Origin of the sequence: Micromonospora peucetia (assembly GCF_900091625.1) — a bacterium.
GTDB classification, from domain to species: Bacteria; Actinomycetota; Actinomycetes; order Mycobacteriales; family Micromonosporaceae; genus Micromonospora; species Micromonospora peucetia.
In genome coordinates, this window is record NZ_FMIC01000002.1 from 457,080 (window position 1) to 514,316 (window position 57,237).

54 protein-coding genes and 2 pseudogenes (2 of these 56 running past the window's edge) are annotated in these 57,237 nt (G+C 73.2%); 18 read left to right on the forward strand and 38 right to left on the reverse strand.

The features are described 5' to 3' along the window. The 3 genes from GA0070608_RS02530 to GA0070608_RS02540 form a co-directional block, all read left to right on the forward strand. Positions 1-4 carry the 3' end of a DNA-processing protein DprA gene (locus GA0070608_RS02530; RefSeq protein ID WP_411970805.1) on the forward strand. 1,292 nt of this gene lie to the left of the window's left edge, so 4 of the gene's 1,296 nt are visible here — the last part of the coding sequence; its start codon lies beyond the left edge, outside the window; its stop codon occupies positions 2-4. 477 nt (positions 5-481) lie between these two features. Beyond that, entirely contained in the window at positions 482-1,531 is a 1,050-nt protein-coding gene (locus tag GA0070608_RS02535; protein ID WP_091634154.1) for a tyrosine recombinase XerC, read from the forward strand. A gap of 123 nt (positions 1,532-1,654) precedes the next feature. Further along, positions 1,655-2,836, forward strand: coding sequence for an aminotransferase class V-fold PLP-dependent enzyme (locus GA0070608_RS02540; protein WP_091620939.1), 1,182 nt, complete (start codon positions 1,655-1,657; stop codon positions 2,834-2,836). On the opposite strand, the gene GA0070608_RS02545 is transcribed toward GA0070608_RS02540, so the two are convergent. Then, positions 2,724-3,401 (reverse strand): murein hydrolase activator EnvC family protein, encoded by a 678-nt coding sequence (locus GA0070608_RS02545; RefSeq protein ID WP_091620942.1) that lies wholly within the window; start codon positions 3,399-3,401, stop codon positions 2,724-2,726. The genes GA0070608_RS02540 and GA0070608_RS02545 overlap by 113 nt on opposite strands. A gap of 159 nt (positions 3,402-3,560) precedes the next feature. Between GA0070608_RS02545 and GA0070608_RS02550 the strand changes: the two genes are divergently transcribed. Further along, on the forward strand, positions 3,561-4,190 hold the full coding sequence (locus GA0070608_RS02550; protein WP_091620945.1) for an SAM-dependent methyltransferase: 630 nt from the start codon (positions 3,561-3,563) through the stop codon (positions 4,188-4,190). Positions 4,191-4,331: 141 nt separating this feature from the next. Here GA0070608_RS02550 and GA0070608_RS02555 read toward each other — a convergent pair whose 3' ends face one another. The 12 genes and pseudogenes from GA0070608_RS02555 to proS form a co-directional block, all read right to left on the reverse strand. Then, the gene (locus tag GA0070608_RS02555) at positions 4,332-4,655 is read right to left on the reverse strand and encodes a DUF2469 domain-containing protein (RefSeq protein ID WP_091620948.1); all 324 of its coding nucleotides are present in this window, start codon (positions 4,653-4,655) and stop codon (positions 4,332-4,334) included. Continuing rightward, positions 4,652-5,464: a ribonuclease HII gene (locus GA0070608_RS02560; RefSeq protein WP_091620951.1), complete on the reverse strand. Its 813-nt coding sequence runs from the start codon at positions 5,462-5,464 to the stop codon at positions 4,652-4,654. Before GA0070608_RS02560 ends, GA0070608_RS02555 begins: the two co-directional genes overlap by 4 nt. Further along, complete coding sequence (locus GA0070608_RS02565; RefSeq protein ID WP_091634159.1) at positions 5,458-5,952, reverse strand: NUDIX hydrolase; 495 nt, start codon at positions 5,950-5,952, stop codon at positions 5,458-5,460. Before GA0070608_RS02565 ends, GA0070608_RS02560 begins: the two co-directional genes overlap by 7 nt. A 48-nt stretch (positions 5,953-6,000) precedes the next feature. Then, a complete protein-coding gene (gene lepB, locus GA0070608_RS02570; RefSeq protein ID WP_091620954.1) occupies positions 6,001-6,621 on the reverse strand; it encodes a signal peptidase I in 621 nt (206 codons plus the stop codon). Positions 6,622-6,630: 9 nt separating this feature from the next. Beyond that, positions 6,631-7,505, reverse strand: a pseudogene (gene lepB, locus GA0070608_RS02575) (signal peptidase I). 184 nt (positions 7,506-7,689) lie between these two features. After that, entirely contained in the window at positions 7,690-8,046 is a 357-nt protein-coding gene (rplS, locus tag GA0070608_RS02580) for a 50S ribosomal protein L19 (protein WP_091458359.1), read from the reverse strand. Positions 8,047-8,188: 142 nt separating this feature from the next. Further along, positions 8,189-8,962 (reverse strand): tRNA (guanosine(37)-N1)-methyltransferase TrmD, encoded by a 774-nt coding sequence (gene trmD, locus GA0070608_RS02585; protein ID WP_091620959.1) that lies wholly within the window; start codon positions 8,960-8,962, stop codon positions 8,189-8,191. Between the two features lie 20 nt (positions 8,963-8,982). Beyond that, on the reverse strand, positions 8,983-9,537 hold the full coding sequence (gene rimM / locus GA0070608_RS02590) for a ribosome maturation factor RimM (RefSeq protein ID WP_176733924.1): 555 nt from the start codon (positions 9,535-9,537) through the stop codon (positions 8,983-8,985). Positions 9,538-9,539: 2 nt separating this feature from the next. Beyond that, positions 9,540-9,800, reverse strand: a complete 261-nt coding sequence (locus GA0070608_RS02595) for an RNA-binding protein (protein WP_176733925.1) — start codon at positions 9,798-9,800, stop codon at positions 9,540-9,542. Then, entirely contained in the window at positions 9,775-10,239 is a 465-nt protein-coding gene (rpsP, locus tag GA0070608_RS02600; protein WP_091620967.1) for a 30S ribosomal protein S16, read from the reverse strand. Before rpsP ends, GA0070608_RS02595 begins: the two co-directional genes overlap by 26 nt. A 278-nt stretch (positions 10,240-10,517) precedes the next feature. Continuing rightward, positions 10,518-11,165 carry a ribonuclease FAU-1 family protein gene (locus GA0070608_RS02605; protein ID WP_091620970.1) on the reverse strand — a complete coding sequence of 216 codons (648 nt, stop codon included), beginning with the start codon at positions 11,163-11,165 and terminating at the stop codon, positions 10,518-10,520. 99 nt (positions 11,166-11,264) lie between these two features. Beyond that, entirely contained in the window at positions 11,265-12,671 is a 1,407-nt protein-coding gene (gene proS / locus GA0070608_RS02610) for a proline--tRNA ligase (protein WP_091620973.1), read from the reverse strand. A 104-nt stretch (positions 12,672-12,775) separates the two neighbouring features. On the opposite strand from proS, the gene GA0070608_RS02615 reads away from it, so the two are divergent. Continuing rightward, entirely contained in the window at positions 12,776-13,381 is a 606-nt protein-coding gene (locus tag GA0070608_RS02615) for a TetR/AcrR family transcriptional regulator (protein ID WP_091620976.1), read from the forward strand. Between the two features lie 53 nt (positions 13,382-13,434). On the opposite strand, the gene GA0070608_RS02620 is transcribed toward GA0070608_RS02615, so the two are convergent. The 7 genes and pseudogenes from GA0070608_RS02620 to ftsY form a co-directional block, all read right to left on the reverse strand. Continuing rightward, positions 13,435-14,514 carry an amidohydrolase family protein gene (locus GA0070608_RS02620; protein WP_091620980.1) on the reverse strand — a complete coding sequence of 360 codons (1,080 nt, stop codon included), beginning with the start codon at positions 14,512-14,514 and terminating at the stop codon, positions 13,435-13,437. A 191-nt stretch (positions 14,515-14,705) separates the two neighbouring features. Further along, entirely contained in the window at positions 14,706-16,265 is a 1,560-nt protein-coding gene (gene ffh, locus GA0070608_RS02625; protein ID WP_091620984.1) for a signal recognition particle protein, read from the reverse strand. A gap of 521 nt (positions 16,266-16,786) precedes the next feature. Continuing rightward, positions 16,787-19,240 (reverse strand): annotated as a pseudogene (locus GA0070608_RS02630) (HD domain-containing protein); the annotation flags it as partial. A 107-nt stretch (positions 19,241-19,347) separates the two neighbouring features. Further along, a complete protein-coding gene (locus GA0070608_RS02635; protein ID WP_176733926.1) occupies positions 19,348-19,686 on the reverse strand; it encodes a P-II family nitrogen regulator in 339 nt (112 codons plus the stop codon). A 25-nt stretch (positions 19,687-19,711) separates the two neighbouring features. After that, entirely contained in the window at positions 19,712-21,223 is a 1,512-nt protein-coding gene (locus GA0070608_RS02640; protein WP_091620992.1) for an ammonium transporter, read from the reverse strand. 197 nt (positions 21,224-21,420) lie between these two features. Beyond that, positions 21,421-22,284 carry an aminoglycoside phosphotransferase family protein gene (locus tag GA0070608_RS02645; RefSeq protein ID WP_176733619.1) on the reverse strand — a complete coding sequence of 288 codons (864 nt, stop codon included), beginning with the start codon at positions 22,282-22,284 and terminating at the stop codon, positions 21,421-21,423. A 7-nt stretch (positions 22,285-22,291) separates the two neighbouring features. Continuing rightward, positions 22,292-23,479 (reverse strand): signal recognition particle-docking protein FtsY, encoded by a 1,188-nt coding sequence (gene ftsY, locus GA0070608_RS02650; RefSeq protein WP_091621000.1) that lies wholly within the window; start codon positions 23,477-23,479, stop codon positions 22,292-22,294. 150 nt (positions 23,480-23,629) lie between these two features. On the opposite strand from ftsY, the gene GA0070608_RS02655 reads away from it, so the two are divergent. From GA0070608_RS02655 to GA0070608_RS02675, 5 genes are all read left to right on the forward strand, one after another. After that, the gene (locus GA0070608_RS02655; RefSeq protein WP_091621005.1) at positions 23,630-25,342 is read left to right on the forward strand and encodes an alkaline phosphatase D family protein; all 1,713 of its coding nucleotides are present in this window, start codon (positions 23,630-23,632) and stop codon (positions 25,340-25,342) included. A gap of 451 nt (positions 25,343-25,793) precedes the next feature. After that, the gene (locus tag GA0070608_RS02660; RefSeq protein WP_091621008.1) at positions 25,794-25,976 is read left to right on the forward strand and encodes a hypothetical protein; all 183 of its coding nucleotides are present in this window, start codon (positions 25,794-25,796) and stop codon (positions 25,974-25,976) included. Further along, complete coding sequence (locus tag GA0070608_RS33900) at positions 25,976-27,472, forward strand: DUF8189 domain-containing protein (RefSeq protein ID WP_266316413.1); 1,497 nt, start codon at positions 25,976-25,978, stop codon at positions 27,470-27,472. Before GA0070608_RS02660 ends, GA0070608_RS33900 begins: the two co-directional genes overlap by 1 nt. Positions 27,473-27,649: 177 nt before the next feature. Continuing rightward, positions 27,650-28,171, forward strand: a complete 522-nt coding sequence (locus tag GA0070608_RS02670) for a DinB family protein (protein WP_091621014.1) — start codon at positions 27,650-27,652, stop codon at positions 28,169-28,171. A gap of 259 nt (positions 28,172-28,430) precedes the next feature. Further along, on the forward strand, positions 28,431-29,978 hold the full coding sequence (locus tag GA0070608_RS02675) for a N,N-dimethylformamidase beta subunit family domain-containing protein (protein ID WP_091621017.1): 1,548 nt from the start codon (positions 28,431-28,433) through the stop codon (positions 29,976-29,978). On the opposite strand, the gene GA0070608_RS02680 is transcribed toward GA0070608_RS02675, so the two are convergent. The 3 genes from GA0070608_RS02680 to GA0070608_RS02690 all read right to left on the reverse strand — a co-directional run bounded on the left by GA0070608_RS02680 (position 29,945) and on the right by GA0070608_RS02690 (position 34,711). Beyond that, a complete protein-coding gene (locus GA0070608_RS02680; protein WP_091621021.1) occupies positions 29,945-30,571 on the reverse strand; it encodes an HAD family hydrolase in 627 nt (208 codons plus the stop codon). The two genes, GA0070608_RS02675 and GA0070608_RS02680, sit on opposite strands and share 34 nt — an antisense overlap. Further along, positions 30,571-34,185, reverse strand: a complete 3,615-nt coding sequence (gene smc / locus GA0070608_RS02685; protein WP_091621025.1) for a chromosome segregation protein SMC — start codon at positions 34,183-34,185, stop codon at positions 30,571-30,573. The genes GA0070608_RS02680 and smc overlap by 1 nt, the downstream gene beginning before the upstream one ends. Positions 34,186-34,516: 331 nt before the next feature. Continuing rightward, on the reverse strand, positions 34,517-34,711 hold the full coding sequence (locus tag GA0070608_RS02690; RefSeq protein WP_091621030.1) for a hypothetical protein: 195 nt from the start codon (positions 34,709-34,711) through the stop codon (positions 34,517-34,519). 373 nt (positions 34,712-35,084) lie between these two features. On the opposite strand from GA0070608_RS02690, the gene GA0070608_RS02695 reads away from it, so the two are divergent. After that, on the forward strand, positions 35,085-36,176 hold the full coding sequence (locus tag GA0070608_RS02695) for a CAP domain-containing protein (protein ID WP_091621033.1): 1,092 nt from the start codon (positions 35,085-35,087) through the stop codon (positions 36,174-36,176). Between the two features lie 107 nt (positions 36,177-36,283). Then, positions 36,284-37,126 carry an endo alpha-1,4 polygalactosaminidase gene (locus GA0070608_RS02700; protein ID WP_091621036.1) on the forward strand — a complete coding sequence of 281 codons (843 nt, stop codon included), beginning with the start codon at positions 36,284-36,286 and terminating at the stop codon, positions 37,124-37,126. 35 nt (positions 37,127-37,161) lie between these two features. On the opposite strand, the gene GA0070608_RS02705 is transcribed toward GA0070608_RS02700, so the two are convergent. The 7 genes from GA0070608_RS02705 to GA0070608_RS02735 form a co-directional block, all read right to left on the reverse strand. Beyond that, positions 37,162-39,366 (reverse strand): MMPL family transporter, encoded by a 2,205-nt coding sequence (locus GA0070608_RS02705; protein ID WP_091621040.1) that lies wholly within the window; start codon positions 39,364-39,366, stop codon positions 37,162-37,164. Between the two features lie 220 nt (positions 39,367-39,586). Continuing rightward, positions 39,587-40,444, reverse strand: coding sequence for a bifunctional DNA-formamidopyrimidine glycosylase/DNA-(apurinic or apyrimidinic site) lyase (gene mutM, locus GA0070608_RS02710; RefSeq protein ID WP_091621044.1), 858 nt, complete (start codon positions 40,442-40,444; stop codon positions 39,587-39,589). Beyond that, the gene (gene rnc, locus GA0070608_RS02715) at positions 40,437-41,246 is read right to left on the reverse strand and encodes a ribonuclease III (protein ID WP_091621048.1); all 810 of its coding nucleotides are present in this window, start codon (positions 41,244-41,246) and stop codon (positions 40,437-40,439) included. The genes mutM and rnc overlap by 8 nt, the downstream gene beginning before the upstream one ends. Further along, the gene (locus GA0070608_RS02720) at positions 41,243-42,238 is read right to left on the reverse strand and encodes a phosphate acyltransferase PlsX (protein WP_091621053.1); all 996 of its coding nucleotides are present in this window, start codon (positions 42,236-42,238) and stop codon (positions 41,243-41,245) included. The genes rnc and GA0070608_RS02720 overlap by 4 nt, the downstream gene beginning before the upstream one ends. 114 nt (positions 42,239-42,352) lie before the next feature. Further along, positions 42,353-42,526, reverse strand: coding sequence for a 50S ribosomal protein L32 (rpmF, locus tag GA0070608_RS02725; RefSeq protein WP_091621057.1), 174 nt, complete (start codon positions 42,524-42,526; stop codon positions 42,353-42,355). A gap of 5 nt (positions 42,527-42,531) precedes the next feature. Then, positions 42,532-43,095: a YceD family protein gene (locus tag GA0070608_RS02730; RefSeq protein ID WP_091621061.1), complete on the reverse strand. Its 564-nt coding sequence runs from the start codon at positions 43,093-43,095 to the stop codon at positions 42,532-42,534. Between the two features lie 109 nt (positions 43,096-43,204). Beyond that, complete coding sequence (locus GA0070608_RS02735) at positions 43,205-43,702, reverse strand: hypothetical protein (protein WP_091621064.1); 498 nt, start codon at positions 43,700-43,702, stop codon at positions 43,205-43,207. 473 nt (positions 43,703-44,175) lie between these two features. Here GA0070608_RS02735 and GA0070608_RS02740 point away from each other — a divergent pair, with 473 nt between their 5' ends. Beyond that, positions 44,176-45,375: an IS110 family RNA-guided transposase gene (locus GA0070608_RS02740; protein WP_141719611.1), complete on the forward strand. Its 1,200-nt coding sequence runs from the start codon at positions 44,176-44,178 to the stop codon at positions 45,373-45,375. Positions 45,376-45,638: 263 nt separating this feature from the next. Here the strand turns inward: GA0070608_RS02740 and coaD are convergent, their stop codons facing one another. The 4 genes from coaD to GA0070608_RS02760 all read right to left on the reverse strand — a co-directional run bounded on the left by coaD (position 45,639) and on the right by GA0070608_RS02760 (position 50,674). Beyond that, complete coding sequence (gene coaD / locus GA0070608_RS02745) at positions 45,639-46,121, reverse strand: pantetheine-phosphate adenylyltransferase (RefSeq protein WP_091621067.1); 483 nt, start codon at positions 46,119-46,121, stop codon at positions 45,639-45,641. Continuing rightward, complete coding sequence (gene rsmD, locus GA0070608_RS02750) at positions 46,118-46,681, reverse strand: 16S rRNA (guanine(966)-N(2))-methyltransferase RsmD (protein ID WP_091621070.1); 564 nt, start codon at positions 46,679-46,681, stop codon at positions 46,118-46,120. Before rsmD ends, coaD begins: the two co-directional genes overlap by 4 nt. 178 nt (positions 46,682-46,859) lie before the next feature. Then, positions 46,860-49,061 carry an ATP-dependent DNA helicase RecG gene (gene recG / locus GA0070608_RS02755; protein ID WP_091621073.1) on the reverse strand — a complete coding sequence of 734 codons (2,202 nt, stop codon included), beginning with the start codon at positions 49,059-49,061 and terminating at the stop codon, positions 46,860-46,862. Then, the gene (locus tag GA0070608_RS02760; RefSeq protein ID WP_091621077.1) at positions 49,058-50,674 is read right to left on the reverse strand and encodes a DAK2 domain-containing protein; all 1,617 of its coding nucleotides are present in this window, start codon (positions 50,672-50,674) and stop codon (positions 49,058-49,060) included. Before GA0070608_RS02760 ends, recG begins: the two co-directional genes overlap by 4 nt. A gap of 241 nt (positions 50,675-50,915) precedes the next feature. Between GA0070608_RS02760 and rpmB the strand changes: the two genes are divergently transcribed. Beyond that, positions 50,916-51,107: a 50S ribosomal protein L28 gene (rpmB, locus tag GA0070608_RS02765; RefSeq protein ID WP_007456456.1), complete on the forward strand. Its 192-nt coding sequence runs from the start codon at positions 50,916-50,918 to the stop codon at positions 51,105-51,107. A 129-nt stretch (positions 51,108-51,236) separates the two neighbouring features. On the opposite strand, the gene GA0070608_RS02770 is transcribed toward rpmB, so the two are convergent. Both GA0070608_RS02770 and GA0070608_RS02775 read right to left on the reverse strand, forming a co-directional pair. Then, positions 51,237-51,704, reverse strand: a complete 468-nt coding sequence (locus GA0070608_RS02770) for a GNAT family N-acetyltransferase (RefSeq protein ID WP_091621080.1) — start codon at positions 51,702-51,704, stop codon at positions 51,237-51,239. Positions 51,705-51,733: 29 nt separating this feature from the next. Then, positions 51,734-52,672, reverse strand: a complete 939-nt coding sequence (locus tag GA0070608_RS02775) for a thiamine-phosphate kinase (protein WP_091621083.1) — start codon at positions 52,670-52,672, stop codon at positions 51,734-51,736. A gap of 123 nt (positions 52,673-52,795) precedes the next feature. On the opposite strand from GA0070608_RS02775, the gene GA0070608_RS02780 reads away from it, so the two are divergent. Together GA0070608_RS02780 and GA0070608_RS02785 are read left to right on the forward strand one after the other, a co-directional pair. Then, the gene (locus GA0070608_RS02780; RefSeq protein WP_091621086.1) at positions 52,796-53,029 is read left to right on the forward strand and encodes an Lrp/AsnC ligand binding domain-containing protein; all 234 of its coding nucleotides are present in this window, start codon (positions 52,796-52,798) and stop codon (positions 53,027-53,029) included. Further along, positions 53,030-53,671 (forward strand): DUF3515 family protein, encoded by a 642-nt coding sequence (locus tag GA0070608_RS02785; protein WP_091621090.1) that lies wholly within the window; start codon positions 53,030-53,032, stop codon positions 53,669-53,671. 108 nt (positions 53,672-53,779) lie between these two features. Here the strand turns inward: GA0070608_RS02785 and GA0070608_RS02790 are convergent, their stop codons facing one another. Then, the gene (locus GA0070608_RS02790; protein WP_091621093.1) at positions 53,780-54,886 is read right to left on the reverse strand and encodes a D-alanine--D-alanine ligase family protein; all 1,107 of its coding nucleotides are present in this window, start codon (positions 54,884-54,886) and stop codon (positions 53,780-53,782) included. 202 nt (positions 54,887-55,088) lie between these two features. Between GA0070608_RS02790 and GA0070608_RS02795 the strand changes: the two genes are divergently transcribed. Continuing rightward, positions 55,089-56,396 carry an ATP-binding protein gene (locus tag GA0070608_RS02795; RefSeq protein ID WP_091621096.1) on the forward strand — a complete coding sequence of 436 codons (1,308 nt, stop codon included), beginning with the start codon at positions 55,089-55,091 and terminating at the stop codon, positions 56,394-56,396. Positions 56,397-56,512: 116 nt separating this feature from the next. Here the strand turns inward: GA0070608_RS02795 and GA0070608_RS02800 are convergent, their stop codons facing one another. Continuing rightward, positions 56,513-56,731: a hypothetical protein gene (locus GA0070608_RS02800; RefSeq protein ID WP_091621099.1), complete on the reverse strand. Its 219-nt coding sequence runs from the start codon at positions 56,729-56,731 to the stop codon at positions 56,513-56,515. Between the two features lie 279 nt (positions 56,732-57,010). Here GA0070608_RS02800 and GA0070608_RS02805 point away from each other — a divergent pair, with 279 nt between their 5' ends. Further along, on the forward strand, positions 57,011-57,237 hold the start of the coding sequence (locus tag GA0070608_RS02805) for a helix-turn-helix domain-containing protein (RefSeq protein ID WP_091621102.1). The gene runs 619 nt beyond the window's last position; only the first 227 of its 846 coding nucleotides appear in the window; its start codon is at positions 57,011-57,013; its stop codon lies beyond the right edge, outside the window.

The window sequence follows — 57,237 nt, forward strand, 5'->3', positions numbered from 1 at the left end:
GTGAGCAGCGGTCAGTCACCCTCGAAACGAATCTCCATCGCGCGGTCCTCCCGGCGGGGACCACCAGCTCGCCGACCGGGTCCACCCGGTCGAGCAGCGGGGTACGCCCGGCCCCACGGGCCCACCTGACGAGGTTCAGCAGCACGTCGTCGGGATCGGGCAGCACCTCGGTCGGCACGGCCCGGCGTCCTGCCGGGGTCACCAGTCGACCGTAGGCTGGTCCCGTGCCGCCCGAGGATCCGCCGCCCACCGTCGCCACGACCTCGACCCGCACCGCCACGCCCGCAGGTCGACCGTCATCCACCGTCGCCACAGCCACAGCCACGGCCACGGCCCGCACCGCCGCCCCCGCAGGTCGGCCTGTTGGGGCGGCGGCACTCCCGCGAGGCGCACCGGTCGCCCGGCGGATGGCTGCGAGGGAGCCGCGGTGAGCCGGAAGACGAACGGCACCCGGGCGACCCACGAGGGTCTCCCACCGGCGATGCGCGAGGTGGTGGACGACTTCGCCGGGCACCTGGCCGGGGTGCGCAACCGGTCCGCCCACACCGTCCGCGCGTACGTCGGTGACGTGGTGTCGCTGCTGGAACACGCCCGCCGGATGGGCTGCGCCGAACTGCCGGAGCTGGACCTCGCCGTGCTGCGCAGTTGGCTGGCGAAGCAGCGGACGACGGGGGCGGCGCGGACGACGCTCGCCCGCCGGGCGGCCTCGGCGCGGACGTTCAGCGCGTGGGCGCACCGCTGCGGGCTGCTCCCCGCCGACGTGGCCGGCACCCTGTCCAGCCCGCGCGCCCACCGGGACCTGCCGACCGTGCTGCGCGCCGACCAGGCCGCCGCCCTGGTCGAGGCGCCGGGCCGGTTCGCCCCGTTCACCCCGCGCGTGCCGCCGTCGCCACCCATCGGGAGCGACTCCCGGGCGGCACCACCCGGCGAGCACGGCTCCCGTCCGACGGCACCCATCGGGAACGACTCCCGGGCGACGCCGCCAGGGTCGTCGGGCTTCCCCGGTGCGGCTGACGGGGTCGCCGAGGCGGTGCCGCTGCGGGACCGGGCGCTGCTGGAGCTGCTCTACGGCACGGGGGTGCGGATCAGCGAGGCGTGCGGTCTCGACGTCGCCGACGTCGACCACGGGCGACGGGTCGTGCGGGTGTTCGGCAAGGGCAGCCGGGAACGCGCCGTCCCGTACGGGGTGCCGGCGCAGCGGGCGCTCGACGAGTGGCTCCGCCACGGCCGGCCGGCACTGGCCGCACCGCACTCCCGCGACGCGCTGCTGCTCGGCGCCCGCGGCGGACGGCTCAACCCGACGACGGCACGACGGATCGTCAGCGGGTATGCCGAAGCTGCCGGCCTGCCTCCGGTCAGCCCGCACGGGCTGCGGCACTCGGCGGCCACCCACCTGCTCGAGGGCGGCGCGGACCTGCGGGCGGTGCAGGAGCTGCTGGGGCACTCGTCCCTGGCGAGTACCCAGATCTACACCCACGTGTCGGTGGAGCGGCTCCGCGCCGCCTACCGTCAGGCCCACCCGCGCGCCTGAGACCAGCCGCCCCGGAGGACACCCCGACGGGGCGATGCCCCACGGACGGGCAGCCGCCGACAGCATCCGGGGATCGTCCGCGAGGAACGGCGGCGGAGATCGACCGGTCGCTACGATCACCGGGTGAGCCTCCCGCAGCCGCCCGAGCCGATCGCGGCAGCCCGCCTGCTCTTCTCGCTGGACCCGGCGGTCAGCCACCTTAACCACGGCTCGTTCGGTGCGGTGCCGATCGCCGTGCAGCGGGCCCAGCAGCGGCTGCGCGACGAGATGGAGGCCAACCCGCTGCGCTTCTTCACGCAGGGCCTGGTCGACCGGATCGCCCACACCCGCCGGCACCTGGCCGGTTTCCTGGGTGCCGACCCGGACGGCACCGCCCTGGTCCCGAACGCCACCACCGGCGTGGCGATGGTGCTCCAGTCGCTCGGCCTGCGCCCCGGCGACGAGGTGCTCACCACCGACCACGGTTACGGCGCGGTCGGCCTCTCCATCGCCCGGGAGTGCCGGCGTACGGGGGCGGTCACCCGCGCGTTGCCGGTCCCGTTGGCCGCCGCGGACGAGGAGATCGTCCAGATCGTCCGTGCCGGGCTGCGACCCGGCCGCACCAGGCTGCTCGTCGTGGACCAGCTCACCTCGGCCACCGCCCGCCTCTTCCCCGTTGCCGCGATCGTCGGCGTGGCCCGGGAACACGGGATACCGGTCCTCGTCGACGCCGCGCACGCCCCGGGCATGCTTCCGACACCGGTGGGCGACGTCGGCGCCGACTTCTGGGTGGGCAACCTGCACAAGTGGGCGTACGCGCCGCGCGGCACGGCCGTGCTGGCGGTCGCCCCGCCGTGGCGGGAGCGGATCGAGCCGCTGGTCGTCTCCTGGGAGCAGGAGTCGGGGTTCCCCGGCCGGGTCGAGTGGGCGGCGACGCAGGACTACACGGGCTGGCTGGCTGCGCCGGTGGGCCTGTTCACGCTGCGCAGCCTCGATATCGACCGGGTACGCGGGCACAACGCCGCGCTGGCGGCGTACGGCCAGCGGGTGCTGGGGGACGCGCTCGGGGTGGCCCCCGCCGACCTGCCGGACCCCGGCGGACCCGGGGTCGCCATGCGGATCGTCCCGTTGCCGCCGGGTCTGGGCACCACGCTCGACGCGGCGCGGGCGCTGCGGGAACGGATCGCCGGGCGGCTCGCCACCGAGGTCGCCGTCATGGCCTGGAACGGACGGGGCTGGCTGCGGCTCTGCGCCCAGGTCTACAACACCCCGGACGAGTACGAGCGGCTCTCGGTGCGGCTTCCCCCGCTGCTCGCCCAGCGTTGAGGGCGGGGTCGACGCCGTCGAGCGGCAGCAGTCGCACGGGGCCAAGGCCGAGCAGGGCCAGCGGATCCAGGTAGTCAGCGCCACGCCGCAGCCCCCAGTGCAGGCAGGCGGGAGCGGGGCAGCCCGGGTGACCCGTCAGCAGGGCGCCCAACGGCGCCCCGGCGGTCAGCCGGTCGCCGGGGCGGACCGCAGGCGTCACCGGCTCGTGGGTGGTCCGCAGACCGTCGGCGTGCCCGACCGTGACGACGGGGCGGCCGGCGACCATGCCGGCGAAGAGCACCGTGCCGGCACCGGCGGCCCGCACGGTCGCGCCCGGCGGGGCGGCCAGGTCGACGCCCCGGTGTCCGGGCAGCCACGGCCGTGGCGGTGGATCGAACCGGCGTACCGGCAGCGGAACGCCGTCGAGCGGCCACCGGAACCGCGCCACCCCGGGCGGCGCCGCCGAGACGAGCGGTGGCGCCGAGACGAGCGGTGGCGCCGAGACCGGCCGGGCGGCGGGCGCGGCGGGCCCGAGGGACAGCAGGGCGGCGCAGAGCACGACGGCGGTACGGGCGGCAGGTCGCATGGGCGCAGCCTGCTCGGCGCCCACCCGCCCCGCCACCCCCGGCACCCCTCGCCTGTGGACGACGGTCGTTCTGTGGACAGGCCCCGCAGAGCCGGACGATCTGCTAGGCGCGCCCACAGCGGATGACGCGTCGACGCGGTGGCGTCTACGCTGCCACAGGTGACGCGGGACTGGTACGCCTGGCACGGGGACTACGACGAGGCGGATTCGGCGCTGTCCCGCCGGCTCGCGGAGGTGCGGCTGCGGGTGCGGGAGGCACTTGATGCGGCCCCACCCGGTCCGTTGCGGGCGATCAGCCTCTGCGCCGGCCAGGGACGCGACCTGATTCCCGAACTGGCGGCGCACCCCCGCCGCGACGACGTGACGGCCCGGCTGGTGGAGCGGGATCCGCGCAACGCGGCGGTGGCCCGGTCGGCCGCCCGCGCGGCGGGCCTGTCCGCCGTGGAGGTGGTGACCGGCGACGCGGCGCGCACCGACGCGTACGCCGATCTGGTCCCGGCCGACCTGGTGCTGGTCTGTGGGGTGTTCGGCAACATCAGCGAGTCGGACGTACGCGCCACGGTGCGGCACTGCGCGGCGCTCTGCGCGACCGGGGGGACCGTGCTCTGGACCCGGCACCGGCGCGAACCCGACCTCGTGCCGGCCATCCGTGGCTGGTTCATGGAAGAGGGCTTCGCGTCGGGTACGGTCAGCAGCCCGGCGGACGGCGTGGGCGTGGGGGCACACCGCTTCCTGGGGGTGCCCCGCCCCCTGCCGTCCGGGGTGACGATGTTCGCGTTCGTCGACTGACGTCGGCGCGCGGCAGGTCGAGGTGCCGGGCGAGCTCCGTGCACGCTGGACGGTCGCACCTGGACGAGCCGGCCCTCGGTGGGGCGCCGACGGAGCAGTACGCCCGGCGACGACACCACCGGGCCGGAGACCAGCGGTGGATCAGCCGCCGAAGCCGGAGTCGGCGGGCAGCGAGATGTCGGGCTTTTCCAGCTCCTCGACGTTGACGTCCTTGAAGGTCATCACCCGGACGTTCTTCACGAACCGGGCCGGGCGGTACATGTCCCACACCCAGGCGTCGTGCATCTCGACCTCGAAGTAGACCTCACCGTCGGAGTTGCGCACGTGCATGTCGACCTGGTTGGCCAGGTAGAAGCGACGCTCCGTCTCCACCACGTAGGAGAACTGGCGGACAATGTCGCGGTACTCCCGGTAGAGCTGCAGCTCCATCTCGGTCTCGTACTTCTCGAGGTCTTCCGCGCTCATCGCACTCCGCCTTCCATGACCACATCTTCCCTCACCGACGCCGGAGGCTGAGGCTGCTCGCCCAACGCCACGCCGACGGTACCCCCTGGCGGACAGGAGCGCTCCATCGGCTCGTCCAGCCTCGCCATCGCCGGCCGACGGGCCCGGGGCGGGGCGCCGTCGCGACCGGACACCGTCGCCACGTTGACGTACGAGAACCGGTGCTCCCGGCACGGCCCCCGCTCCCGCAGCGCCGCGGTGTGTTCCGCCGTGATGTAACCCTTGTGCTCGGCGAACCCGTAGCCCGGGAACGCCCCGTCTAGCTCGACCATGATCCGGTCCCGGGTGACCTTGGCGAGCACACTCGCCGCCGCGACGCAGGCGGCCACCCGGTCGCCCTTCCACACCGCCAGCCCCGGCACGTCGAGGCCGTCCACCCCGAAGCCATCGGTCAGCACGTAGTCGGGGCGGGTCGTCAGCGACGCCAGCGCGCGGCGCATCGCGGCCAGGTTGGACACGTGCAGGCCCCGCTCGTCGACCTCCTCGGCTCCGATGACCACCACGGCGTACGCCAGCGCGCGGGCCACGACCTCGTCGTGGATCCGCTCCCGGCTGGCGGGGGTGAGCAGCTTGGAGTCGTTGAGCCCGTCGATCTCGCCCCGGCGCCCCTCGGGGAGGATCGCGGCGGCGGCGACCAGCGGCCCGGCGCAGGCGCCTCGACCCGCCTCGTCGGCCCCGGCGACGTGCCGGAAGCCGCGCCGCTGCAACGCGCGCTCCAGCGCGTAGAGCCCGCCCTCGCGGCGCACCACGGTGCGCGGTGGCGTCAGCACGGCGCGCCCTCCCCGGCCGTCGGGGCCACCGTGGTGGCCAGCGCCCGGGCCAGCACCGCCGGCAGGTCCGGCGGGTAGTAGCGTTCGCCGCTGGCGACCAGTTCGTCCGGCGGCCACCACCGGTGCCCGTCGACGCTGGACCGCTCGATCTCGCTGAAGCCGGCGGTGTCGACCTCGTGACCGGCCACCCGCACCAGGAAGAACTCCTGCTCCTGCCGGTACCACACGCCGTCGAAGGGGAACTCCGTCACGTCGCGGTGGACGGGCGCGCCGAACGCCGACATGGGCAGCCGCAGCCCGGTCTCCTCGGCCAGCTCCCGCGCGGCGCACTCGGGGTAGGTCTCCCCCGGGTCCAGGCCGCCACCGGGGGTGAACCACCACTGGCCGTGTTCGGGACGGGCCGGGTCGCAACCGTTGAAGAGCAGCACCCGACCCGTCGCGTCGACGAGCAGGACGCGCGCCGCACGCCGGGGGGTGTAGGTGGTCACCGCACCAGCCTGCCAGACGCCACCGACAACGCCCACGCCCGGCGACCCCTACGGTTCGGGGATGGCCTCGTACCCCTTCGGGACGCTCAGCCAGGTGGCCCGGCCGACGGGCCAGAAGACGGTGAAGGCCCGTCCGACGACGTCGCCCTCGGGGATGGTGGCGACGGTGATGTCCTGACCGGACTGCTGCCAGTGCTCCAGCGAGTCGCCCGACGCCTCGCGGTGGTCGCCCATCACCCAGAGCCGGCCCTTCGGGACGGTGATGTCGAACTCCTCGGCGGTCTTGTCCCCCGGGAAGATGTAGGGCTCGTCCAGCGACTTGCCGTTGATCACCAGCCGCTCCTGCGGGTCGCAGCAGACCACGTGGTCGCCGCCCACGGCGATGACGCGCTTGATGAAGTCCTCGCCCTCGGGGTTGGCGCTCCACTCGATGGGAGCCTTGAAGACGATCACCTCGCCCCGGTGCGGGGACCGGAAATCGTAGACCAGCTTGTTGACCAGCACCCGATCGTCGATCTGGAGGGTGTTCTCCATCGACGGGGAGGGGATGAAGAAGGTCTGCAGCACGAAGGCCCGCACCAGCACCGCGACCAGGATCGCCACACCCAGGAGGATGGGCAACTCCTTCCAGAAGGAGCTGCGCGGCTTGTCGGTCTGCTCGTCAATCACGGGGAGAGCCTACGTTGCCCGGCCGGACGCCACCGTCCGGAACGCGCGAGAACGGCGAGCGCGGCAGCGATCGGGACGAACAGCACCACCCCGCCCGTCGGCGTGGAGCGGACCGGGGGTGGAGCACCGGTGGAGGCGGCCGGCGGATCGGCGACGTCGTCGAAGGTCGCGGGCACCGACAGGGCGCTCCAGCGCGACGACGGCCAGACCACCGTGAAGGCCCGGCCCACCACGTTCTCGATCGGCACCGGACCCTGACAGCGGGCGTCCTGGGAGACCATGCGGTGGTCGCCCATGACGAAGATCTGCCCGGGCGGGACCACGACCTCCTCGAAGCGCCGGGACCGGCACTCGCGGGGGTTGGGCGGGATGTCGAGCGGCGAGTCCCGCAGCACGTACGACGACTCGTCGAGCGGTGTTCCGTTGACCACCACCCGCCCCTCGGCGTCGCAGCATTTCACCCGGTCGCCGGGGAGGGCGACGACCCGCTTGATGAAGTCCTTCTCGCCGGGGCGGCTGACCCCGACCAGGTCGCCGACGGTCCGGCTGAGCCTGCCCGCGAACCCGGGCTCCGGCTCCTCGTCGACCTGCGGGGCCCACCGGTCGGTGCCCCGGAAGACGACCACCTCGCCCCGCACCGGGTCGCGCACGTCGTAGACGACCTTGTTGACCAGGACCCGGTCGCCGACGAGGAGGGTGTCCTCCATCGAGCCGGAGGGGATGAAGAAGGCCTGGAGCAGGAAGGTGCGGATCAGCACCGCGAGGCAGAACGCGACGACCAGCAGCAGCGGCAGCTCCTGCCAGAGCGGCATCTGACGGCGTGGCCGACGGGCCCGACGGCGCCACGGGTCGACGGCGCCGTCCTCGTCAAGCGTCTGCACCACGCCACTCTCCGGTCAGCAGAAATGACACTACCGCCCGGGAACCCTGACAGGGCTCCCCGGGCGGTAGTGGCCGTCGCTCCGCCGTCGTGGCGGGACGTCGCCCGGCTGCGCCCGTAGCGACCAGGGTAGTGCGGTCCGGTCGGTACGACATACGCGCAGCTCGGGCGGCGTGGCGAGCGTGAGGTCAGCTCGGCTGCTTCTCGCGCTTCTCCTTGATCTTGGCCTTCTTGCCCCGCAGCTCGCGCAGGTAGTAGAGCTTGGCGCGGCGGACGTCACCGCGGGTCACGATCTCGATCCGGTCGATCGCCGGGCTGTTGATCGGGTAGGTGCGCTCGACACCGACACCGAAGCTGATCTTGCGAACCGAGAAGGTCTCGCGCAGACCGTCACCCTGGCGGCGGATGACGACGCCCTGGAAGATCTGGACACGGGACCGGTTACCTTCGACGACCCGGGCGTGCACCTTGACGGTGTCACCGGCACGGAAGTCAGGAAGGTCGGTACGCTTCGACTGGGCGTCAAGGGCGTCCAGGATGTTCATCGCTGCGTCCTCGTGAGGCTCACGGCGCACCGTCAATCGGTGCGCGGGTGGGTGATTCTGATCCCCGGGTGGCGGTCGGTGACCCGACCCCGGTCAGGGACCCTCGCAGCCGACCGCGGCGCGGACGGTTGCGGCAACCTCCCTACTTTGCCACATCCCCCGGCGGCACCTGAAATCCGGCCCGGCCCAAGGCTGCGGCGTCCCGTTTGTCCAGGCGGTCCGGGTCCAGCGCGGCGAGCAGGTCGGGGCGGCGCGTCGCGGTACGGATCAGCGCCTCGTCCCGCCGCCAGCGGGCGATCCTGCCGTGGTCGCCGGAGCGGAGCACCTCCGGCACCTCCAGCCCGCGCCAGGTCGCCGGCTTCGTGTACATGGGAGCCTCCAGCAGCCCGTGGGCGTGCGACTCCTCGGCCAGCGAGCCCGCGTTGCCGAGCACCCCGGGCAGCAGCCGGGTGACCGCCTCCAGGATCACCAGCACGGCCACCTCCCCGCCGAAGAGGACGTAGTCGCCGAGGGAGACCTCGGTCACCGGCATCCGGGCGGCGGCGTGGTCGAGCACCCGCTGGTCGATGCCCTCGTACCGGCCGCAGGCGAAGAGCAGGTGCGGCTCGGCGGCCAGCTCGTGCGCCATCGCCTGGGTGAAGGGGGCACCGGTCGGGGCCGGCACCACCAGCCGGGGCGGGGCCACCTCCGCCGGGGCGAGGGCGTCGAGCGCCTCGCCCCACGGCTCCGGCCGCATCACCATGCCAGGCCCGCCGCCGTAGGGCGTGTCGTCGACCGTGCGGTGCACGTCGTGGGTCCAGAACCGCAGATCGTGTACGGCCAGCCGCAGCGTGCCGTTCGCCCGTGCCCTGCCGATCAGTGACAGGTCCAGCGGGGCGAGGTACTCCGGAAAGATCGACACGATGTCGACGCGCATGCGGGGCTGCTCCAGCGGTTCTACAGATCGAGCAGACCGGCCGGCGGGTCGACGACGACGCGACCGCCGGCGAGGTCTACCTCGGGGACGATCGCCCGGACGAACGGGATGTACGCGATGCGGCCCTCGGGACGGCGCAGCACCAGCAGGTCCGATGCGGGGGCGTGGTCGATCCGGGCCACCTCGCCCAGCCGGTCGCCGTCGGGGGTGACCACGGCCAGCCCGACGAGCTGGTGGTCGTGGAACTCCTCCGGATCCTCCGGCGGGGTGACGTCGGCGCTGTCGACCGCGACCAGCGTGCCGCGCAGCGCCTCGGCGACGTCCCGGTCCGGGATGCCCTCGAACACGACCAGCATCCGCCCCTGATGCCAGCGGGCGGACTCCACGGTCAGCTCGGCGGGCACCCGGAAGGGCTCGCCTGGCCCGGGCGCGGGCCGCGGCGACGGGGTCGCCCCGGGCTCGGTGCGCAGCACCGTACCCGGGGCGAACCGCGCTTCGGGTTCGTCGGTCCGCACCTCCACGGTGACCTCACCGCGGAGGCCGTGCGGCTTGCCGATCCTGCCGACGATGAGCAGCATCAGTACGAGTCGACGATGTCGACGCGTACGCCGCGCCCGCCGATGGAGCCGATCACCTGGCGCAGCGCCTTGGCGGTCCGGCCGGACCGCCCGATCACCGTGCCGAGGTCCTCCGGGTGCACGCGGACTTCCAGCCGCTTGCCCCGACGGGAGTCGACCAGCCGGACGCGTACGTCATCGGGGTTGTCGACGATGCCCTTGACCAGGTGCTCCAACGCCGGACGTAGTGCCATGTCAGGCCTGCTCACCGGCGTCGGCAGCGGCCGGGGCCTCGGCCGGAGCCTCGGTCTTCGGCGTTTCGGCCGGAGCCTCGGCCTTGGCGGCCTTCTTGGCCGGCTTGGCCGGCGCCTCGGCCAGCCCGGCGGCGGCCTTCGCCTCGGCCTCGTACGCCGCGGTGCGGCTGACCCGCTCCGGGGCGACCTTCAGCGGCGGCGGGGCCGGCAGGCCCTTGAACTTCTGCCAGTCACCGGTCAGCTCCAGCAGCCGCTGCACCGCCTCGCTCGGCTGGGCGCCGACGGACAGCCAGTACTGGACCCGCTCCGACTTGACCTCGATCACCGAAGGGTCTTCCTTCGGCTGGTAGACCCCGACGAACTCGATCGCCCGGCCGTCGCGCTTGGTGCGCGAGTCGGCGATGACGATGCGGTACTGCGGGTTGCGGATCTTGCCCATCCGCAGGAGCCGGATCTTTACGGCCACAGTTGTTTCGCTCCTGTTGCGATCTCACCTGCCCGGTACGGGCGGTGCACGGGTGAGAGCCGACCGGCACGTGGGGTTGGGCCGGAGACTGCTCGGTGGACTGGCGACGTGCCCGGGTTAGAGGGCGCCGAACACGTGCCGGATACCAGCCAGCCATTCTGCCAGATCAGGACCGGATCTCTCACACCGGACCGTCCCGGGCCACCTGCGAGGCGGCGGAAGTGACGGAAAGCACACGTCGGAGGCCGGGAACGACCGCCGGATCAGGCCTGCCGGGGTCAGCGCACCGGGGAGCGGTCCCAACCGGGCGGCAACTCGTCGGGGATGCCCCAGTCAGACGGCGGGGTGAAGTCGCACCAGGTGCCGTCGAACGGGAACTCCCCCGCCTCGGCCAGCGCGATCACCCGCTTCCCCTCGGCCCGCACCGCGTCCGGGTCGGCCACCCAGTAGTGGTCGGGGAAGGCCAGCCGCTCGGTGAACTCCTCCTCGTCCTTCCACTCCCAGCCGCGGTCCGGACGGACCACCACGTCGAGGTCCTGGTCCACCATGTCGACGCCGGCGAGGGTGCCGTCGTCCCAGCGCACGCCGGGCTCCTCCAGGTTGACGTACCAGGCGGTGAAGCGGTCGTACGCGTCGCGGAACCACCACACCGAGTGGGCCGCCCCGGTGGGCAGGAACGTCAGCAGCGGCGGGCCGTTCCACCGGCCCGGGGCCAGGCGGTACGACGAGGTGATCCACTCCGCGAACGGGACCGCGCGCATGCCCAGCCCGGCCTCGGTGACCTCGCCCGCCGTGGGGGCGTCGCGGGCCACCCAGAGCAGCAGGCCCCGATCGTCGTCGCTGACCACCCGCGCGGCACGTGCCCAGCCGATCCGGCCCCGCCGCACGTTGCGGTGCACGATCAACCGCCCCGGTTCGAATCTCACGCCCCGACCCTACCGGCGCCCCCGCCCGCGCCCGCCCGGGTGCGAGGAGGGGCCCCTTCCTACACCTCAGGTTTGAAGGTGCCCTTCCTTACGCCACGCTCAGTAGGCGCGGGCCAGGATGGCGACCAGGTCGGGCTCGTCCTCGGAGTCGGGCACCGAACCGTCGGCACGCAGCAGGCAGCGCACCGTGACGCTGTGTCCGTTCGCCTCCGCCTCGCCCTGGACGCCGACCGCCGACCACGGCACCATGGCCCAGCCGGTGGCCGCCGCCTCGATCGCCTCGGCCAGGGTCGACACCTCGACGGTGTGGGACTTGCGATGGGCCAGCGCCTGGTCGTGCAGGGCCCGCTGGTCGGCGTCGAGCGCGGCCAGCACCGCGCCGACCACGTCCGCCACCGGCGTCGGGGACTTCGAACCGTCCGTGCGCCGGACCACGACCGCGTTGCCGGTGGCCAGGTCACGGGGGCCGACCTCGACGCGTACCGGATAGCCACGCAGCTCGGCGTCGACGGCCCGGCGGCCGAACGGGGTGTCGGTGCGGTCGTCGAGCGCGACCCGGACGCCGGCGTCGTGCAGCGCGTCGCGCAGCTTGGCCGCCGCCTCACCCACGCCCTCGCCGTCCTTGACCACCATGACGTACGCCTGCACGGGCGCCAGGTTCGGCGGCACCCGCAGGCCGTTGTCGTCGCCGTGGCACATGATCAGGCCGCCGAGCATCCGGGTGGAGGTGCCCCAGGAGGTCGTCCACGCGTGCTCCCGGCCGCCTTCGGCCGAGGAGTAGCTGATGTCGAAGGCCTTGGCGAAGTTCTGCCCCAGCTCGTGGCTGGTGCCGAGCTGGAGCGCCTTGCCGTCACCCATCATGCCTTCACAGGTGTAGGTGGCGATCGCGCCGGCGAAGCGCTCACGGGCCGTCTTCAGGCCGACGACCACCGGGATGCCGAGCACGTTGACCATCAGGTCCTCGTACGCCTCGTGCACGATCCGCCGGGCGTACGCCCGCGCGTCGTCGCGGGTCGCGTGCGCGGTGTGCCCCTCCTGCCAGAGGAACTCGCTGGTGCGCAGGAAGATCCGGGGGCGCAGCTCCCAGCGGACCACGTTGGCCCACTGGTTGAGCAGCAGCGGGAGGTCGCGGTAGGAGTCGATCCACTTGGCCATGAACTCGCCGATGACGGTCTCGCTGGTGGGACGCACCACGACCGGCTCGGCGAGCTGCTTGCCGCCGCCGTGGGTGACGACCGCGAGCTCCGGCGAGAAGCCCTCGACGTGCTCGGCCTCGCGCTTGAGGTAGCTCTCCGGGATGAACAGCGGGAAGTACGCGTTCTCCGCGCCCGCCGCCTTGATCCGGGCGTCCATCTCGGCCTGCATCCGTTCCCAGATGGCGTAGCCGGCCGGGCGGATGACCATGGTCCCCCGGACCGGGCCGTTGTCGGCCAGCTTCGCCTTGGCGATCAGGTCCTGGTACCAGCGGGGAAAGTCCTCCGCACGGGGAGTGAGCACGCGTGCCATGACCGCAGATCCTATGCGTCGGCCGAAGGGGCGGCGCCATCGGGCGCGATGTCGCCGACGTCCGGCGAGACGGCCGGTGCGGCGGGTCGTAGGATTCGACCACCATGGGTGAGGTGAGAGACGGTACCCGTACGCGGGATTCGATCGTCGAGGCCGCCCGGACGCTGACCGTCGCGACCGGCTGGGACAGCGTCCGGATGGGCGCCGTCGCGTCTGCGGCGGGGGTCAGCCGGCAGACGGTCTACAACGAGTTCGGCAGCAAGGCCGGGCTGGCCGAGGCGCTCGCCCGGCGGGAGATCGACCGGTTCGTCGGCGACGTGCGCGCGCTGCTGCGCACACATGGCGACGACGTCCGGGCCGCCGCGCACGCGACCATCACGCACACCCTCACGGAGGCGGCCGACGATCCACTGATCAAGGCTGTCCTGACCAGCGACCAGGGCGGCTCGGACGAACTGCTGCCCTATCTCACCACCCGGCAGGAGTTGGTGCTCACCGAGGCCACCGAGGCGCTGCTGGAGTGGGCCGACACCGTGCTGCCGGGCGCCGACCGGGCCGCCGTCACCTTCGCCACGGACTCGGTGGTCCGGTTGGTGATCAGCCACATCATCCTGCCCAACGCCCCGGTCGAGCAGACCGCCGCCGCCCTCGCAGACCTGGCGGTGTACCTGCTCCTGCACGCGGTCACCCTGCGTTCCTACGCCGACTGACCGGGGTGCGGCGCCCGTCGAGGGCCCGCGCCGGAGGACCGGGCACGGCTGGGTCAGCGGACGACGCGACCGCGCAGCACGATGCGGGCGGGACTGCGTACGGCGCGCAGGTCGACGCGCGGGTCCTCGGGATAGACGACGAGGTCCGCCAGGCCGCCCTCGACCAGTCCGGGGAAGCCGAGCCACTCGCGGGCCTGCCAGGAGGCGGCGGCGAGCACGTCCGTGGTGGACATGCCGGCCCGCTCGTGCAGCAGCAGCATCTCCTCCGCCGCGAGGCCGTGGTCGATGCCGCCACCCGCGTCCGTGCCCACGTAGATCGGCACGCCGGCCTCGTACGCCGAACGCACCACCTCGGGGAAACGGTCGCGCAGGGCGAGCATGTGGTCGGCGTAGCCGGGGAACCTGGCCCGCGCCTGTTCGGCGATCCCGCCGAAGGTGCGAATGTTGATCATCGTGGGGATGAGGGCGGTGCCCCGTCGGGCCATCTCGTCGATCAGGTCCAGGCTGAGGCCGGTGCCGTGCTCCACCGAATCCACCCCGGCACGCACCATGATCTCGACGGCCGACTCGGAGAAGGTGTGCACGGCGGCGCGTACCCCGGCGGCGTGCGCGGCCGCGACGGCGGCGGTCATGGTGTCCGCGTCCCAGGCCGGGGCGAGGTCTCCGACGCCCCGGTCGATCCAGTCGCCGACCAGCTTCACCCAGCCGTTGCCGGCGCGCGCCTGCGCGGCCACGGTCGCGGCCACCTCCGCCGCGCCGACCTCGACGCCGATGTCGCGCAGGTAGCGCTTCGGCGGCGCGACGTGCCGGCCGGCGCGGGCCAGTCGCGGCAGGTCGGGCTCGTCGTCGAGCTCCGGATACGGGTACGGCGATCCGGCGTCCCGGATCGCGAGGACCCCGGCGTCCCGGTCGGTGCGGGCCAGCTCGCGGGCCTGGTCGAGCGAGGTGATCGGGGCGCCGCCCCGGGCGATGCCGATGTGGCAGTGCGCGTCGATCAGGCCGGGCAGCACGAAGCCACCGTCGGCGATGGTCTCCGCACCGGGGACCGGGGTGAAGGTCACCCGGTCGCCGACCAGCCAGAGGTCACGGACCTCGTCGTCGGGCAGCACCACACCGCGTACGTGCCAGGCCATGCGTCCTCCGTCTGCGCGCGAAAGGGGGCGGTCCGCCCGCCATTCTTCCCGCTCGACGCGGACCGGCGGCGGTCAGCCCTCGTCGCGCGCGAGCAGCCCGGCCCGCCGCGCGGTCAGCGCGGGCAGGTCGACGGAGACCTTCCACGGCCGCTCGGTGACGAAGAGATCCTCGGTGTGGGTCACGACACGCCTCAGCGGGGTCGGCCGTCGCCGCCCTTGCCGAGCTTGTTGAAGTCGATCTTCGGCAGCTTGAAGCCCGGGGGCAGGCCCTGACCGCCGGCCAGGTCGTTCGGGTCCATTCCCGGCGGGAGCTGCGGCATGCCGCCCGGGAAGCCGCCCGGCATCCCGGCGCCCGCCCCGGCGCGCGGCCGGTTGCCGCCCTTGGTGCCCTTGCGCTTGTTCTTCGGCGACTTGGTGGCCTTGCGCCGGCCGCCGCCGGGCAGGCCCATCATGCCGCCCATCTGCTTCATCATCTTCTGTGCCTCGACGAAGCGGTTGAGCAGCTGGTTGACGTCCATCACCGTGACGCCGGAACCGTTGGCGATGCGGGCCCGGCGGGAACCGTTGATGATCTTCGGGGTGGTGCGCTCGGCGGGGGTCATCGACCGGATGATCGCGGTGACCCGGTCGAAGTGCTTGTCGTCCAACTCGGAGAGCTGGTCCTTCATCTGCCCCATGCCGGGCATCATGGCCAGCACGTTGGCGATCGGGCCCATCCGCCGGACCGCGATGAGCTGGTCGAGGAAGTCCTCCAGGGTGAACTGCTCACCGCCCATCAGCTTGGCGGTCATCTTGTCCTTCTGATCGGTGTCGAAGGCCTGCTCGGCCTGCTCGATCAGAGTGAGGACGTCGCCCATGCCGAGGATCCGGCTGGCCATCCGGTCGGGGTGGAAGACGTCGAAGTCCTCCAGCTTCTCGCCGGTGGAGGCGAAGAGGATCGGCTGCCCGGTGACCTCCCGAACCGACAGCGCGGCGCCACCACGGGCGTCGCCGTCGAGCTTGGAGAGGACCACACCGGTGATGCCCACGCCGTCGCGGAACGCCTCGGCGGTGCGTACCGCGTCCTGCCCGACCATGGCGTCGATGACGAAGATGACCTCGTCCGGCTCGACCGCGTCGCGGATGTCGGCGGCCTGCCGCATCATCTCGGCGTCGATGCCGAGCCGGCCGGCGGTGTCGACGATGACGATGTCCCGGGCGGCCCGCTTCGCGTGCTCGATCGAGGCGCGCGCCACCTGCACCGGGTCACCGGTGCCGTTGCCGGGCTCCGGGGCGTACACCTCGACGCCGGCGCGGCCACCGAGCACCTGGAGCTGCCCGACGGCGTTGGGGCGCTGGAGGTCGGCGGCGACCAGCAGCGGCTGGTGGCCCTGGGCCTTGAGCCAGCGGGCCAGCTTGCCGGCGAGGGTGGTCTTACCGGAACCCTGGAGGCCGGCGAGCATGATCACCGTGGGTGGCTGCTTGGCGAACTGGAGCCGCCGCCCCTCGCCGCCGAGGACGTTGACCAGCTCCTCGTTGACGATCTTGATGATCTGCTGCGCCGGGTTGAGCGCCTGGGATACCTCGGCGCTGCGCGCCCGCTCCTTGACGTTGGCGATGAAACCCTTGACCACCGGCAGCGCGACGTCCGCCTCCAGCAGCGCGAGGCGGATCTCGCGCGCGGTGGCATCGATGTCGGCGTCGGTGAGCCGACCCTTGCCGCGGAGCTTGGTGAAGATCCCGGACAGGCGGTCACTCAAGGTGTCAAACACGCGAACATCCCGTTTGTCAGTGTTCCGGCGGGCACATCGGCGACCGGGCGAGGTGTCCGGCCACCGCTAGGGTAGCCGGCCCACCGCACGACCGCTCCGGGCCGGGCCGGGCCCAGCCAAGCCGCCCCGCACACCCGCACTCCCGCACTCCGCACACCCGCACGCACCCGCACCCCCGAAGCACCCGCGCACGCGAGCACCCGAGCACCCGAGCACCCGAGCGCCCGAGCGCCCGAGCGCCCGCGATCTTGCACTTATGGTCCACGAGATGCGAACTTTAGGAGTTTTGTCGGGGCACAAAGTGCAAGATCGCGGACGCGGAGGCAGGGGGCACGCACGGGGCAGGGGCAGGGGGCACGCGTGGGAGCAGGGGCAGGGGGCACGCGTGGGAGCAGGGGCACGCGGGGCAGGGGGGCACGCGCGGGAGCAGGGGGCACGCGCGGGCAGGGGCGGGTCGGGGCGCTCGGACGTTGGTGGGGGGAGCGGTCCTCCACCTCGGGCGTTGACCGGGTGCTGTTTCCTTACACGGCGGCCAGGACCGCGGACTCCAGGCGGGCCCGGGTGGCCTCGTCCGGCCAGCCGCCGACGAGGTAGAAGGCGTCCACCACGTCACCGCCGAGGGTGGAGATGCGGGCCGCGCGTACCTGGGCGCCGGCCTCGTCGAGGGCGCAGGTGACCCGGTAGAGCAGGCCTGCGGCGTCGGCGGCACGCAACTCCAGCAGCACGGCGTCGGTGGCCGCCTCGCGGTGCCAGACCACCCGGGGCGCAGCCCCGTCGGCCCGCGCTGCCAAGGCCCGGCCGCGCAGCCGTTGGGTGACCGAGACGTCGCCGTTCAGCGCACGGCGCAGGTCGGCGCCGAGCGCGACCGGGTCGGGCGCGAGCCCGTAGCGGGGCTGCACCCGGCACTCGACCAGGGCCCGGCCGTCGACGGTGGAGGCGTCGGCGGAGAGCACCTCCAGCCGGTGCAGCGCCAGGCAGCCGGCCACCGTCGCGAGCAGGCCGCGCCGGTCCGCCGCGGCCACCGCCACCCGGTCCCCTGTCAGGTGTACGACCGGCAGGGGCCCCGCCAACAGGGCCGGGTCCGGGGCGGGCGGGGCGGGCAGCACGCCCGTGTCGAGTGCGGTCCGCACCCGGGTGACCAGCTCGGCGATCAGCCGGCCCTTCCAGTCCGACCAGGCGGCCGGCCCGGTGGCGGCGGCGTCGGCGCGGACCAGGGCGTGCAGCAGGTCCAGCGTGGTCGGGTCGCCGACCCGCTCGGCCACCCCGGCGATGGTGACCGGGTCGGCGAGGTCCCGCCGGGTGGCCACGTCGGGCAGGAGCAGGTGCAGCCGGACCAGCGTGCCGATCAGCGCCACCTCCGGCCCGGGCAGGCCGATCCGGGCGGCCACCGCCTCGGCCAGCGGCGCCCCGACGATGCTGTGGTCCGCGAAGGTGCCACCGCGCTCGTGGGCCGGCCGCGTGTCCGACGGGCGGTCTCCGTCCGGTCGCCCGGTGTGTACGTCGGCCCGCGCCTCGGCAGCTTCGCCCCGGAGTCCCTTGCCGATGTCGTGCAGGAGGGCGCCGAGCAGCAGCAGGTCGGGGCGGTCCACCTCGCGGGTGTGCCGGCTGGCCTCGTACGCGGTCTGCACGAGGTGCCGGTCGAGGGTGAACCGGTGCACCGGGTTGTGCTGCGGGAGGCTGCGCAGCCGGGTCCACTCGGGCAGCCAGCCCTCGATCAGCCCGTACCGGTCACAGGTCTCCCAGGCTGGCACGAGGCCGGGCCCGGCGCCGAGCAGGGTGATCAGCGCGGCCCGGGCGTCGGCCGGCCACGGCGCCGGCAGCGGCGGGCAGTACGCGGCCAGCCACTCGCAGGTGGCCCGTGCGATCGGCAGCCGGGTGACGGCCGCGGCGGCGGCGACCCGCAGCGACAGGCTCGGGTCGGGTCGCGCCCCGATGGCGGTGCGGGCCAGCACCAGCTCGCCGTCGTGCTCGACGACGTCCCGGGCGACCGGTCGGCGCAGTGGACGCCCGTCGGCGCCCCGGCGGTGGCCCGAGCGGAGCCGGTCGGCGGCACGGAAGGCGTCGTCGAGGGCGTGGCTGACGGTCCGGGCGTCCCCGGCGATCCGGCGCAGCAGCGCGTCGCCGTCGCCGAGGGTTCCGCCGACGGCTCCCACCCGCTGCGCGACGTCGGACCCGCCAGGTGGAACCTGCCGGAGCGGGGTGGCGTCGGACCCGCCGGGTGGAAGCTGCCGGAGCGGGGTGGCGTCGGACCCGCCGGGTGGAAGCTGCCGGAGCGGGGCAGCGTCGGGTGGGAGTTGCCGCAGCCCGAGCAGCGCGGCGACGCCGTCGCGTTCCTGGGCGACCAGGCGGTCGACCCGGCGGCCGACCTGCCGGTGCAGCGCGTCCCGGGTGTCCAGCAGTCGCAGGTGGGCGGCGCGGACGGCGGGGCGCAGCGCGTCGGTGATCCCGGCGGTGGCGATCGCCCGCAGGATGCCCACGTCGCGCAGCCCGCCGGCGGCCTCCTTCAGGTCGCCCTCCAGCAGGAAAGCCAACTCACCGTGGGCCGCCCAGCGGGCGGTGGTGATCTCGCGCAGCGCGGGGAGGTGCCGCACGGCGGTACGCCGCCAGTGGTCGGCGGCGGTGCGGACGAGCGTCTCCGCGAGCGCGGCGTCCCCGGCGACCAGCCGCGCGTCGAGCAGCCCGAGGGCCACCTTCACGTCGTCCTGGGCGACGGACAGCGCCTCGGCGACGGTCCGCACGGAGTGGTCCAGCCGCAGCCCGGCGTCCCACACCGGATACCAGACGGAGGCGGCCAGCTCGTCCACGTCGGGCACCCCGGCATGCAGCAGGACGAGGTCGAGGTCGCCGTGCGGCGCGCACTGCCGGCGGCCCAGCCCGCCGACGGCGACCAGCGCCACCCCGGGCCGCTGCGGCAGCAGGTCGCGCAACCACCGGTCGTACGCGTCGGCCCGCGCCGTCCGCGCCGTCTCCCCGACGCCTGCGTTGACGCCGACGACCTCGTCGACCAGGAGCTTCGCGGCACCGTTGCCGGTGTGCCCCGACGGGTTCTTCCTGGTCGACGAGGTCATGTCGGTGCGGCCGGTCAGAGCGCGTCGAGGCCGCGCTCGCCGGTGCGGACCCGGACGACCTCCTCGACGGCGGTCACCCAGACCTTCCCGTCGCCGATCTTGCCGGTCCGGGCGGCGCCGACGACGGCGTCTACGATCTTGTCGACGTCGATCTCGTCGGTGAGCACCTCCACCCGGATCTTGGGCAGGAACTCGACCGTGTACTCGGCACCCCGGTAGACCTCGGTGTGCCCCTTCTGCCTTCCGTAGCCCTGGACCTCGCTGACGGTCAGGCCAGCCACGCCGAGGGCGTGCAGGGCCTCCTTCACCGCGTCCAGCTGGTACGGCTTGATGACCGCGGTCACCAGCTTCATGTCCAACCCCTCCATCCCTGGAACGTTAACCGGCGACCTTCTCGTCGACCGCCCCGGCGACCTTCTCGTCGACCGACGCGGCGGCCCTCTCATCAACCGGTGCGGCTGCCTCCTCCGCGACCGACGCGGCGGCCTTCTCCGCGACCGGCGCGACGGGAGCGGGTGCGGGCGCGGGCGCGGGCTCGGTCGCCGGCCTGGCGCCGGTCAGCCCGGCCATGGCGAACGCGCTGCCCCCGCCGCTGCCGGCGGTCGGCGACAGGTCGTAGCCGCTCTCGGCGTGCTCGGCGATGTCGATGCCGCCGACCTCGTCCTCGGCCCGCAGGCGGAAGCCGATCGTCTTCTCGATGCCGAAGGCGAGCACCCAGGCCACCGCGAAGGACCAGACGGTGACGATCAGGCCGGCCAGGGCCTGCCGGCCGAGCTGGGTCAGCCCGCCACCGTAGAAGAGCCCGTCGGAGGCGCCGATCACGTCGGTGATCGCGCCGTTGACCGAGTTCGTGGCGAAGAGACCGAGCCAGAGCGAGCCGATCCAGCCGCCGACGAAGTGCACGCCGACCACGTCGAGCGAGTCGTCGTAGCCGAGCTTGTACTTGAGGCTGATCGCCAGCGCGCAGACCGCCCCGGCCACGAGACCGAGCAGCACGGCCGCCCAGGGCGCGATGAAGCCGCAGGCCGGGGTGATGGCGACCAGGCCGGCGACGGCGCCGGACGAGGCGCCGACCAGCGTCGGCTTCTTGTCCTTGATCCACTCGACGACGATCCAGCCGAGCACCGCGGCGGCCGTGGCGAGTTGGGTGTTGATGAAGGCCAGGCCGGCGACCGAGTCGACGGTGAGCTCGGAACCGGCGTTGAAGCCGAACCAGCCGAACCAGAGCAGCCCGGCGCCGAGCGCGACGAGCGGGATGTTGTGCGGCTTCATGCCCTCCCGGGGCCAGCCGAGCCGCTTGCCCAGCACCAGGACCAGGGCCAGGGCTGCCGCACCGGCGTTGATGTGCACGGCGGTGCCGCCGGCGAAGTCGAGCGCGTGCAGGTCGCCGCCGATGATGCCGCCGCCCCACACCCAGTGCGCGACCGGGAAGTAGACCAGCGTCGCCCAGCCGAACGCGAACAGCAGCCAGCCGGCGAACTTCGCCCGGTCGGAGACCGCGCCGCTGATCAGCGCGACGGTGATCACGGCGAACATCATCTGGAAGGCCATGAAGACGTAGAGCGGGACGCCGATGCCGCTCGGGTTCTCCGCCGTGGCGCCCCAGAGATCGGTCTCGGCGAGGAAGGTCTTGGTGCCGAGATAGGCGCCCGGGTCGCCCCAGAGGCCGTTGACATCGCTGCCGAACGCGATGCTGAAACCGTAGAACCACCACAGGACAGAGATGAGCCCGATCGCGGAGAAGCTCATCATCATCATGTTCAATACGCCCTTGGCCCGGTTCAGGCCGCCATAGAACAGCGCCAGTCCGGGTGTCATGAGCAGCACGAGCGCCGTCGACACCAGCAACCAGACGGTGTTGCCGGAATCGATCGTGGGTGCCTCGGGCACGCTGGCCTCCTAAAAGGTGAAGTTCCCTCCTTCACGGCTTCCGGGGCAGCGTCGCCCGTACGCCGGATGCGCGGAAGCCTGCTCGCTCCCTGTTTCCCCCAGCGTCACTGGTCGATTTCCGGACGGTGACGGCTTGTTTCGGGCGTGTGAAGAGAACCGCACCGCCGCCCTGGGCGGCATCCGGTGGCACGAACCGCTCAGCGCAGCGCGTACTCCAGGGCGTTGCGCTCGTAGTCGAGCAGCCGCAGGTCCCGCATCGGCCGGCGCAGGTGGCCCTTGTGCACGATCCGGACGAAGGCCGGCTCGCCGGCGGCGGCCATCCGGCGGATGCCCTCCACGTGGTCCACGATCCGCTTGCGGATGGTCCGGATCAGCCGGTGCCGGTCCCGGGGGATCAGCCCGTACGCGTCGGCGAAGAGGCGCAGCCGGCGCGGCCGGTCGGGGTGCTTCCAGCCGAGCGTGATCGAGTCCCGGTCGGAGAAGATCGGCACCCAGGTCCAGGCCGCGTACGCCACGTCGTAGATCCGGGCGCCGGGCGAGGCGAGGTCGAAGTCGATCAGCCCGAGGGTGCCGTCTGGCCGCCAGATGACGTTGTGCGGGGCGGCGTCGTGGTGGCAGATCACCTCGGTGTCCGGCGGTGGGGGGCCGAACGAACGCCACACCGCCCCGGGCGGCGGGACGAAGCCGTACTGGGCGTCGTGGAACATCCGGAGCATGGTGGCGACGGTCACCAGCGCCTCGTCGGTGACCCAGTGCGGGGCCAGCGGGTATTCCCCGCACTCCCCCTCCAGGTATGACAAAACCTCCCGGTTGCGCTCGTCCATGCCGAGCGCCCGGGGAGCGCCGGTGAACCCGACGTACTCCAGGTGGCGCAGCAGGGCGTGCACGGCGGGCGTCCACGGTCCGACGTTGCGCCGGACCGTGTCGCCGACCCGGACCACGGTGCTGACGTTCCCGCCGTGCAGCGGGATCTCCTGCGAAGTCACGTACGGTCTCCCGAGGCGCTGCGACGAGTGGCTGGGGTCGCGCCATCCGGCGTAGGCGCGATCGTCGGTCGTCACTGCGAGGTTACGCGTCCCGGGCGAGCGGCTCGGTACCGAGCAGCGCGTCGACGAACTGTGCGGGGTCGAACGGGGCCAGGTCGTCCTTGCCCTCGCCGAGCCCGACCAGCTTGACCGGGATGCCCAGCTTGCGCTGTACGGCGATCACGATGCCGCCCTTGGCGGTGCCGTCGAGCTTGGAGAGGACGACGCCGGTGACGTTGACCGCCTCGGTGAAGACCCGGGCCTGCTCCAGTCCGTTCTGCCCGGTGGTGGCGTCGAGGATCAGCAGTGTCTCGTCGATCGGGCCGTGCTTCTCCACCACCCGCTTGACCTTGCCCAGCTCGTCCATCAGGCCGATCTTGTTCTGGAGCCGGCCGGCGGTGTCGATCAGGACGGTGTCGACGCCGGTGTCGATGCCCCGCTTGACGGCGTCGAAGGCCACGCTGGCCGGGTCGGCCGCCTCCGGCCCGCGCACGGTCTCCGCGCCGACCCGCCCGCCCCAGGTCTCCAGCTGGTCCGCGGCGGCGGCCCGGAACGTGTCGGCGGCGCCGAGCAGCACGGTGCGGCCGTCGGCGACCAGCACCCGGGCGATCTTGCCGCAGGTGGTGGTCTTGCCGGCGCCGTTGACGCCGACGACCAGCACCACCGCCGGCACACCCTCCTTGGGCGCGGTCCGCAGCGACCGGTCCAGGGTCGGGTCGAGTGCGTTGACGAGTTCGGCGGCCAGCAGGGCGCGCAGCTCGCCGGCGGAGCGGGTGCCGAGCACCCGGGTCTGCTCGCGCAGCCGGTCGACGATGTCCCGGGTGGCGTCGATGCCGACGTCGGCGGTGATCAGGCTGTCCTCGATCTCCTCCCAGGCGTCCTCGTCGAGGTGGTCGCGGCTCAGCAGGCCGAGCAGGCTCTTGCCGAAAGCGTTCTGCGAGCGGGACAGCCGTGAGCGCAGCCGGACCAGCCGCCCGGCGGTCGGCTCCGGAACCTCCAGCGCCGGGGCCGGGGCCTCCACGACCGGCGGTTCCACCAGGATCCCGGTGGACAGCTCGGCCTCCGGCGCCTCCACCGGCGGGCCGGCGAGGTCCTCCTCGGCCCGGGTCTCGACCTCCGTCTCGGGCAGCGGCGGCTCCGGCCGCCGACGCAGCCGCGGCACGACCAGCCCGATGCCGCCAAGGATCAGCACGCCGAGCAGGGCGAGTGCGATGAGGAGGTAATCCGTCATGCCGGAATCCTGTCAGATGCCCGTGAAGCTGTCCCAGCCACCGCTCCCGACCGCGTGCGCGTGAGCCGGCGGTAGGCTCGGTCACAGCCAGCAGTGGTGCGACCGCCGGCCGGGTAGTAAAGATGTAGTCCGCTTACCTGGAGGTCGACCATGCCCGCCGCAGACCTGCTCATCGGCCCGCTGTTGCGGCGGGTGGTCGGCACCCGGGCCACCGTCTGGGTCGAGACCAGTGCGCCCGCCGTGGTCACCGTCCGCACCGCCGACGGCGCCGGCGGCACGTCTCCCACCTTCTCGGCATACGACCACCACTACGCGCTCGTCGTGGTGGAGGGGCTCACCCCGGACAGCGCCACCAGCTATGAGGTGCTGGTCGACGACGAGGTCGCCTGGCCGGTGCCGAAGAGCGGGTTCCCGCCCAGCGTGATCCGCACCCGGGCAGCCGACGACCTCGACCAGCCCGTCCGGTTGGTCTTCGGCTCCTGCCGGGAGACCACCCAGCACGCCACCACCCGGCGGCTGCCCCCGGACGCGCTCGACGCGTACGCCCGACGGTTGATGGCCGACCCGGACCGGGCCGACCTGCCCGACCTGCTGGTGCTCCTCGGCGACCAGGTCTACGCCGACGTGACGTCCCCGACGGTCCGGCGGCTGCTGAAGCGGCGCCGGCGGCGGCCGAAGGGCGCGCCGGGCGACCAGGTGGTCAGCTTCGACGAGTACACGAAGCTCTACCTGGAGTCGTGGCGGGACCCGGAGATCCGCTGGCTGTTCTCCACCGTGCCGAGCGTGATGATCTTCGACGACCACGAGATCATCGACGACTGGAACACCTCGGCCGGCTGGCGGGCCGACATGCGCGACCAGCCCTGGTGGGCGGAGCGGATCACCAGCGGCCTCGCCTCGTACTGGGTCTACCAGCACCTCGGCAACCTCTCCCCCGACGAGATCGCCGCCGACCCGGTCTTCGCCAAGGTCAGCGCGGCGGAGGACGCCACCGGCGTGCTGCGCGAGTTCGGGCAGCGGGTCGACACCGAGGCCGACCTCGCCCACGACACCGAGCGGTGGCGGGCCGTGCAGTACCAGTGGAGTTACGCGCTGGACCTGGGCCGGACCCGGCTGGTCATGCTCGACAACCGGTGCAGCCGGGTGCTGGAGCCCGGCCAGCGGGCGATGCTGCCCCCGGGCGAGTGGTCGTGGTTCCTCGACCGGGCCCACGGCGTCTACGACCACCTCGTGGTCGGCGCGTCGCTGCCCTGGCTGCTGCCGCCGGGCATCCATCACGTGGAGGCGTGGAACGAGAAGCTCGCCGACTCCCGGAAGTCCTGGGTCGCCGGGCTGTCGGAGAAGCTGCGCCGGGCGCTGGACCTGGAGCACTGGGCCGCGTTCCGCCGCTCGTTCGACGCGCTCGGCGCGCTCTTCGCCCGCATCGGCAGCGGCACCCCCGGCGCGCCCGGCGAGCGGGTCGGGGCCGGCCCGGCGTACGCGCCACCGGCGTCGATCAGCGTGCTCTCCGGCGACGTGCACCACTCGTACGTGGCGCGGGCACGGTTCGACGACCCGGGCGTGGTAACCCCGGTGCACCAGCTCACCTGCTCGCCCATCCACAACCAGGTGCCCGCCGGGATGCGCCCGCTGATGAAGCTGGGCTGGGCGTCCGGGCCGGCCGGGGCCACCCGGGCCCTCGCCCGCACCGCCGGGGTGCGCCGCCCGCCGCTGCGGTGGAAGCGGCTGGCCGGGCCGTACTTCGGCAACGCGGTCGCCACGCTGGTGCACACCGGGCGGACGGCTGAGGTGACCGTCGAGGGCACCACCAGCGACGGCCATCTGCGTGAGGTTATGCGGCAACGCCTCACCCCCGGCGGCTGATCCCTCCGCCGAGGGCGGACGGCACCAGCACCGCCGCGCTGCCCGGCCTCGCGTCGTCGGGGTGCGGGCCGGACGCCTCGCGTCGTCGGGGTGCGGGCCGGACGCGCGGACGACCCGACACCATTGACGCACGACTTTCCGCACTTCCAATTTTGGGGTCCGGCGTGCGGAGATCCGCGATCGGGTACACCGGCGATGCCGAAACGAGACATTCGACCGCGATCATTCACCCCGTGTTTCGTCGGAACGGAACTCTCGCATCACCGGCTGCCCAGCGTCCGGGGACATTGTCGCTGCCTGCACGACGCGTTTTTCGTCGCGTACCACGACCGGTAGTGATCCCTACGCGCGTCGCCGCCGATGCGGCCGGTAACTGTTTCGGCGTACACATTTCATTGACCTCTGTCGTACGCGACGCGGTCACATTTGTGTTGAGAGGAAGGCTTGTATCGTGGCAATCACCAAATCCCACGAGACGGCGCGGGTATCGTCTCGCGGCCTGCTCCGGACCGTCAGTCGGCGCGGCCTGATCGCCTCCGTACCCGTCGTCGTGGTGGGGCAGGCGTTGGCTGCCGGGCCGGCGCTCGCGCAGCCCCGCGCCGTCGAGTGCCTCGCCGACCTCGGGGCCGTGTGATGGGGATCCCCTGGCTCGCCGACGTCCTGCGGGCCGCCGGCGTCGCGGTCGTCGAGGAGGGCAACTGGCGTGCCCGAGGTGTCAGCGGCGCGTTCGCCCCGATCGGGGTGCTGTGGCACCACACCGCCGCCACGTCCAGCCCGAGCCGGCCCGCACCGGCGCTGGGCGTCTGCATCAACGGCCGGTCCGACCTGCCCGGCCCCCTGTGCCACGCGCTGGTGGACTACAACGGCGTGTTCCACCTGATCTCCGCCAACCGCGCCAACCACGCCGGCAACAGCCGGGGCAGCGGACCCATCCCGGCGGGCAGCGGCAACACGATGCTGATCGGGTGGGAGATCGACTACAACGGTGTCAACCAATCGATGACCCAGGCCCAGTACAACGCGTCCGTCGCCGCCACCGCCGCGGTGCTCCGCACGCTGGGCCGCGACGCCAGTTACGCCCGGGGCCACCGCGAGACCAGCACCACCGGAAAGATCGACCCCAGCTTCATCGACCTCGACGCGATGCGCCGCGACGTCGCAGCCGCCATGGCGGGTGGCGGCTCGGGCGCCGGCATCATGTTCCACCAGGCGCGGTTCCCGAGCGGGTCGTGGAGCGGGTTCATGCCGCTGGCCGGCTACCGGACGACCGAACCCGGCCAGGCACGCGACATGGCGATCACCGGAATGCCGGACCGCTCCGCCCAGGTGCTCATCGTCGGGGCCGACAACACCATCTTCCACCAGATCCGTAACCCCAACGGCACCTGGACCGGATTCGCACCACTCGCCGGCGCGGGCACCCCCACCCCTGCCGCCGGCAGCCGCGTCAGCATCGCCGGCATGCCCGACGGCTCCGCCCAGGTCCTCATCGTCGGCGCGAACAACGGCATCTACCACCAGATCCGTAACCCCAACGGCACCTGGACCGGCTTCCAAGCCATCACCGGCTACAACACCACCGCCCCCGCCGCCGGCAAGGACGTCGCCATCACCGCCATGCCCGACGGCGCCGCCCACATACTCATGATCGGCGCCGACAACGGCGTCTACCACAAGATCCGCCACCCCAACGGCACCTGGGACCCGCTGCGGCCCCTCACCGGCGCGGGCACCCCCACCACGGCCGCCGGCAGCAACGTCAGCATCGCCGGCATGCCCGACGGCTCCGCCCAGGTCCTCATCGTCGGCGCGAACAACGGCATCTACCACCAGATCCGTAACCCCAACGGCACCTGGACCGGCTTCCAAGCCATCACCGGCTACAACACCACCGCCCCCGCCGCCGGCAAGGACGTCGCCATCACCGCCATGCCCGACGGCGCCGCCCACATACTCATGATCGGCGCCGACAACGGCGTCTACCACAAGATCCGCCACCCCAACGGCACCTGGGACCCGCTGCGGCCCCTGCCCGGCATGGGCACCCCCACCACGGCCGCCGGCAGCAACGTCAGCATCGCCGGCATGCCGGATGGTTCCGCCCAGGTGACCATCGTCGGCAGAAGTTGACGAAGCACCCGCGCTGACGTCAGCACCCGGACCTCCCCACGGGCAGCGGGGTCCGGCCCCGCCGGACCCCGCGCACCGTCAGCCGACCAGCCCGCCCACCCGGCGGGCTGGTCGGTCGTCGTGCCGCCCTGACAACACGGTCGCGAACCGTCGGGGTGCTCGGCGAGGATGGCCGGCATGACCTGGCGAGCACCGGAGATCACCCGGACCCCCGAGCCCTACGTCGGCGACGAACGCACCATGCTGGAGGGCTGGCTGGATTACCACCGGCAGACCCTGCTGCTCAAGTGCGCCGGGCTGACCGCCGAACAGTTGAGGACGCCGAGCGTCGAGCCCTCCGGGCTCACCCTGCTCGGCCTGGTCCGGCACCTGGCCGAGGTGGAGGCATGGTGGTTCCGGGAGAACTTCGCCGGTGAACGGGTCGACTACCCCTACTACACACCCGACGACCCGGACGCCGACCACGACGTCAGCGCCGCCGACGCCGAGGCCGACTTCGCCACCTACCACCGGGAGGTCGCGCTGGCCCGCGCCGCCACCGACGGCCGGTCACTCGACGAGACCTTCACCGAGATCGGTCCGAAGCGCCGGACGTTCAACCTGCGCTGGGTCTACGTGCACCTGATCGAGGAGTACGCCCGACACAACGGCCACGCCGACCTGATCCGCGAACGTATCGACGGCCGCACCGGCGAGTGACCTGCACCGATTCCCCCGATCGGTGATCCTCTCCGGCCGAACCGGGCCGCCGCCCCACACCGGGCGTCCATTTCCGGGGAACGACAGCAACCCATGACCCGTCCGTGACGTCTTCCGGTAGGACGGGGCGTGGCCGATCCCGTCCTACCGACCGGTACGCCTGCCTCGGCGCGGCGGTGGACAAGGTGGCCGCCACGGTCGGGAGCTGACGATGGTCGACGGGGAACACGCAAGGCCTTCCCGGAGAAGAACGCTGGGCATGATCGGCGCGGTCGGCGCGGCCGGTGCTGCCGCCCTGGTGGGGGTCGGCTGGCGGCTCGAGGGTCGCCCGGCGGCGCCCACCGACCCGCACTATCCCGGTGACCTGGTCGGGGCCGGCACGCCAGGCCCCGCCCAGCGGACACCCGGCCGGTTCCCGGTCGCCTTGGAGAACAGCCAGCCGGGCGCGGCCGGTTTCCGGCTCACCGGCCACCGGTTCGGCACCGACCGGTCCGGGGAGATCTCCGGGTACGCCTCGGCGACCAGCATCGCGCCCGGGGAGGAACTGGTCTTCCGGGTCTCGGTGGCACCCGCCCAGCAGTACCGCGGCACGGTCTTCCGGATCGGGCACTACGGTGGCGCGGGCGCCCGGATGATGACCCAGGGCCCCTGGCTGGACGGGACGACCCAGCCCGCTCCCACTGTCTCGGCGGAGACCGGCGCGGTGTCGTGCGCGTGGTCACCCGGATGGCGGCTGCGGATCGGCCCGGACTGGGTCAGCGGGCAGTACCTCGCCCTGCTGAGCACCGCGTCCGGTCACCACCACTGGGTTCCGTTCGTGGTTCGCGGTCCGGCCCGCACCGGCGGCGCGCTGGTGGTCATCCCGACGAGCACCTATCAGGCGTACAACCAGTGGCCGTTGGACGGCCGCACCGGCGCGAGCCTCTACTACGGCCACGCCGGCACGAGCCGGCGCTCGACGGCACACCGGTCCCGGGCGGTCAGCCACGACCGCCCGTACGCCGAGAGCGGCCTGCCCCACCTGGCCGCCGACGACATCGGCTTCGTGCAGTGGGCCGAGGCGCAGGGGCACGACCTCACCTACGCCACCAGCGAGGACCTGCACGCCGGTCGGATCGACCCGGGACGTCACCAGGCGGTGATCTTCCCCGGGCACGACGAGTACTGGTCGGCGCGGATGCGAACGGCAGTCGTCACCGCCCGCAACGGCGGCACCAGCCTGGTCTTCCTCGGTGCCAACAACTGCTACTGGCGGATCCGCTACGGGGTCGACGACCACGACGAGCGGCTGGTCCGATGCGACAAGGTCGACAAGCCGCACAACGGTGTCGTTCCGGCGACCCCGAAGTGGCGGAAGACCGGCAGTCCCGAGCAGCACCTGATCGGCAGCCAGTACGTCAGCGTCGTCGACGGCCGCGCGCCGCTGGTGGTACGTGCCAGCGGGCACTGGTTCTGGGCCGGGACCGGCGTACGCGACGGCGACTCCATCCCCGACGTGGTGTGGGGGGAGGCCGATCAGCGGATGCCCGGCGTGGGCGGTCCGCGAGCGGTCGAACAGGTCCAGCTGGCCGACTCGCCCTTTCACCGGAAGGGGACGGCCCAGCGGCAGCACACCCAGCTGTACCGGGCCCGCTCGGGCGCCTGGGTGTTCGCCGCCGGGTCCCTCGGGTGGACGCGGGCGCTGCACGACCCGGCCATCGCCGATCCGCGGGTGGACCGGGCCACCCGCAACCTGATCCACCGCGTGCTCGGCGAGGTCCCGGCCGAGACGGATCAGCCGGCGGTGGCCAGCGCCGCCCGCAGGTAGCGCAGGTCGCCCGGGCCGCTCCAGCGCAGCGCCGACAGTCCGGCGACGCGGGCCCCCCGGATCGCCCGGTCCTCGTCGTCGACGAAGAGCACCCGGGCCGGCGGGGTGTCCAGGGCCGCGCAGGCGGCCTGGAAGTATTCCTTCGCCGGCTTGTTCACCCCGATCTCGGACGAGTTGACCACCACGTCGAACTCGCCGGCCAGGCCGAGCGCCGCCAGGTCGGCGTCGAGCAGGTCGGTGGCGTTCGTGCCGAGCCCGACCCGGATGCCGCCGGCCCGCGCCTCCCGGACGAAGGCGAGTACCTCGGGGACCACCTCACCCCGGTAGCGCTGCCACTGCTCCACCGCGGCCCGGGCCCGCTCGGGGGTGCCCACCGATTCGGTCAGCGCGTCGGCGACGCTGGTCATCCAGTCGGCGTGGCTGACCTGACCGGTCAGCACCGGCTGGAGTCGGCCCCACTGCATGGCGATCTCGGTGAGCACGCCGCCGGCCAGGCCGTACTCCCGCTCCACCCCGACGGCCACCGCCGGGTCCCACCGGCGCAGCACGCCGTCGAAGTCCACCAGGAGCGCCGTCGCCCGTTCCCGACCCACTACTCGTTCTCCTCGCCGCGGCCACGCCGCTGGTCGTCTGTGTCGGCCCGGTTGAGCCGCTGGCTGATCACCTGGGTCACCCCGTTGCGCATGGTCACGCCGTACAGGGCGTCGGCGACCTCCATCGTCCGCTTCTGGTGCGTGATGACGATGAGCTGGCTCTTCTCCCGCAACTGGGCCAGCAGCATGATCAGCCGGCCCAGGTTGACGTCGTCGAGCGCCGCCTCCACCTCGTCCATGATGTAGAACGGGCTCGGCCGGGCCCGGAAGATGGCCACCAGCATCGCCACCGCGGTCAGCGAACGCTCGCCACCGGAGAGCAGCGACAGCCGCTTGATCCTCTTGCCCGGCGGCCGGGCCTCCACCTCGACGCCGGTGGTGAGCAGGTCGTCGGGGTCGGTGAGGATGAGCCTTCCCTCACCACCGGGGAAGAGCACGGTGAAGACCTGCTGGAACTCCCGGGCGGTGTCTTCGAACGCGGTGGCGAAGACCTCCAGGATCCGGTCGTCGACGTCCTTGACAACGGTCAGCAGGTCGCGGCGGGTGGCCTTGAGGTCCTCCAACTGCTCGGAGAGGAACTTGTAGCGCTCCTCCAGCGCGGCGAACTCCTCCAGGGCCAGGGGGTTGACCTTGCCGAGCAGGGTGAGTTCCCGTTCCGCCTTGGCGGCCCGCTTCTCCTGCACGGGCCGCTCGAAGCGGACGGGCTCGGGCACCGGCAGGCCGTCCCGTTCGGCCGCCGCCACGTCGGCCTGGGTGGGCGGAACGGGCTGGGCCGGGCCGTACTCGGCGACGAGGGTCTCCACGTCCAGCCCGAAGTCCTCGGCGGCCTTCGCCTCCAACTGTTCGATGCGCAGCCGCTGCTCGGCGCGCGCCACCTCGTCCCGGTGCACCTGACTGGTCAGCCGCTCCAGTTCCGCGGCGAGCCGCTTGGCCGCGCCGCGTACCTCCTGGAGTTCGGCCTCGCGGGCGGCCCGCTCGCGCGCCACGGCGTCGCGGTGTTCCTCGGCCGCCGCGATGGAGGTGGCCAGCCGGGTGAGGGCCTCCCGGGCGCCGCCCGCCACGGCCCGGGCGATCCCCGCGCCCCGGGTGCGCGCCGCCCGCCGCGCCGCCGCGCGTTCCCGCGCGGCCCGCTCGGCGGTGGCCTGCCGGCGCAGCGAGTCCGCGCGGCCGGCGATCGAGGAGACCCGCTCCTCGGCGGTACGCACCGCGAGCCGGACCTCCATCTCGTTCTGCCGGGCCTGCGGCACCATCGCGGCGAGCTGGTCGCGTTCCTCGGTGGAGGGTTCCGCGTCGACCGGGGTCTCCTCGGCCAGCCGCAGCCGCTCCGCCAGTTCCGTCAGTGCGAGCAGGTCCCGCTCCCGGGCCGCCTCCGCGCGGGCCCGGGACTCGCCGAGCCGGTCGGTCTCCGCCTTCGCCGACCGGGCCGCCGCGCCCAGCTCGGCCAGCCGGCGGGCGGCGGCGTTGCGGTGGCTCTCCGCCTCCCGTTTGGCGGCGGCGGCATGCTGCACCGTCTCCTTGACGGCGGCCACCTCGGCGCGGGCGTCGACGAGCTGTTCGCGCAGCTCCGCGCCGGTCTGCTCGGCGGCGAGCCGGTTCGACCGGGCCTCCTCGACGGCGGCCTGCACCTCGATGAAGCTGGGCGCCTTGGCCGACCCGCCGGCCGCCACGTACGCCCCGACCACGTCCCCGTCCGGGGTGACCGCGCGCAGCTCCGGGTTGCCGGCGACCAACTCGGCCGCCGCGGCGAGGTCGTCGACCAGCACCACGTCGCGCAGCGCACGGTGCACCGCCGGGCGGATCTGCGGGGAGCACTCCACCAGGTCGGGCGCCCAACGGGCGCCGTCGGGCAGCTTCGGCCGCAGCGCGTCGACCGGGGCGTCCATGCCTGGCCCCGCGGGGCTGCCCACCAGCAGGCCGGCGCGGCCGGCGTCGGAGATCTTCAGCAGCCGCATCGCCTCGACGGCCTCGTCGACGCCGCTGACGGCGACCGCGTCGGCGAGCCCGCCGAGCGCGGCGGCGAGCGCCGTCTCCTGCCCGGGGGCGACGGTGAGCAGCCCGGCCAGGCTGCCCAGCAGGCCCGGGACCTCGTCGGCGCGGGCCAGCAGCGCGCCCGCGCCGTCCTTGCGGCGCAGACCGAGGGCGAGCGCCTCCTCCCGGGCCTTCCAGGTGGCGGCGTCCTTCTCCGCCGCCCGCTCCGCGTCGGTCAGCGACCGCACGGTGGCCTGGGCCCGTTCCTGGGCGGCGACTGCCTCGGCGTGCCGGGCGTCGAGGTCGGCGTTGTCCCGGTCCGCCTCGGTGGACTGTTCGGCGACCGCGTCGAGCTCGGCCTGCGCCTGTTCGGCCCGGGCCAGCGCGTCGGCGTGCGCGGTGGCGAGCCGTTCGATCTCCTCGCCGGCGCTGGTGGTCCGGGCGCGGGCGGAGTTGACCTGGCCGGTCAGCCGGGCCAGCCCCTCCCGCCGGTCGGCGATCGCCTTGGCCGCGGCGACCAGCTCGCGTTCGGCGGCGGCGAGCTGCCGTTCCAGCTCCTGGCGGTGCTCGACGGCCTCGGCCAGCCGGATCTGGTCGTCGGTGAGCGCGGCGCGCAGCTCCTCCTCCTGCTCGCGGATCCGCTCGGCCTCGGCCTCCAACTGGTCGGGGTCGCGGCCGGGGCGCTCGTCGTCTCCGGCGGCGCTGAGGTGCCGCAGCCGTTCCCGGGCAAGCTGTTCGATGGAACGGAACCGCTCGGAGAGGGCGGAGAGCTTGTACCAGGTGTCCTGCGCGGCGGCCAGCAGCGGCGCGTCCTCGGCGAGCGCCGCCTCCAGCTCGCCCAGCCGCGCCTGCACCTCGGTGTGCTCGGCCTCGACCTGCTCGCGCCGTTCGCGCACCGCGGTCTCGTCGGCGATCTCCCGGTCCAGGGTGGCGCGCAGGGTGGCCAGGTCGTCGGCGAGCAGCCGCAGCCGGGCGTCGCGCAGGTTGGCCTGGATGGCGGCGGCCCGGCGGGCCACCTCCGCCTGTCGGCCCAGCGGCTTGAGCTGGCGGCGCAGCTCGGCCGTGAGGTCGGTGAGCCGGTTGAGGTTGACCTGCATCGCGTCGAGTTTCCGCAGCGCCTTCTCCTTGCGCTTGCGGTGCTTGAGGACGCCGGCCGCCTCCTCGATGAACGCCCGCCGGTCCTCCGGCTTGGCGTGCAGCATCCCGTCGAGCCGCCCCTGGCCGACGATGATGTGCATCTCCCGGCCGATGCCGGAATCGGACAGCAGTTCCTGGATGTCGAGCAGCCGGCAGGTGTCGCCGTTGATCTCGTACTCGCTCTCGCCGGAGCGAAACATCCGGCGGGTGATGGACACCTCGGTGTACTCGATCGGCAACGCGCCGTCGGTGTTGTCGATCGTGAGGGTCACCTCGGCCCGGCCCAGCGGGGCCCGGCCGGCGGTGCCGGCGAAGATGACGTCCTCCATCTTGCCGCCCCGCAGCGCCTTGGCGCCCTGCTCGCCGAGCACCCAGGCGATGGCGTCGACGACGTTGGACTTGCCGGAGCCGTTCGGGCCGACCACGCAGGTGATCCCCGGCTCCAGCTTCAGTGTCGTCGCGGAGGCGAAGGACTTGAATCCCTTCACCGTCAGGCTCTTGAGATGCACCTTCTCGATCCTCGTCCGGTGGCCGCCGTACCGTCGCCGGCTGCGCGGACCTGGGTGAACCCGCAGACTAACCCGGGACCGGGAACCGCCGGGCACGCGACCCGCCTGGTGGCCGCCGTGCGCTCATCGGGTGACGCGGGCCGATCCGCCGGCGCGGCCTGTTCTCCCGGCCTTCCATCTGGCCGGAACCGCGAAGGATTCCTTCGGGGCGGGGCCGCACAAGATCACGAATTGACGCCGCGAAGAAATGGTGCGGACAGGGCTGCGCGCCGGCACAGAAGTGTCGGCGCGCTCTTTTTGCGTACTGCGATTCAGTTTTCCGATCCGGAGATCAGGTCAGCGCGGGCTCGGCCAGACGAAGCAGGTCGTCCGCCTCCGCCGCAGCCGCCGCGAGCCGATCGTTCTCGGCACGCAGCCGCGTGATCTCGAACTCCAGAGCCCGAACCGTGGTACGCAGTCGGGTGACCTCGTCGAGCAGACGCCGGTCGGGCGCCGCACCTACGTGGCCGTACAGGGCCTTAGCCATGTTGACTCCTTGATATGCGCTGCCGGAAGGGCCGGCCAACGCGCGCCCAAATGTGTACGCGGCTGTCATCCCAGGCGATTCTGGGCATGACCGGGCGCGACTGGCGACACCTACATATTGAGCCGACACCCCCTCCTTAGTCAAGTTGTCGCAGGCCGTAGATCATTTCCACGTCGACCTGTTCACTTGCCGGGGGCTGCCAAAGGGCGCGGACACACTCTGTCCGGACACCCTGACTCTACGCCCCGAAACCCGGGAAGTCTTCACCCCGGCGTCCGGCTTCCCCTTAACTCTTCCTTAGCCACGTTGCCGCTGCTCACGCCCGCCACGTAGCGTCACCCCGGCCCGCAAGCGACCCCTTGGAGGCAGCGGCGTGTACGGCTGGACCGACCCGAACGACCCAGACGGCTCCCCCCGGCGCCGCGAGCAGCCGCTGGGCGGGGAGCCGCCGGCCTGGCGCACCGACCGTCCGGAGCCGAGGTCGGCCTATCTGTTCGGGGACGACCCGGAGCAGCCCGCCGACGAGTGGCACCGCGACCAGCCGACCGCACGCTGGCAGCCCGAACCCGCCGAGACGGCCGGGACCTGGCAGCAGCGGTCCACCGACCCGACCACCGGTGCCTGGCCGGTCGACGACCCGACCGCCCCCATCGACCTCGCCGCGCTCCGGGCCACCCCGACCGGGGCGACGCCGGTCACCACCGAGGGCCGCCACCGCCCCCGCCGCCGGTTCCCCCGCCCCCTGTTGATCGGTGGCGCCGCCGCAGCCGCCACGCTGGTGGTGAGCCTCGGCGTCGGCGCGGTCGCGCTGACCGGCGACGGCCCGGAGACCGATCGGGCCGCCGGCGACGACCCGGTCGCCGCCGCCCCGGTGCTGCCGGGCACCGGGTCGACACCCGCCGACACGCCGGCCCCGGCCACCCCGAGCGCCGCGCCGACCACCGCCAGGCCCACCCCGTCGGCCACGAAGACCACCAGGCCGACGCCCAAGCCGTCGCGTACCACCGCGGCCTCGCGCAACAGTGCCGAGCGGAGCACGTCGCCGGCCGGCACCAGCACGAAGGCCCCGGTCAGCAGCGGGGCCAGCAGCCAGGCCCGCGAGGTGGTCAACCTGGTCAACGCCGAGCGCGCCAAGGCCGGCTGCGGCGCGCTGGGCATCGACGACAAGCTCACGACCGCCGCCCAGCGGCACAGCCAGGACCAGGCCGACCACCGGAACATGTCGCACACCGGCAGCGACGGCAGCAGCGCCGGGGCCCGGCTGGACCGGGTCGGCTACTCCTGGCGCACCTACGGCGAGAACGTCGCCTGGAACCAGAAGACGCCGGCCTCGGTGATGAGCGCCTGGATGAACAGCCCCGGCCACCGGGCCAACATCCTGAACTGCGCCTTCACCGAGATCGGCGTCGGTGTCGCCAGCAGCAACGGGCCGTACTGGACGCAGGTCTTCGCCGCGCCACGCTGAACGCGAGTCGTGGCCGGGTCCGTGCTCGTTTGACCGGGTGAGGTACGCCGACGCGGCGTACCCGACCCGGGCGGCGTGCAGGTCGCCCGCGACCTGCGGAGCTGCCGATGCGGATCCGGCCGCGTACGCGCGCCGTCGGGCGGGGCCCGCGCGGGGCCCTGCCGGCCTGCGTCGCGCTCGCGCTGCTGAGCGTGGTCGCCGCCTGCCGGGTGGACCTCGCCCCGCCGGGCGCCCCGACCATCTGGTCGGCCGCGTCGGCCGGCCGGTGGCAGTGGCAGTGGCAGCTCAGCGGCGTACTCGACCCGGCCGTCGAGGCCGACGTCTTCCTGCTCGACCCGGTCGCCACCACCGCCGCGCAGACCGCCGAGCTGCGCTCCCGCGACCGCCGGCTGGTCTGCCACGTGCACGTCGGATCCGTCCTGCCGACCGACCCGGACACGGACCGCTTCCCGGCCGCCGTGCGGGGCGCCGGGTCCCGTCGGCCGCAGAGCCGCTGGCTCGACGTACGGCAGTGGGACTCGCTGCGGCCGGTGCTGGCCGACCGGTTCCGGCTCTGCCGGGGCAAGGGCTTCGGGGCGGTCGCGCTGGCCGACGCCGACGGGTACGCACACCGGTCCGGATTCCCGCTCGGCTTCGACGACCAACTGCGGTTCAACCGTCGGCTGGCCGAGCTGGCCCGCTCGCTGGACCTCTCCCCCGGCCTGGTCAACAACCTGGCGCAGGTGGCCGCCCTCGCCCCGGACTTCGACTTCGCCGTCAACGAGGAGTGCGTACGGCTGGACCAGTGCGCCCGGCTGCTGCCGTTCGTCGAGGCGGACAAGCCGGTGTTCCACGTGGAGTACTCCGGTTCGCCGACGGACTTCTGCGTCACCACGGTGGGTTACGGATTCTCCTCGATCCGCAAGGAACGCGAGCTCGACGCGTGGCGGATCCCCTGCCCGGCGCCCTGACCGCCGACCCGCCCCCGCCAGGGAACGGGACCGGGTCAGCGGGAGCCGACCAGCTCCGGGGTCGGGGCCGGCGGCTCCGTGGCCGCCGGTGCCGGCCGGGCGCGTAGGAAGCGCGGCGCCCACCAGTTCGCGTCCCCGAGCATCGTCATCAGTGCCGGCAGCACCACCGCGCGGATGATCGTGGCGTCCAGCAGGATCGCCACCGCCAGGCCGACGCCGAGCTGCTTCATGTCGATCATGCTCAGGGTGGCGAAGATCGAGAAGACGCCGACCATCACGACCGCCGCGCTGGTCACCACGCCGGCCGACGAGGTGATGCCGTACGCCACCGCGTCCCGGTTCGACATGCCGGCCTGCACGCCCTCGCGGATCCGGCTGACCACGAAGACGTGGTAGTCCATCGACAGCCCGAAGAGCACCACGAAGAGGAAGAGCGGCAGCCAGGTGACGATCGCGCCCATCGAGGTGAAGCCGAGCAGCCCCTCGGCCCAGGTCCCCTGGAAGACCAGCACCAGCAGCCCGTACGCGGCGCCGGCGGAGAGCAGGTTGAGCACGATCGAGCTGAGCGCGATCACCACCGAGCGGAAGGTCAGCACCATCACCAGGAACGTCAGCACCAGCACGAAGCCCACGACGATCGGCAGTTTGTCCCGGAGGTGCCGGGAGTAGTCCTCGCTGTCGGCGATGTCGCCGCCGACCGCGTACTCCACACCGGCGACCCCGCCGAGCGCGGCCGGGACGAGGTCGTCGCGCAGCCGTTCCAGCGAGCGGACCGACTCTGCGGTGCGGCTGGTGTGCGGGGTCGCGACCTCCAGCACCGACACCCGCCGGTCGGCGGACACCTCGATCTTCGGCCCGGTCGCCTCGGTCGGCGCGAAGAGCGGATCCGCCGACGCCCGGTCGGCCAGCGCGGTCAGCGCCGCCCCGACCCGGTCCGCCTCGGCGGCCGGCGCCCGGACCGCGACGGTGTGGCTGGTGCCGTTGCTCGGAAACGCCACGGTGAGCCGGTCGTACGCCTGCATGGCCGGCGTGCCGCGGGGCAGGTCCTCCATGCCGGGGAACTTCATCTTCATGCCCAGCGCGGGCGCGGCCAGGGCGAGCAGCAACCCGACCGAGATCACCAGGGTGGCCACCGGCGCCCGCAGCGCGGGCTTCAGCACGGCCGGCCAGAACCGGGGTCGCCGCCCGGCCTGCGGGGAGGTCAGCCGCCACAGCAGCGGCACCCGGGGCCGGTCGACCCAACGGCCGAGCTTGGCCAGCAGGGCAGGCAGCACGGTCAGCGAGCCGATCACCGCGACCGCGACCACCAGGATCGAGCCCACCGCGAGGGACGAGAAGACGGCGTCGTCGGCGAGCAGCAGCCCGCCCATCGAGATCATCACGGCGAAGCCGGAGACCACGACGGCGTGGCCGGAGGTCTCCGCGGCGATCTCCACCGCGTCCAGGCCGGAGCGGCCCTTCGCCCGTTCCTCCCGCTCCCGCCGAACGTAGAACAGCGAGTAGTCGACCCCGACCGCCATGCCGATCAGCAGGATCACGCTGGCCGTCGTGTCGGTCGCCGGCACCAGATGCGAGGCCAGGGTGGACAGTCCCATCGCCGCAGCCACCGAGGAGAGCGCCAGCAGCACCGGCACGCCGGCCGCGATCAGCGCCCCGAAGGCGATGATCAGAATGGCCAGGGTCACCGGGAGGCTGAGCAGCTCGGCCCGCTTGAAGTCGTCACCGAGCGTGTCGTCCAGCGCCTGGTTGATCGACGGCCCGCCGACCTGCTCGACCCGCAGCTGCGGGTGCCCGTCCTGCACCCGGGCGGTGGCGTCCCGCAGCGGCTGCACCCGGTCGGACGCGGTCTCCGCGTCACCCGACATCGTGATCGGCAGCAGCAGCGCGGAGCCGTCCCGGGCCGTCACCGGCTCGCCGACCGAGGCGACCCCGGTCACCGAACGCAGCAGGACCGCCGCGTCGTCGGCGGCGGTCCTCGCGGCGGCGGGATCGAGCGCGCCGCCGCGCGAGGTGATCAGGACGTTCTCCACCGCCGGGTCGTCGAAGTTGCCGGCGTCCACGATCAGCCCCGCCCGGCCGGACTCACCGACGGCCTGGTCTGCGTGGCTCGCCTCCTTGAGGCCCGCGGCGCTTCCCCCGACGAAGCACACCGCCACGAACACCACCCACAGCGCGATGGCCCGCCACGGATGCTCCGCGCTCCACCGTGCCAACCGCACCGTCACCGGTCGTGCCCCCATCGCGGTCCCCTCGTCATGTCTTTCCCCTGCCAACGGGGTAGACGCTAGGGACGGGACAGGCCCGGAAACATCAGGGAACGGCCCTGGCCCGGCCCCGAACCTGTACCGGGGCTGAGAGGGCGACCCGGCCGGGCGAGCCGGGCCGAAACGGACGGTTCGGGGGAGCCCTGCCGCACGGAACGGACCGACGCGCCGTCGGTGACCCGGAAACCGCTCGGGGTCATCCCCGAAGGGACACCCGGGGGCGCGGTTGACAGCGCGGGCAACTGAACGACGAACGGTTCATGAACGCCTCGCGCCGGATCGGCGCGACGCACCGGCGGCACGGCAGCCCTTCCCGGCCGTAGACGTTCAACGCCCGGTCGAAGTAGCCGCTCTCCCCGTTGACGTTGACGTAGAGGGCGTCGAAGCTGGTGCCGCCCTCCTTGATCGCCTCGCCGAGGACGTCCCGGACGTGGCCCAGCAGCCGCAGCGCGGCCGGTCCGGTCAGCGCGTCGGTGGGGCGGGCGCCGTGCAGCCCTGCCCGCCACAGCGCCTCGTCGGCGTAGATGTTGCCCACACCGGAGATCAGCGTCTGGTCCAGCAGCGCCCGCTTGACCTCGGTCCGCCGCCGGCGCAGCGCGGCGACGAACGCCGCGTCGGAGAACTGCGGGTCCATCGGGTCCCGCGCGATGTGCGCGATCTCCGCCGGCAGCTCCGATCCGCCGGCGGAGACCGACAGGCCGCCGAACGTACGCTGGTCGACGAAGCGCAGCTCGGGACCGTCGTCGGCGAACCGGAACCGGACCCGCAGGTGCGTCTCGTCGGGCGCGTCGATCGGCTGCATCAACAGTTGCCCCGACATGCCCAGGTGCCCGATCACGGCGTCGCCGCTGTCCAGCGGCAGCCACAGGTACTTGCCGCGCCGGCGAACGTCCAGCACCGTCCGGCCGGCCAGCACGTCGGCGAAATGCCCGCCGCCGGGAGCGTGCCGGCGTACCGCGCGAGGATGGCGTACCTCGACGGTGGAGATCCGCCGGCCGGTGACCCAGCGGGCCAGGCCCTGCCGGACCGTCTCGACCTCCGGCAGCTCAGGCACGACCCAGGCCCGCCTCGGCAGCCTCCACGGTCTCGTCCCCGGCGGCCGGCCCGTCCACCTCGGCCGCCTCCCGCGCGGCCCGCTCCTGCTCCGCCTGCTCGGTGAGCGTCCGCCAGGCCGCCTCGGCGGCCCGCTGCTCGGCCTCCTTCTTGCTCCGTCCGTCGGCCCCGCCGTAGCGGTTGCCGGCGACCACCACCCAGGCGGTGAACGTCTTGAGGTGATCCGGTCCGGCGCCCTCGATGCGGTATTCGGGGACACCGAGCCCGAGCGCCGCGGTCAACTCCTGGAGGCTGGTCTTCCAGTCCAGGGCCGCGCCCCGGCCGGCCGACTCGGCCATCAACGGGTCGAACAGCCGGTGGATGACGATCGCCGCGGTGTCCAGCCCGTACTGGAGGTAGATCGCCCCGAGCAGCGCCTCCAGGGTGTCGGCGAGGATGCTCGCCTTGTCCCGGCCGCCGGTGGTCTCCTCCCCCTTGCCGAGCAGCAGGTAGGCGCCGAGCCCGTCCGGGCCGAGGCCCCGGGCCACGTCGGCGAGGGCGCGCATGTTGACCACGCTGGCCCGCAGCTTGGCCAGTTGCCCCTCGGGCAGGTCGGGGTGGTTGTGGAACAGCGCGGTGGTGATCACCACGCCGAGCACCGAGTCGCCCAGGAACTCCAACCGCTCATTGGTGGGCAGGCCACCGTTCTCGTACGCATAGGAACGGTGGGTCAGCGCGCGCTCCAGCAGCTCCGGATCCAGGCTGATGCCGAACGCGGCTTCCAGGTGGCCGACGGACGCCCGCCGCCGCTTGTCGTTGCTCATGATGTGGGTACCTCGGTGTCGGTGGTGCGGTCGGTGCGGTCCTCACGGTCGCCCGCCTCGGCGCCGTCGAGCAGCGCGCGGACCTGGTCGGTGGCACGCCGCCGCCGGAGGTGGGCGGCCAGCGCGATGCCTGCGGCGACGTCCTCGGCCCGGGCGGCGCCGTGGCAGACGACCACCGTCCCGGCGACCCCGAGCAGGGCTGCCGCCCGGGGGGCGGCGCCGCCGGACGGGGGCCCGCCGGCCATCGCGTACGCGCCCTCGATCGCCTTGAGCAGCACGTTACCGGTGAACCCGTCGGTGACCACCACATCGGCGCGCGCGCCGAGGGAGACGTCGTACCCCTCGACGAGGCCCACGTAGCGGCCCTCGCAGGGCAGCGACGAGGTGGCGAGGACGGGATCGGCGAGCCGGCGGGCCCGGTCGCCCTTGCCTGCCTCGGTGCCCACCGACAGCAGCCCCACCCGGGGCGCGGTGACGGCGTGCGTCACCGCCGCGTAGGCGGCGCCGAGCACGGCGTGGCGGGCGAGGGTGGCCGGGCGCGGCTCCAGCGAGCCGCCGACATCCAGCAGCACCACCGGACCGGCGACGGCCGGCAGGGTGGCGACCAGCGCGGGACGGCGTACGTCGGGCCAGCGGCCGAGGCCGAGCGCGACGGCGGTGACGGTGGCGCCGGTGGACCCGGCGGAGACGAGCGCGTCGGCGAAGCCGTCGCGGACGGCGTGCACCGCGGCGCGGACGGTGCTGTCGGCGCGGGCCGCCACCGGGTGGTCGGCCATGCCGACGACGGTGCGGACCGGCCGGACGGTGACCCGGGCGCGCTGCGCCGGGTCGAGGGCACGGATCAGCTCGTCGGCGGCCTCGGCCGGGCCGACGAGCAGCAGGTGCAGGTTCGGGTCGGCGCGCACGGCTCGCAGAGCGCCGTCAACCACGACGGCGGGAGCATCGTCCCCGCCGAGGAGGTCAACGGCGATCCGCGCGGTGCCCGGCTCCACCAGAACGCCGGCCGGAACAGGCCGGCCAGCGTCGGAGGGAGCCGGGACACCGGGCGATTGCCAGGGTGCGCGCGCCGCCCGACCAGCGGTCGGGGGCGTCACTCGGCGACCGGGTCAGACCTCGAGAACCTGGCGGCCGTTGTAGGTGCCGCAGACGGAGCAGGCGGCGTGCGGCAGCTTCGGCGACTTGCACTGCGGGCAGGCCACGGTCGCGACCACGGTCGCCTTCCAGTTCGCCCGGCGGGCGCGGGTGTTGCTGCGCGACATCTTGCGCTTGGGGACGGCCACGGTTCCTACTCCTCTTTACGGTTCAGTTGCGACAGGCCCGCCCAACGCGGGTCGATCTGCTCGTGACTGTGGTCGGCCGGCAGATCGTCCAAGTGCACCCCGCATTCGGGGCACAGGCCTGGGCAGTCCTCCCGGCAGAGCGGGTTGGTCGGCAGCGCAAGCACCACCGCGTCCCGCAGTACCGGCTCCAGGTCGATCAGATCGCCCTGCATCCGGCCCACCTCGTCCTCGTCGGTCGTGAGGTCCGTGGTGCTGTCCTCGTACGCGTACAGCTCCTGGACCCGCACGGCCAGCGAGTCGTCGATCTCACGCAGGCAGCGACCGCACTCGCCCCGGACGGGACCGGTGACGGTCCCTGAGACGAACACGCCCTCGGACACCGACTCCAACTTCAGGTCGAGGTCGAGGTCCGCGCCCTCCGGCACGCTGATCATCTCCCCGCCGAGGTCCGCCGGTGCCGGTGACACCCGCTTGACCGTACGCAACGCACCAGGCCGGCGCGGCAGCTCCCTCGTGTCGAGGACCAGCGGCGACCTGGGGTTGAGTGTGGAACGCGTGTGTTTGGGCATAGTCAGACTCCGGCCGGTGAGAGGCCGACAAAAAAGGTTACCTGGACGACCGCCGGACCGTCGAACCGGGGGCGACGCCCCCCTCGTCTGCCGGCTGGTGAGGTGCCGCTCAGAAGGGTAGCGGGCGTTCCGCCTCGTCCCCACCGAAGGTGCCGATCTCACGCAGCGCATGCATCTTGTCCCGGCCGCGCTCTATCGAGGCCAGCGCCCGGGTGAGGAACTGCTCGAAGTTGGCCAGCGCGGTGTCGACGTAGTCGTCGACCTCCTCCCGCAGGCGCTGCGCCTCGGCCCGGGCCTCCGCGACGATCCGCGCGCCCTCGTGCTCGGCGGAGACCGTGATCTCGTTCACCGAAACCAGCCGGGCGTGTTCCGCCTCACCCTCGCTGATGATCCGGTCGGCCTCGCGCTTGCCGGCATCCATGATCTTGTCCCGCTCCTCCAGCAGCGCGGCGGCCCGGCGCAGGTCGGCGGGAAGTTCGGCGCGCATCTCGTCGAGGATGGCGATGAACTCGCCCCGGTCGACCATGCAGTTGTTGCGCGACATCGGGACGGAGCGGGCCTGCTCCACCATGGCGATCAGTTCGTCGATGCGATCGAGCGGGTCCACCGGTACCTCACTCCTGTCGTTCGTCGGGCCGACCTACATGATGCGGGCTACGGCCAGTTTCCCGCTCCACACATCATGTCGTGCCCACCCCACCCCGCCCGGTGCGCCCCGCCCCGACGCGCCGCCGCACCACCATCCCGCACCGCCGCACCGCGGCCCGCCGCACCGCGCCACCGCCCGCCGCACCACACCGCGGCCCGCCGCACCGTCCCCGCCCCGCCCCGCACGCCCCCCCCGTTACCTTTTTGATTGTCCCCAGTCGGGGACCCTCGGTCGCCCGGCCCGGTATGACTTACTTCCCCTGTCGTGTGGATGATCCGGGGGGTGTTGTCGCCGGGTCGGGTGGCGTCGGCGGACCGCTGATAGGGACACGGCCACCCGTGTTGGGGTAGGTCTCTTCGTAACGTGGCTGCCGGCAGTCCGACGCCTGACCAGCGGCCGGGGCCACGAGAGGATGCGTGGAGGCGGGTGTGGTGCACGACGGTTACGGCGTCTACCTCGGGTTGGACGTCGGCAAGGGTGATCACCACGCGGTCGGGTTGGCCCCGAACGGCAAGCGGCTGCACGACGCGCCGTTGCCGAATACCGAGGCCCGGCTGCGGCAGCTGTTCGACAAACTCGCCCGTCACGGCACGGTGTTGGTGGTGGTCGACCAGCCGGCCTCGATCGGCGCCTTGCCGGTCGCGGTGGCTCGGGCGTGTGGGCATCAGGTGGCCTATCTACCGGGGCTGGCGATGCGTCGGATCGCTGACCTGCACCCGGGTTCGGCGAAGACTGACGCTCGTGACGCCTATGTCATCGCTGACGCGGCCCGCACCCTGCCGCACACGCTGCGGCGGGTCGACATCGGCGACGAGACCTTGGCCGAGTTGGAAGTCCTGGTTGGCTTCGACGACGACCTTGCTGGCGAAGCCACTCGAGTGTCGAACCGTATCCGGGGCCTGCTGACGCAGATCCACCCCGCCCTGGAACGGGTCCTCGGCCCGAAAGTGCATCACAAGGCGACCCTGGAGCTGCTGTCGCGCTGCGGCGGTCCGGTCGGGTTACGCAAGGCCGGCCGCCGCAAACTGATGTCCATCGCCGCGCCTCACGCACCACGCATGGGTGAGCGCCTCGTCGAGCAGGTCATGATCGCCCTCGACGAGCAGACCGTCACCGTCCCCGGCACCCAGGCTGCGGAGACGATCCTGCCTCGCCTCGCCGACAGCCTCCGCGACGTCCTGCGACAACGCGACCAGGTCGCCACTCAGGTCGAGAGGATGCTTGATGCGCACCCTCTTGCCGGGGTCCTGACCTCGATGCCCGGCATCGGCGTCAGGACCGCAGCCCGGATCCTGCTCGAAGTCGGCGACGGCACCGCCTTCGCCACGCCCGGGCACCTCGCCGCCTACGCCGGCCTCGCCCCGGTGACCCGACGATCCGGCAGCAGCATCCGCGGCGAACACCCACCGCGAGGCGGCAACAAAAACCTCAAACGCGCGTTCTTCCTCGCCGCGTTCGCAGCCCTCGCCGACCCCACCAGCAGGGCCTACTACGACCGCAAACGCGCCGAAGGCAAACGCCACAACGCCGCCCTCATCTGCCTCGCCCGCCGCCGCTGCGACGTCCTGTTCGCCATGCTCCGCGACAAAATCCCCTACCAACCCCGCCCCACCACCCCGATCGCCGCTTGACGAAACACATAGGGACACCCCCCCCCCCCCCCCCGCACGCCCCGCCCCGTCCCCGCACGCCCCGCCCCGTCCCCGCACGCCCCGCCGATCTTGCACTTGCCGCCCGGTCGAACCAGCACAAAAGGTGTGGAAGAGGGGCCGAAAGTGCAAGATCGCGGGTCCCGGGTCCCGGGACCCGGGCGTGGGGCGCGGGCGCGGGACCCGGGCGTGGGCGCGGAACCCGGGCGTGGGGCCCAGAGCGCGGGGGCGGGGGCCCAGGGCGGTTACGGGCGGGGGCCGAGGCGGGACTGGAGGGCCTCGCGTACCGAGTCGGGGACGTGGGCGGAGATGTCGCCGCCCCACTTCGCCACGTCCTTGACCAGGCTGGAGGAGAGGAACGAGTAGAGCGGGTTGGTCGGCATGAACAGGGTCTCGACGCCGGCCAGGCCGATGTTCATCTGCGCCATCTGCAACTCGTAGTCGAAGTCGCTGACCGCCCGCAGCCCCTTGATCAGCACGCTCGCCTGCTGTGCCCGGCAGAAGTCGACCAGCAGGCCGCGGAACGACTCGACCCGGACGTTGTCATAGGAGGCGGTCACCTCGCGGAGCATGTCGATCCGCTCCTCGACGGTGAACAGGCCGCTCTTCGACTGGTTGACCAGCACGCCCACGATCACCTCGTCGAACAGCCGGCTCGCCCGGCCGACGATGTCGAGGTGCCCGTTGGTGACCGGATCGAACGAGCCGGGACACACAGCACGTCTCATGATCGGCGACCGTACCAAAGGGTCGTCTCGCCGTATCGACGGCTGCGGTCGCCGGTGATGCCCTCCACCCACCCGACCGGGCCACCACGACTCGCCCGTTCCACCACCACCAGGGCGTCCGCGGCCAGCCAGCCGCCATTGACCAGCGCGTCGAGCATCGCGCCGATCTCGGCGTCCGGCACCGCGTAGGGCGGGTCGGCGAAGACCGCGTCGTACGGGTCGCCGTCCGGGCCGGCCGCCAGCACCGTGGCGACCCTGCCGGTGACCAACCGGACGGCCGGGGCGGCGCCCAGCGTCGCCACGTTCTCCCGGATCACCCGGGCCGCCCGGGGGTCGGACTCCACCAGCAGCACGTGTGCCGCGCCCCGGGAGAGAGCCTCCAGCCCGACCGCGCCGGACCCGGCGTAGAGGTCGGCGAAGCGGGCCCCGGCCAGGTCGACCTCGGCCTGCACGGCGCTGAACAGCGCCTCCCGGACCCGGTCCGACGTCGGCCGGGTGCCCGCGCCGGGCGGCGCGGCGATCCGGCGCCCACCAAGGGTTCCGGCCACGATCCGGGTCACCGTCTCCTCCTGCTCATGGGCACGACGCTACGCGACCCGGCGACCGCCGACGCCGACCCGGTCCGCACCCCCGACCGACCGGCGCGACCACCGACGCCGACACGGTTTGCACCCCGACCGACCGGCGCGACCGCCGCACACCTGCGATCTCGCATTCATGACGACGGCTGCCCTGGCGTCAGCCCTTCTCCAGGTATTCCGCGCGTTCCTCGTCGACCAGGGCGGCCACCGAGGCGGCCAACGCCGGATGCCGGGCCAGCTCCGGATCCTCCTCGACCAGGGCGATCGCCTCGGCCCGGGCGTCACGGATCAGGTCGGCGTCGCGCAGCAGCGAGAGCAGCCGCAGGTGCGAGCGGCGCCCCGACTGGGTGGCGCCCAGCACGTCGCCCTCCCGCCGCTGCTCCAGGTCCAGCTCGGCGAGCTTGAACCCGTCGGTGGTGGAGGCCACCGCGTCGAGCCGCTCCCGCGCGGGTGCGCCCTCCAGCGCCTCGGTGACCAGCAGGCACAGCCCGGGGGCGGAACCCCGGCCGACCCGGCCGCGCAGCTGGTGCAGTTGGGAGACGCCGAACCGGTCGGCGTCGAGCACGATCATCACGGTCGCATTCGGCACGTTGACGCCCACCTCGACCACGGTCGTGGCGACCAGCACGTCGATGTCTCCGGCGGCGAAGGAACGCATCACCGCGTCCTTCTCGTCGGCCGGCAGCCGGCCGTGCAGCACGCCGATGCGCAGGCCGTGCAGCGGCCCCTCGGCGAGCAGTGGCGCCACCTCGGTGACCGCCATCGGCGGTCGCCGCCCGTTGTCGTCCTCCGGCGGCGGCTCCTCCTCCGACGCCGGGCCCTCCCCGATCCGCGGGCAGACCACGTACGCCTGGTGGCCGGCGGCCGTCTCCTCGCGCACCCGGCGCCAGGCCCGGTCCAGGAAGGCCGGCTTCTCGGCGGCTGGGACCACGTGCGAGGCGATCGGCGAGCGGCCCTGCGGCAGCTGGGAGAGGGTGGAGGTCTCCAGGTCGCCGTAGACGGTCATCGCCACCGTGCGCGGGATCGGGGTGGCCGTCATCACCAGCACGTGCGGCGGCTGCTCGGCCTTGGCGCGCAGCGCGTCGCGTTGCTCCACGCCGAACCGGTGCTGCTCGTCGACCACCACCAGACCCAGGTCGGCGAAGTCGACGCCCTCGTACAGCAGGGCGTGGGTGCCGAGCACGATGCCGGCGGCGCCGCCGGCGACCTCGGCCAGCGCGCGCCGGCGGGCCACCGCGCCCAGCGAGCCGGTGACCAGCTCGACCCGGGTGGCGTCGTCGGCCGCGCCCAGCTCGCCGGCCCGCCCGAGCGGCCCGAGCAGGTCGAGGATGCCCCGGTGGTGCTGCGCGGCGAGCACCTCGGTGGGCGCCAGCAGCGCGGCCTGGCCGCCCGCGTCGACCACCTGGAGCATCGCGCGCAGCGCCACCACCGTCTTTCCGGAGCCGACCTCGCCCTGGAGCAGCCGGTGCATCGGATGGGCGGTGGCCAGGTCCGCCGCGATCTCCACCCCCACGTCGTGCTGACCGGGCGTCAGCTCGTAGGGCAGCCGGGCGTCGAAGGCGTCGAGCAGGCCGCCGGGCTTCGCCGGGCGCGGGCGGGCCGGTGACGCGGCGGCGCGGTGCTTGCGCTGCACCAGGGTGAGCTGCACGGCGAACGCCTCGTCCCACTTGAGCCGGTGCCGGGCCCGGTAGAGCGCCTCCTTGCTGGTCGGGCGGTGGATCTCGCGCAGCGCCACGTCGATGCCACCCAGCTTGCGGCTCGCCCGCAGGGTCGCGGGCAGCGGGTCCTCCGGCGGGGTGAAGGTGTCCAGCACCACCCGGACGCAGCGGGCGATCACCCAGGTGGGCACCGCCGCCGCAGCCGGGTAGACCGGAATCAGCGCGCCCGCGAACTCCTCGATCTCCTCGTCGACCGCCGCCTCGCCGTCGCCGCCCTCGCCGAGCAGGACGTACTCCGGGCCGTTGAGCTGCCGCCTGCCCCGGAACTCGGTGACCTTGCCGGCGAAGAGCCCCCACCGGCCGGGGCGCAGCTCGCGCTCCCGCCAGGCCTGGTTGCCGAAGAAGGTCAGGGACAGGGTGCCGCCCGAGCCATCGCCGACCGTCACCTCCAGCAGGTTGCCCCGGCGCTGGCGCATCGGGCGTACGGCGGTGCGCTGCACCTGGGCCAGCACGGTGACCTGCTCGCCGACGTCGAGCGAACGGATGTCGGTGTGCTCGCCGCGCTCGTCGTAGCGGCGCGGGAAGTGGTAGATCAGGTCGCCTGCGGTGTGCAGGTCGAGATGCCCGGCGAGGGCCTTGGCGGTCTTGTCGCCGACCAGCTTCTTCAGCGGCGTGTCCATCGTGGACGCCTCGGACGTCATTCGACCCCCACCAGGAGCGGATAGTGCGGCTGCCCGCCCGCGAACGCCTGCACCTCGACGAACGGCCAGCGCCGCTCGACGTGCTCACGGACCGCGTCGGCGAGCCCGTCGGGGGCGTCCGCACCGGAGAGCAGCGTCACCAGCTCACCGCCGCCGCCGAGCATCCGGTCGACCACGGCGGCACAGGTGTCGGTCAGATCGGACCCGATCAGGTGCACCTCCCCCTCGACCAGCGCCAGCACGTCGCCGGGACGGCAGGGGCCGGCGACGGTGAGCGCCTCGCGACGGGCGTAGCAGACCTCGGCGTAGCGGCAGGCGCCGGCCGCCTCGGCCATCGCGATCACGTCGTCCTCGAACCGCCGCCCCGGGTCACGCACCGCGAGGGCGGCCAGCGCCTGTACCGGCGAGCGGGTCGGCACCACGCTGACCTTGATGCCGAGCCCGTGCGCCTCCCGGGCGGCGGCACTCGCCACCGCCTGCGTGTCCGGGTCGTTGGGCAGCACCACCACGCGAGCCGCCCCGGTGACCCGGATCGCGTCCACCAGCTCGCCGATGGACGGGTTGCCGGGCACCACCGTCGCGCCCTCGCCGGTGAACAACCCGGCGATGCCCGCCCCGGCGGCCACCACCACGGCGGCCCGACCGTCCGCCGCCACGGCGGGCGACACCGGTGCCGCCTGGTCGGCGAAGCGGGTCACCGAGATGCGGTGCGGCCGACCGGCCACCACGCCCGCCTCGATCGTCGCGCCCACGTCGTTGACGTGCACGTGCACGTTCCAGGTGCCCACGCCTGCGCTCCCGTCGCCGACGACCACCAGCGAGTCGCCCAGGGCGTCCAGCTCGTCCCGCAGCCGGGCCACCGCCTCCGGCCCGGCGTCGAGCAGGAACTGCACCTCGTACGCGTACTCCTCGGAACCGGTCTCGCGGACGGCGGTGGCCGGCGGGCGGACCGGGCGCGGCGCGGGCGTGGGCCGCTCGGGGCTCTCACCGGTGACCACCTCGACCAGCGCGTCGAGCAGCAGGCACAGGCCCCTGCCGCCGGCGTCCACCACGCCGGCCCGGGCCAGTGCCGGGAGCTGCTCGGGGGTGCGGGCCAACGCGTGCGCCGCCCCGCCCGCCGCCGCCCGGGCGACCGCGCGCAGGTCGTCACTGTCGGCCCGCTCGGCGGAATGCGCCGCCGCGGCGACGACGCTGAGCAGCGTGCCCTCGACCGGGCGGGCGACCGCGGCGTAGGCGGCGGCGGTGCCGTCGCGCAGGGCGGCGGCCAACTCGCGCCCCCGCACGACCGGCACGGCGGCGACGGCGTCGGCGAAGCCGCGCAGGATCTGCGACAGGATCACCCCCGAGTTGCCCCGCGCGCCCAGCAGCGCGCCCCGGGCCATCAGCCGCAACGCGTGCCCGTGCGCGGTGTGGCCGTCCTCCGGGAGGGTGCCGAGATCCATCGCGAGCGCCTGCTGGGCGGAGGTGAGGGTGAGCACCATGTTGGTGCCGGTGTCGCCGTCGGGCACCGGATAGACGTTCAGGTCGTCGATCTCGCCCTGGTGGCGCTTGAGCGCGACCAGCCCGCCCGCACACCAACGGCGGACCGCGGTGGCGTCGAGGGTGTCCAGCACGGCGAGAAGCCTACTGGCGCGCACCGACACCCGCCGGAGACGACCGCATCTCCGGCGGCGTGTCCGGCCCTCACGGGCACCCACTATCCTCAGGGCCGACTGTCTTCGCGCGGTGACGGCCCACCTGGGCCTGCGTCCGGGGCCGGCTGGTCGGGTACCCGGGGCATCGGGTAACCTGGCCAGGTTGCCCGGGTTACGCCTGGCGGCGACCTCATGAACGTTTCAATCCCAGGAGTATCCCGTGGCTAGCGTGTGCGACGTCTGTGGCAAGGGACCGGGCTTCGGCCACAACGTGTCCCACTCGCACCGGCGGACCAACCGCCGCTGGAACCCGAACATCCAGTCGGTGCGTACCCCGGCCGGTGGCGGCAACACCAAGAAGTTGCAGGTCTGCACCTCCTGCATCAAGGCTGGCAAGGTCACCCGCGCCTGACGCGGTAGGCCCCACCCTTCACACTCGTCATTGCCGGCGGGCCGATGCGGCCCGCCGGCTCTGTCGTGTCGGTGCCGGGAGCCCGGGCGGGCCCCCGGCGTGCGGGACGGCTCAGAGCGTGCGGGACAGTCAGAGCGTGCGGGCGAAGGAAATGCAGCCCGGGGCGTCCCGGTAGTAGCCGAAGTTGGGGATCCGCTCGTAGCCGGCCGCCGTGTACATGGCGATGGCCTCGGGCTGCTTGTCGCCACACTCCAGGACGATCCGCTTGCGCCCGTGCTCCCGGGCCGAGCGCTCCACCGCCGCCAGCACCGCCCGGGCCACGCCCCGGCCCCGGGCCGCCGGTGCGGTGTACATCCGCTTCAGCTCGGCGGTGTCGCCCTCGTCGCCGTGGCTGCGCCAGCCGCCGCAGCCGACCGGCTCGCCGCCGAGGTGGGCGATGAGGAAGGCCCCCGAGGGCGGCTCGAACTCACCCGCGTCGACCGGGGTCTCGTCGCCGCTGCCGCCGTACCGGGTGCCGAGGTCGGCCAGTGCGGCGCGGATCAGCCGCCGCGCCACCGCCGAGTCGAAGCGCTCGACGCGAATCTCGATCTCACTCACGAAGTAAAGGCTACGACTCCGATCGGCCCTTACCGAAAGTGGTCCCAGCCAGTAGGTCCGTCGTACGGCCGGCCGTCGACCGTGATGCCCGAACCCTCCGTGACCCGCCCGATCGGCTGCCAGTCGGGCGGCAGCGCCACCGCCGCCGGGAAGGTCGCGGCCAGCGCGTGGTCATCGCCTCCGGCGAGCAGCCAGGTGTACGGGTCGACGCCGAGCGCCTGGGCTGCGTCGCGCATCTGCCGGGGCACCTCGAAGGCGTCCCGGCGCACGTCCACGGCTACCCCGCTGGCCTTCGCCACGTGCCCGAGGTCGGCGAGCAGCCCGTCCGACACGTCGATCATGGCGGTGGCGCCGAGCCGGGCGGCGTGCGGCCCCGCCAGGTAGGGCACCTCGGGCCGCCGGCACGCCTCCACCAGCAGTCGGGGCGTGCGGAAGCCCCGGGAGAGCACGGTCAGCCCGGCCGCCGCGTACCCGATGCGGCCGGCCAGGGCCAGCACATCCCCCGGCCGTGCGCCGGAGCGCGTCACCGGCGGCCGGCCGCCGAGGTCGCCAAGGGCGGTGACCGCGATCGTCAACGTCGGGCTGGCCGCCATGTCCCCGCCCACCACGCTCGCGCCGACCTTCGCCGCCTCGGCGGCCAGCCCGTCGGCGAGTTCCTCGGCCCACCCGGTCTCCAGCTCCGGCGGCATGCAGAGCGCGACCAGCAGCGCCGTCGGCTGCGCCCCCATGGCGACGATGTCGGCCAGGTTCGCCGCCGCCGCCCGGTGGCCGACGTCACGCGCGCTGGACCAGTCCCGCCGGAAGTGCCGCCCCTCCACCAGCACGTCGGTCGAGGCCGCGACCCGGGCGTCCGGGGCGGCCACCACCGCCGCGTCGTCCCCGGGCCCGAGCAGAACGGTCGATCCATACGACAACCGGGCGGTCACCCGATCGATCAGGCCGAACTCGCCGACCCCCGCGACACTCATGCTGGCCCTCCGCCATGCTCGCTCACCGCTTCTCCTTGACCACCGATAGGGATCAGACCTGGTCCGTAAGGTACTTTCTCCCTTCGGGCCGCCCCGCAGGCGGCGACGGACGGAGGTCGAGTCGTGGTTCAGGCGTACATCCTCATCCAGACCGAGGTCGGACGGGCGCGTGACGTGGCCGGTCTCATCTCGGACCTTGCCGGCGTGGTACGCGTCGACGCCGTCACCGGGCCGTACGACGTGGTCGTGCTCACCGAGGCGAACACCGTCGACGAGCTCGGCAAACTCATCGTCAGCAACGTGCAGATGGTGCCCGGCATCACCCGCACCCTCACGTGTTCGGTGGTGCGCCTGTAAGTGGACAAGATCACTGACTCCCCCGTGACCGATTCCGCCCAGCCGGACGAGGCTGCCCCCGAGCGGCCGGCCCGCGACCGGACGACCCGTGGCGCCGCGCTGGTCGCGACGCTGATCGCGCTGCCGATCACCGTGTTGGTGGGCGGCCTCGCGTTCGCCCAACTCTCCTCGAACGAGCGGGCCGAGCCGGCAGCCACGCCGAGCGCGACCGCCACCACCGCCGGCCCGCGGTCCACCGCGCCGGTCGAGATGGCCGCGCCGGCGCTGGCCGAACGGCCCGCCACGGTCTGCCGGGCCCTGCTCTCCCAGTTGCCAGCCACGGTCAACGACCTCCCGCAGCGTCCGGTCACCGCCGGCCCGGAGCAGAACGCCGCGTACGGCGACCCGGCGGTCACCGTCGCCTGCGGCGGGGCCGAGCCGACCGTCGGCGAGACCGACGACGTCTGGACGGTCAACCGGGTCTGCTGGCATGCCACCGAGCAGGCCGACGCCACCGTGCTCACCACGCTGGACCGGGAGACGGCCGTCACGGTCCGCGTGCCGCGCAGCTACGGACCGGCGTTGCAGTGGGTCTCCCCCATCTCGGACACCCTCGTGGCCACGGTGCCCTCCGGCGCCGCCCCGAGCGGCTGCCAGGGCTGACCCCGCCCCCTGCCCCACCCCCCGCCGCGTCTGGCGTGGGCAAGAGGTCAGGAAGGGGCCCTTCCTGTACGTCAGGCGTCAGGAAGGGCCCCTCCCCCGCAATCCAGCTCAGTGCAGGCCGGTGCCGCGGTGCAGGGCGGTGCGGATGAGGCGGTTGACCAGCTTCGGGTATTCCAGCCCGGACGCCGCCCACATCCGAGGGAACATCGACGTCGGGGTGAAGCCCGGCATGGTGTTGATCTCGTTGAGGTAGACGTCCAGCTCCGGGGTGACGAAGAAGTCGGCCCGGGCCAGGCCGGCGCAGTCGAGCGCGGTGAAGGCGCGGACGGCGTACTCCTGGACCTGACGGGTCACCCGCTCGGGCAGGCCGGCGGGGATGTCGTACTCGCAGGCGGACTCGGAGTCGATGTACTTCGCCTCGAAGTCGTAGAAGTCGTAGTCCCCGACCACCCGGACCTCGGCCAGCACGGACGCCTCCGGCGCACCGGAGGCCTCGCTCTCCAGCACGCCGCACTCGATCTCGCGGCCGACGACCGCCGCCTCGATGAGCACCTTCGAATCGATCTGGCGGGCGGTGGCGACGGCCGCGTCCAGGGCCGCCCAGTCGTCGACCTTGGTGATGCCGAACGACGAACCGGCCCGGGACGGCTTCACGAAGACCGGCAGGCCGAGCCGCTCCTTGTCGGCCTCGCTCAGCGTCATCCCGTTGCGCAGCACCGCGTACGGGCCCACCGGAATGCCCTCGGCGGCGCAGAGCTTCTTGGTGAACTCCTTGTCCATGGCTGCGGCGGAGGCGAAGACGTTCGCCCCGACGTAGGGGATGCCGGCCATCTCCAGCATGCCCTGGATGGTGCCGTCCTCACCGTAGGCGCCGTGCAGCACCGGGAAGACCACGTCGACGTCGGCGAGTGCCCGGGGACCCTCGGTCGGGTCGAGCACCATCAGCCCGTTGCCGGTCGGGTCGGCGCGCAGCACGATGTCGGTGCCGGACTCGGCGGTGATCTCCGGCAGCCGGCGCGCGTCGATCGCCAACTGGGCCGGGTCGCCGCTGGTCAGCACCCACTGACCGGCCCGGGTGATGCCCACCGGCACCACCTCGAACTCGTCCGGGTCGAGGGCTCCGAGCACGCTGCCGGCGCTGACGCAGGAGATGCCGTGCTCCGGGCTACGGCCGCCGAAGACGATCGCCACGCGGGTCCTGCCTGGGGTGGTCACTGTTTCACCTCTTCGTACGCGACTGCTCCGGTCGTGGCGCTCACCCGGTTGACCTTACTGTGCGTGGCGGGGGCCGGCTGGCGATACCCGGGACACGCGGCGCGACACCGCATTCGGTCAACAAAGGATATACGTTGCGTAAGGTCCCGCACTGAGATCCGGGGCGGTGACGGCACGGGAGGCCCACTACGCTGCACGTCCTATGAGCGCTGATCCCCTCATCGAGTCCCTTTCGGCGGCGCTGGACGCCCGCCCGGACGACCTGCCGCTGCGACTGCATCTCGCCGCGCTGCTGCTGGACGCCGGCCGGGCCGGGGAGGCGATCGCGCAGGTCGGGCAGGCGCTCGCCCGGGATCCGGGCAACGGCCAGGCGCAGGCGCTGATGCAGCGGGCGCTGGGTGGCCCCGTACCCCCGCCGCCGACGCCGCCCCCGGCGGGCCCGCCGCCCCCGGCAGGCCCGCAGCCGCCGGCGGGCCCGCAGCCGCCGGCACCGGCCGGGCCCGGCAGTCCCGCCGCGACCGCCGGCCAGGATCCGCTCGCCGCCTACGAGCAGGAACTGGCCGACATCGTGCCGCCGCGTTTCGCCCGCGCCGGCGACGAGCCGGAGCCGGTGGCCGGCCACTCCGACCGGGTGTACGACGTGGAGGCCTCCGGCATCCGGCTCGCCGACGTGGGCGGCATGACGGCGGTCAAGGAACGGTTGGAGCTGGCCTTCCTCGGCCCGCTGCGCAACCCGGAACTGCGCAGGATGTACGGCAAGAGCCTCCGTGGCGGCCTGATGCTCTACGGCCCGCCCGGCTGCGGCAAGACCTTCCTGGCCCGGGCGGTCGCCGGGGAGATGGGCGCGAAGTTCATCTCGTTGTCCATCGTGGACGTGCTGGACATGTGGATGGGCAACTCGGAGCGCAACCTGCACGAGCTGTTCGAGGCGGCCCGACGCAACGCGCCCTGCGTGCTCTTCCTCGACGAGGTCGACGCGCTGGGGCACAAGCGCTCCCAGGTCGGCTCCAGTTCGATGCGGACGCTGGGCAACCAGTTGCTGGCGGAGTTGGACGGGATGGAGGGCAGCAACGAGGGGGTCTTCGTGCTGGCCGCCACGAACACCCCGTGGGACGTCGACCCGGCGTTGCGCCGGCCGGGGCGGCTCGACCGGGTGGTGCTGGTGCTGCCGCCGGACGCCGAGGCGCGACGGTCCATCCTGGAGTACCACCTGCGGGACCGGCCGATCGCGGGGATCGACCTGCGGAAGATCGTCGCGGCGACCGAGGACTACTCGGGCGCCGACCTGGCCCACCTCTGCGAGACGGCCGCCGAGTTCGCGATGGCCGACTCGGTGCGCACCGGCGAGGTGCGGATGATCGAGCACCGGGACCTGGAGCGGGCGGCGAAGGAGGTCCGGCCGTCGACGAAGCCGTGGATGGCCACGGCCCGCAACGTGGCGATGTTCGCCAACGAGGGGGGCGTCTACGACGACCTGGTCGCGTACCTGAAGCGGCGCCGGATGCTGTGACGCCGGACGGCCCGGCGGGGCGCCGGGCCGCGCCTCCCGCCGGGCCGGGCCGCCTGCCGGGGTGGGCCTTCCACCTGGCGGGGCCGTCTCCGGCGACCGCACCGTTCTCGGCGGCGTCAGCCGCGCGCGTGCCGGCGGCCGATGGCGATCACCTTGACCCGCTGCCGGCCCGCCCGCACCATGCCCAGCGCCATGAAGGCGCCCGCGATCCGGTCGGCCGCCTCCCGGCTGTTCGCCCCGACCACCTGGCGGCGGCGCTCGGGGCAGTTGCGTTCGTCGCGGCCGACGCTCTCGGCGGGACGGACGTCGGTGAGCACCACCAGGAAGCGCGTCATCGGTGCCCACCGGCGCGGTCGGCGCGGGCCTGTTGAGCAGTACGCACGTCGAGCCCCTTCCGGCTGGTGGGCCACGGGGCGTGGCACGCAGCGATCGGGTACGGGGGAGAAACCCGATCGCCGCGCGCCCCATCCCCTCCGGTCACTCACCACCACCGTCGCCACGACAACCGGCAGTGAGGACGCGACAACAGACTGACATGTTCACAGCCATGAATGCAACTCTCATCGACGCTCTCTCATCTACACGTTCCCGGAAAGATGTGCGACGATCGATGCATGGCTCCCAAGACCGCCCGCGCCCGCCGACTGGGCATCGCGCTACGCACCCACCGGGAAGCCGCCGGCCTCACGCTGGAGGCCGCGGCGGACGAGATCAGCAGCACCCGGAGCACCCTGTCCCGCTACGAGAACGCGCAGACGCTGGTCAGCCCCGCCACCGTGCGCGCCCTGCTCACCCTCTACGGAGTCGGCGCGGACGAGGTCGTCGCCGCCGTGCAGCTCGC

Coding starts and splice junctions, on each gene's coding strand:
- GA0070608_RS02535 (WP_091634154.1), top strand. CDS start 482: ATGCGCGAGGTGGTGGACGACTTCGCCGGGCACCTGGCCGGGGTGCGC.
- GA0070608_RS02545 (WP_091620942.1), bottom strand. CDS start 3,401: ATGCGACCTGCCGCCCGTACCGCCGTCGTGCTCTGCGCCGCCCTGCTG.
- GA0070608_RS02555 (WP_091620948.1), bottom strand. CDS start 4,655: ATGAGCGCGGAAGACCTCGAGAAGTACGAGACCGAGATGGAGCTGCAG.
- rplS (WP_091458359.1), bottom strand. CDS start 8,046: ATGAACATCCTGGACGCCCTTGACGCCCAGTCGAAGCGTACCGACCTT.
- trmD (WP_091620959.1), bottom strand. CDS start 8,962: ATGCGCGTCGACATCGTGTCGATCTTTCCGGAGTACCTCGCCCCGCTG.
- proS (WP_091620973.1), bottom strand. CDS start 12,671: ATGGCACGCGTGCTCACTCCCCGTGCGGAGGACTTTCCCCGCTGGTAC.
- GA0070608_RS02615 (WP_091620976.1), top strand. CDS start 12,776: ATGGGTGAGGTGAGAGACGGTACCCGTACGCGGGATTCGATCGTCGAG.
- GA0070608_RS02620 (WP_091620980.1), bottom strand. CDS start 14,514: ATGGCCTGGCACGTACGCGGTGTGGTGCTGCCCGACGACGAGGTCCGT.
- GA0070608_RS02635 (WP_176733926.1), bottom strand. CDS start 19,686: ATGAAGCTGGTGACCGCGGTCATCAAGCCGTACCAGCTGGACGCGGTG.
- ftsY (WP_091621000.1), bottom strand. CDS start 23,479: ATGACGGATTACCTCCTCATCGCACTCGCCCTGCTCGGCGTGCTGATC.
- GA0070608_RS02655 (WP_091621005.1), top strand. CDS start 23,630: ATGCCCGCCGCAGACCTGCTCATCGGCCCGCTGTTGCGGCGGGTGGTC.
- GA0070608_RS33900 (WP_266316413.1), top strand. CDS start 25,976: ATGGGGATCCCCTGGCTCGCCGACGTCCTGCGGGCCGCCGGCGTCGCG.
- GA0070608_RS02670 (WP_091621014.1), top strand. CDS start 27,650: ATGACCTGGCGAGCACCGGAGATCACCCGGACCCCCGAGCCCTACGTC.
- GA0070608_RS02675 (WP_091621017.1), top strand. CDS start 28,431: ATGATCGGCGCGGTCGGCGCGGCCGGTGCTGCCGCCCTGGTGGGGGTC.
- GA0070608_RS02690 (WP_091621030.1), bottom strand. CDS start 34,711: ATGGCTAAGGCCCTGTACGGCCACGTAGGTGCGGCGCCCGACCGGCGT.
- GA0070608_RS02700 (WP_091621036.1), top strand. CDS start 36,284: ATGCGGATCCGGCCGCGTACGCGCGCCGTCGGGCGGGGCCCGCGCGGG.
- GA0070608_RS02705 (WP_091621040.1), bottom strand. CDS start 39,366: ATGGGGGCACGACCGGTGACGGTGCGGTTGGCACGGTGGAGCGCGGAG.
- rnc (WP_091621048.1), bottom strand. CDS start 41,246: ATGAGCAACGACAAGCGGCGGCGGGCGTCCGTCGGCCACCTGGAAGCC.
- GA0070608_RS02730 (WP_091621061.1), bottom strand. CDS start 43,095: ATGCCCAAACACACGCGTTCCACACTCAACCCCAGGTCGCCGCTGGTC.
- coaD (WP_091621067.1), bottom strand. CDS start 46,121: ATGAGACGTGCTGTGTGTCCCGGCTCGTTCGATCCGGTCACCAACGGG.
- recG (WP_091621073.1), bottom strand. CDS start 49,061: ATGACGTCCGAGGCGTCCACGATGGACACGCCGCTGAAGAAGCTGGTC.
- GA0070608_RS02775 (WP_091621083.1), bottom strand. CDS start 52,672: ATGAGTGTCGCGGGGGTCGGCGAGTTCGGCCTGATCGATCGGGTGACC.
- GA0070608_RS02795 (WP_091621096.1), top strand. CDS start 55,089: ATGAGCGCTGATCCCCTCATCGAGTCCCTTTCGGCGGCGCTGGACGCC.
- GA0070608_RS02800 (WP_091621099.1), bottom strand. CDS start 56,731: ATGACGCGCTTCCTGGTGGTGCTCACCGACGTCCGTCCCGCCGAGAGC.